Origin of the sequence: Dyella flagellata (genome assembly GCF_030160275.1) — a bacterium.
GTDB lineage: Bacteria > Pseudomonadota > Gammaproteobacteria > Xanthomonadales > Rhodanobacteraceae > Dyella_B > Dyella_B flagellata.
Genome location: NZ_BSOA01000018.1, coordinates 1 through 57,671, shown reverse-complemented (window position 1 = coordinate 57,671; position 57,671 = coordinate 1). Strand labels below are relative to the sequence as shown.

The window sequence follows — 57,671 nt, the reverse complement described above, 5'->3', positions numbered from 1 at the left end:
GGGCGCCTGATCGCGGCAGGCGTCAACCGTGTCATCCCGCAGAGCTGTTCGGTAGCTCACGCCGAGATGCTGGCCTACATGGCCGCCCAGCAGCGCCTGGCCAGCTACCGTTTGAACGAACAAGGCGGTCATTACACACTCGCCACCAGCGCGCAGCCTTGCTGCCAGTGTTACGGTGCCACTTTCTGGGCAGGCGTCGACACGCTGCTGATCGGCGCACGCGGGGAAGATGTGGAAACACTCACCCGCTTCGATGAAGGCCCGCTGCCAGCCGACTGGGCGGGCGAACTGGAACGCCGCGGCATCTCGGTTCGGCGCGACATCCTGCGCGAGCAGGCATGTGCCGTGCTGGCCAAGTACGGCGCCAGAGGAGAAAGCTATTGAACCGCTTGCGTGCAGCCCTGCCACTCTTGCTGCTGATAGCGGCGGGCATAGTGCTGCTTGCCTCCGGAGTGTTCGATCGCATTCATCCTGAGCAATTGGTCGCGCACCAGCAGGAAATGCGCGCACACATTGCCGAGCACCCTTGGATGAGCCGGCTGGTCTATATCGGGCTGCTGGTGCTGGCGACATGCACGGGCGTACCGGTCACCATCGTGCTGATCCTCGCCGCTGGATTCGCCTTCGGCATAGTCGAAGGCACGACTTATTCTTCGATCGGGCTCACCCTGGGCTCGCTCATCCTGTTTCTCGCCAGCCGCTACGCCTTCGGCACCGGCAGCAAGCATCCGCCTGCCATTACCGAGAAGCTGCATCACGGCTTCGAACGCCACCCGAAGGTCTACACGCTGTTCCTGCGCCTGGTGCCGGTGGCGCCGTTCGGCTTGGTCACGATGGCGCTTGCCTGGCTGCGTTGCCCCTTGTGGCTGTTCCTGGGCGCCACCTGGTTCGGCGGCACGGTGATGCTGGTATTCGAAACTTCAATCGGCGCAGGCCTCGGGCGCGCGCTCGCCCACGGACAAAAACTGGATCTTGGCCTGATCTTCGATCCCAGCGTAATCGCCCCGCTCTGCGTGCTGGCGCTGCTTTCGCTGGTACCGCTGGCGATGGAGCGGTTGAAGTCGCGCTGGCATCCGTCGGCGTCGCACACGGACGATGCCGGGAATCACTCCTGAGACGAGTCGCTGTAAGGGTTCATCCCCCCTGACGTTTCAACTTCGCACCACAACGCGGCGTTCTTTTTCGCCTGATGCCCGCGTGCCGAATCCGTCGTCAGACTGGAATTCCTTGACGACCAAGTGTAGCCTATTGGCTACATTCCTTCATGAAGATCGAGACCAGCGCAGATTTCGCCGAATGGTTGGACAGCCTAAAAAACCTGATGGCTCGGGCCCGTATTCAAGCACGTATTGCTCGCTTGGCGGACGGTAATCCGGGCCAGCATCGCAACCTGCCTGGCGGGATCTCGGAAATGAAAATCGACATAGGTGCCGGATACCGCGTCTACTACACCCAACGAGGCAATGTAACGATCATTCTGCTTTGTGGTGGCGACAAGTCCACACAGGATGCCGATATCCACAAAGCGCAAGTTATGGCGAAAGAGCTATGAGTAAAAAGAAGCTCAAGACTATTCCTTTCGATGTCGCAGAACACCTGCGCACCCCAGAGGAAATGGCGCTCTATCTCGATGCTTGCATCGCTGAAAGCGATGGCGATGCCACCTTCATTGCGAAAGCACTAGGTGACATTGCCCGAGCTCAAGGTATGTCCAAGGTCGCGCGTGATGCGGGCTTATCCCGCGAGAGCTTATACAAGGCACTGTCTGGAGAACGTAATCCAGATTTCTCCACCATACTCAAGGTAGCTCGCGCATTGGGTTTACAGCTTCACGCCAGCGCCGCCTGAACTCACAAAACCCGCAAGGCTTCAAGCCAAGCGGGTTCTGTACAAGCGTCTAGATCACTGGAAAGTGACGTTGGTGAAGACCGGCGACGACGAGGTGGTCTGCACACTGGCCGAGTTGCTGTTGGTCGCGTCGACCGCCACGCTCACCAAACCAAGCCCAAGCACGGTGGTTCCACCGCTGACCTGCAGACGCTCACCGAGCTGAGCCACCGTAATGTTCGGCGTGTTGAGGCCATTGGCTACGACCCCGTTGAGCGTGAGTGTGCCGCTGGTCGCAATGGATACCTGACCCAATGGGGTATCCACGTTGACACTGATATTGGACACCGGGATCGTGTAGTTGATGGGAATGGGGTTCGGCAGGCTGATCGGCAGCCCGTCCACGGAAACACTCGCGTTGCCGAGGGAGGATTGGCATTGCAGTGTCGTACTCAAGGCCCGCGCGTTACACGACAGCGCCGCTGTGGTATTGCCGATCATCACCGCACTATTCAAGAAGCTGAGGGTTCCGCTCTGCACAGAACCAGACAAGCTGGTGCTGTCCACGCCAATGGTTTCCTGCGCAGTCGCCGTGGTGCCCGCCAAACTCATCACGTTCATGCCTAGCAAGCCGACATTCAAATTGGCGGAGACTTTTTGCGTGGTGCCCGGCACGCTGATGGTCGCACTACCTTGGCAGTTGATCGGAAGTACCTGTGTTACGCCAAGGACGGTCAGCGTCACTGTGCCGCTGGTGGCGCAAACAGTCATGGAAGCCGACGCAAGATTTGTGTCCTGCGCAGCGGCGTACGGTGTGTAGCCCAAGGCCGCTGCAACTAAAACAAGCGCGCTAGCCATAAAGGGGGTTTTCATGGGGCTCTCCTATTTCAGATAAGTGGGACAGATCGCGTGATCGCGGCATGAGCGAAATCGCCACGCGTCACGCATGGTGTGCAGGAAAAAAACGGATGATTGGCAACGTATTAGTGAAAATCAGCGCGCATGGCGCGTAGGCAACGCACTGATGTGGTTCCCTGCGAGATCAACAATGTGTAGCTTGAGCAGCCGCGCGATTAGACATCCGAAGGCTGTGTGGGCGGCGTATAAGTCGCGTCTCTCACGCATGAATCCAGCGGGAAACGGGACGTGATAAGCAGTTGTGCAAGGCTTCATTGGCGAAGCTGTGCGATGAATCCTTCCTTGCACGCAAGATGCATGTCGCCCCGTCCTGCTTGCGCAACACAAACAGAAAATGACGGACCGACGGCAAAGAAAAAGGATCTGTGTTGCCACAGATCCTTTTCTTTCATTGGTGGGCCGTGACAGATTCGAACTGTCGACCAACGGATTAAAAGTCCGCTGCTCTACCGGCTGAGCTAACGGCCCGTAAAAAAGTCAGCTGATCATTTTATGGGCTGAAGCCCTCGGGCACAAGCGATCTCGGGGCCCGGAGCTCAAGCGTAGCGAGTTGGGTCGGGTAGGCCGGCCTCGCGAAAGCCCTGCGCACGCAGGCGGCAGGCATCGCAGCGGCCGCAGGCACGGCCTTCGGCGTCGGCCTGGTAGCAACTCACCGTGGCGGAGAAGTCCACCCCGAGGCGCTGCCCTTCGCGGGCGATATCCGCCTTGCTCATGGCCATCAGTGGCGCATGGACGCGGATGCCTGCGCCTTCCACACCAGCCTTGGTGGCTACGTTGGCCAGGTGCTCGAAGGCCTCGACGAAGGCCGGGCGGCAGTCCGGGTAGCCGGAATAGTCCACGGCATTGACGCCGCACCAGATGTCGTTGGAACCCAGCACCTCGGCCCAGCCCAGCGCCACCGAAAGCATGATGGTGTTGCGTGCCGGGACATAGGTGACAGGGATGCCGTCACCGCCCTGCTCGGGTACGTCGATGTCGGCCGTGAGCGCGGAGCCGCCGATGCTGCGCAGGTCCACATGCACGGTTTTGTGCTCGACCGCACCGAGCATGCGTGCGACACGCGCGGCGGCATCCAGTTCGGAGCTGTGGCGCTGGCCATAAGCCACGCTCAGTGCATGAACCTGATAGCCCTGTTCGCGGGCCAAGGCGATGGTGACGGCCGAATCCATGCCTCCGGAAACGAGGATGACGGCCTTGCGGGGGGTGGATGACATAAAGCAATTCCAGTGCAGGAGAACGGCCGGTCACCGGCCGGGGACGCTGCCGGCGACACAGGCCGGGGCGTGGTTTTTTCATGCCGTCATTCCGGCGCAAGCAGGTACACGTATCCCCTAAACAGATACGCTAATGCCCCGGCGCGTCATTCCACAGCAGCTTGTGCAGCTGCAGTTGAAAACGGACCGGCAATTTGTCTTCGATGATCCATTCGGCCAGCGCGCGCGGCTCGACGGCCCCGTGCACAGGCGAAAACAAGACCATGCAGCGCGCGTCGAGGCGATGCTCGGCCACCACCCCACGTGCCCATTCGTAATCGGCGCGGCTGGCGATCACGATCTTCACCTGGTCGTGCGGCAGCAAGTGATCGAGGTTGGACCAAAGATTGCGCTGCGCCTCGCCGGAATCGGGCGCCTTCAGATCCATCACCTTGCGCACGCGCGGATCGACGGCCGCCACATCCAGGGCGCCAGAGGTTTCCAACGAGACCTCGTAGCCGGCATCGCAGAGCCTGCGCAGCAGGATCAGGCAACGCTTCTGCGCCAGCGGTTCACCGCCGGTAACGCAAACATGCGAGGCGCCATGCGAAGCGACTTCGACGAGTATGTCATCGATATCGCGCCAGTTGCCGCCGTAAAACGAATACTCCGAATCGCACCACACGCAGCGCAGCGGGCAGCCGGTGAGGCGGACGAACACCGAACGCCAGCCGATCGCATCGGCTTCGCCCTGGATCGAATGAAAGATCTCGGTGATGCGCAGGCGCTCAACCGCGCCCTGGCCCGACGTGGCAGCTTCCACGCTCACCGGAGTGTCGCTCACCGCCCTACCCTCACCGAGTCGTCTGCTGCGATATACGCCGCAGGCGCTCCTGGGCCAGCTTGGCCGCATTGGAGTTAGGGTATTTGCTCACCACGGTCTTCAACGTGGCGACGCCTTCGTCGGTCTGCTTCATCTCCAGCTGGCTGTAGCCGAGCTTGAGCGTGGCATCGGCCGCCTTATCGCTCTGCGGATACTGGCTGAGCAGATGCTTGAAGGCTTCCACCGCAACCTGGTAGTTGGTGGTGGCGTAGTACGACTCGCCCAGCCAATAGAACGCATTGGGCGTAAGCGCGTCGTTGGGATATTTCTGGATGAACTCGCGGAAGCCGCGCGACGAGGTTACGTAGTCGCCTCCGCGCAGCGATTTGAACGCGGTGTTGTAGGCATTGAGAGCGGCAGCTTTCTCGGCAGCAGATTCAGCGGGAGCCGCAGGAGCTGCGGGCTGCGCAACGGAGGCCGCATTGCCAGGCGCCGATGCATTGGCCGGGGCCGGGCTGGTGGCCGATGGCGCCGGACTGGCGCTGCCCTGTTTTTCGATCCTGCCGACGCGGCTGTCCAGATCGCTGTACTGGGCCTTGCTCTGATCCTGCAATTGCTGCAATTGGTGCTGCAATTCTTCGATCTGGCCCTGCATCTGCTGCATGGTCGACTGCATCTGCTGCAGCTGATTGAGCTGGTTGAGCTTGTTCTGATCTTGGCCCTGCTGTTGCTGTTCCAGGCGCGCAACGCGATCGGCCAGACTCATGGGAGAGTTCTGGGCATGCGCGGGCGCCATAAACAGCATGGCGGACGCCAGGGCGCCCGCCATGCTGAGATTGGCCATGAAACGCTTAGCCAATCGAATTACCATCAGGTCGCCGAGTAGCTGATCTCAACGCGGCGGTTCTTGCTCCAGCAATCCTCATTGTGCTGGCGGCACACGGGCTGTTCCTTGCCGTGGCTGACCACGTTGATCTGGCTGGCGGAACCGCCATTGGCCTGCAGCGCGCTGGACACGGCGTTACCACGACGCTCGCCCAGGCCCAGGTTGTATTCACGCGTACCACGCTCGTCGGTGTTGCCGTCCAAAGTCATGCGCGCGGTCGGCACGTCCTGCAGGAACTTGGCATGGCACTGCATGATCTGCTGGAACTCCGGCTTCACTTCGTCCTTGTCGAAGTCGAAGTAGACAACGCGCTGCTTCAGGCAGGCGTCGGTGTCGAGGTCAGCCGCGGTGTACTTGTGCTCGCCGGACTGCGGCGGAGCCACCTGCTGGGTTTCCTGCTGCGGCTGCTGGGGCTTCGTTTCCTGCTTCTTGGTACAGGCGGCCGCACCGACACAGAGCAGGGCGACCAGGGCAATACGAACGGTCTTATTCATGGTGACGTTCCTTCAAACGGGTTTGATTTCCGACAGTCAATGACGATTGCGGTTACGGGACAGCCATCGCCGGTGTACCGGCTGTTGTTTTGTTTTTTCTTGCACTTACAGGCCAAGGCCCCGCATTGTACTGCAGAGGCCGGTAAAACAGGCATGGCAAACCGCCACGCTGGTCGTGGCCGGAACACTTTCGTGCCCCGGGCCCCCTCCTCAGGTCATCCGGCCGCGGCTCAAGGACACGGCCGGATCGGATCACTGCTTGCGATAAGGTCCCCAGGCCGGCTCGCGGACGTTGCCGTCGGCAAGCGCAAGGCGCTGACGCACCATGCCATCGCTCGAAACGGCATATAGCACGTCACGGGCTCCATCGCTGGCGGCGTAGATCAACATACTGGCGTTCGGCGCGAAGCTTGGCGATTCGTCAATCGGACCGGGCGAGATGAAGCGCAACTGCCCACCCTGGCCCTGGTCCACGATGGCGATACGATACACGTTCCCGTTGGCCTGCACCATGGCAATCTGCTTGCCGTCATAGCTGATCGAGGCATCCAGGTTCTGCTGGCCCTGGAAGCTGATGCGCTCGGGCGTGCCGCCGCCAGCCGATACGCGGTAGATCTCCGGCTTGCCGGAGCGGTCGGAGGTGAAGTAGATGCTTTGGCCGTCCGGCGCCCAGACCGGCTCGGTATTGATGGCCATGCTGCGGGTCAGGCGGGTCTCCTGGCGGCTGCCCAGGTCCATCACGTAGATCTCGGGATTGCCCGTATAGGACAGCGACAAGGCAAGCTTGGTGCCATCCGGCGACCAGGCCGGCGCGCTGTTGATGCCCTTGGCGCGGCCCGAAATCAGCTGGCGCGCGCCCGTGCCGATGTTCTGGATGTAGATCGCCGAGTTGCCGCCTTCGAACGATACGTAAGCAATACGGCTGCCATCCGGCGACCACTTGGGCGACAGCAGCGCCTCATGCGAGCGCGCCACCACCTGCGGGTTGTAGCCGTCGGAGTCGGCCACGATCAGCGAATAGTTGGCGTTGTTGCCGGTGCCGACCATGGTCACGTAGGCGATGCGCGTCCAGAACGCGCCGGGAATGCCGGTGATCTGCTGGAAGATCTTGTCCGCGATCTGGTGCGCGACACTGCGCAGATCGCTGGTGGCGGCGGGCGACATGGCCTCGCCCAGCAGGCGCTGCTGGCGGTTGACGTCCCACAGCTCGTATTCGACCGTGACCATGCCGTTGCCGGCATCCTTGATACGGCCGATCACGATGTAGTCCTGCTTGAGCAGGCGCCAGGTTGCGAACTTGATGTCCGAGCCCTGGCTCGGCTGCTCGACGATTTCGCTCACCGCCAGCGAACGGAATTTACCGCAGCGGTTGAGATCGTTGCGGATCACGTCGGCGATGTCGGTAGGCAGCGGCGCGCCCTGCTGGGCGAAGGGCACCACGGCGATCGGCGTGGCGGTCTTCGTCATACCCACGACATTCACGGTCAACGGTTGCTGAGCGTGAACTTGACTCAGCAATGCCAGCCCGCAGTAGGCGATCAAGATCGCCAGGAATTGAGTCAATTTTTTCATACCGTAATCACTGTGCCCGGAAGTAGACGTCGATAGTGGGGGTAAACACGCTCTCGTACCCTTTATAAGGTAGTTCATGAGCACGGAATGCTGCATCCTCGACCGCTTTCTTGCTTGCCTCGTCATAAGGGCAATTCGAGTCAACCTTAGCGCTCACTATTTCACCTCCACGTGCCTGAACGATATGCACCAGACAGGGGGTTGGTGGAGTATCGGACGGTCCAAGCCAATTTTTCTTTAACGCGTCCATGATGGCTGCCTGGTACTGATCGGTAAGGCTCGAATGGGCGGCGTTGTTGCCAGTCTTGCGCTCTGTGTCATTCGGCAGGTTCTCCAGGCCATTCGCCTGCGCATTCTTCAGATCCGCGAGCTGCTGCTTGGCCTGTTTGGCCTTGTTGTCGGCCTTCTGCGTCTGCGTTGTAGCGGCATCAAGCTGCTTGAACAGCTCATCCACCTTTTCCTGCTCCGCCTTCTTTTTAGCCGCCTGAGCGTCCAGCTCAGCCTGACGCTGACGCTGCTTCTCTTCCTGCTCCTTCTTGGCGTTCTCGGCCTTCTCCAATCCTTCCTGCACCACTTTCTCCTGGTCCACCACGTCCGGATGCTCCGGCGGCGGCGGCAGCGGGCTCGGCTTGGGCACCACCTCAGGAGGCGGAGGCGGCGGCGGCACGGAAGGCGGTGGCGGTACCGTGTTCGGCACCGGCTTCACCTTCTCCGCTTTCGGTAGCGGCGCAGCCGTGTTGCCGATCAGCGTGGCCTCGATCACCGGCCCGGTGAGCTGCAGCGGCGGTGGCGTGCAGGTGATCGGGTTGGGCAAATGCAACGCGGTGAGAAATTTCTCGTACGACGTGCAAGACAGCGTGGCCAGGAACAGGAAGGCCACGATACCCAGGTGCAGAACGGCCGATAAAACGACCGCCAGGGGAGTGCCCTTGGTGTTACGGTCTTCCATTCGGTTTGCCCGACTCCGGCGCGCTCATCAAGCCGACCTTGGCCACGCCAGCCTGTTGCAACAAGGCCAGCACCTGGTAGACGCCTTCGTACTTGCCGTCGCGATCGCCCGCGACCAGCACGCTCACCTCCGGATTCTGCTTGACGAACGCGCCGACCTTCACTTTTAGCGCGTCGGCCTCGATCGGTTCCTTCTTGCTGGTACCCAGGGTCAGGTACATGTGGCCCTGGTTGTCGACCGAGACGATCACCGGCTCTTTCTTGTCCTGCAGCGACTTGGCATTTGCTTGCGGCAAGTTGACGTCGACGTTCGAGTTGAGCATCGGCGTGGTGACCATGAAGATGATCAGCAGCACCAGCATCACGTCGATGTAGGGCACGACGTTGATCTCGGATTTGAGCTTTAGACGCTTGTGGCGCGCGGAGCTGAGCATGGTCGCGGCCCTCTATCAGTGATTTTCGTCGATCTGGATCTGCCGCTGCAGCACCGAGGAGAATTCTTCCTGGAACACCTCGTAGCGCGAGGCGACACGTTCCACCTTGTTGGCGTAGCGGTTGTAGGCCCACACCGCCGGAATCGCGGCGAACAGGCCCATCGCGGTGGCGATCAACGCTTCGGAGATGTGCGGCGCCACTACGGCGATGGTGACATCCTTCATTTCGCCCAGGCCCTGGAAGGCGCCCATGATGCCCCACACGGTGCCGAACAGGCCCACATACGGGCTGATCGAGCCCACGTTGGCGAGGAATTCCAGGTTGCGCTCCAATGTGCCGATTTCCTTGGTGCCGGCCACGCGCATCGCGCGCTCGGAACCCTCGATCACCGTGCGCACGTCGGCGCTGCGGCGCTGGCGCTGGCGCACGAATTCACGGAAGCCCGATTCGAAGATGCTCTCCATGCCGCCGGTGTCGCCGCCGTTGTTGCTCACTTCGCGGAACAGCTGCGCCAGATCCGCGCCGGACCAGAAGCGCTCTTCGAAGGATTCGGCGTTCTGCATCGCCGCTTTCAGCTGCATGTATTTGCGGACGATGATCACCCACGACAGGAAAGAGAACACCAGCAACGCCAGCATCACCAGCGTCACTGGCCAGCTTGCGTCCTTGATGATCTCGAAAACGTTCAATCCACCGTTCATGGCTTGGGGGGTCTCCACCGCATAGGGCTTGCTTGTACTTGGCTTGGGGCCGGACGGGGATCAACCCCGACCGATCCGGCCGATGATGTCTTCCGGAATCCGGGCGGGCAGCATCCGTGCCAAGTCCACGCAAGCCGCACGTACTTGCGCCTGGATCAGCACGACGCCATCCGCCCGGGAAATCGATTGCGCGAAAAGAATACTGGCTGAACGGCGTTCTTTGACTTCCACCGCCACCGTCAGTTCATCGTCCAGCAGGGCGGGCCGGAGAAAATCGATCTCCATCCGGTGCACCATGAAGGCCAGGCCGGTCGCCTGTTTGAACGCCAGCTGATCGACGCCTAGCCGGCGCAGCCATTCGGTGCGGGCCCGCTCCATGAAACGCAGGTAGCTGGCGTGGTAGACCACGCCGCCGGCGTCGGTGTCTTCCCAGTACACCCGCACCGGCCAGGTAAAGGGCTGGAACTCAGACATCAGGGCCGCCGTTGAACAAATCGCCCGGCTGCGCCTGACGCGGGGGCGGCGTAAGCCCCAGGTGACGCCAGGCCTTCGCGCTGGCCATGCGGCCACGCGCCGTGCGCACCAGGAAGCCTTGCTGGATCAGGTAGGGCTCGACCACGTCTTCCAGCGTGCCACGGTCTTCGCTGAGCGCGGCGGCCAGCGATTCCACGCCCACCGGGCCGCCATCGAAATTCTCGATGATGGTGGCTAGCAAGCGGCGGTCCAGCTCGTCGAAGCCCTGGGCGTCGACCTTGAGCATGTCCATCGCGGCCTGCGCCGCTGCTCGCGTGATTTGTCCCCCTGCCCGCACCTCCGCGTAGTCGCGCACGCGGCGCAACAGGCGATTGGCGATACGCGGCGTACCGCGCGAGCGCCGCGCGATTTCCTGCGCGCCATCCACTTCGCAGGGAATACCAAGAATGCGCGCCGAACGGCGCACGATCGCGGCCAGTTCCTCAGGCGAGTAGAACTCCAGGCGCTGCACGATGCCGAAGCGATCGCGCAAGGGCGCTGTCAGCAGACCCGCGCGCGTGGTGGCGCCGATCAGGGTGAACGGCGGCAAGTCCAGCTTGATCGAACGCGCGGCTGGGCCCTCGCCGATCATGATGTCGATCTGGAAATCCTCCATCGCCGGATAGAGCACTTCCTCCACCACCGGCGAGAGGCGATGGATCTCGTCGACGAACAGCACGTCGTTCTTTTCGAGATTGGTCAGCAGCGCGGCCAGATCGCCCGCCCGCTCCAGCACCGGGCCGGAGGTAGAGCGGATATTCACGCCCAGTTCGTTGGCGATGACATGGCTCAGCGTGGTCTTGCCCAGGCCCGGCGGCCCGAAGATCAGCACGTGATCGAGCGCGCCGCCGCGCCTTTTCGCCGCTTCGATATAGATCGACAGCTGCTCGCGCACCGCCTGCTGGCCCAGGTATTCGCTGAGCCGCTTGGGACGGATCGAAGCCTCCAGCGCTTCGTCGTCGAGCTGGGCGGCAGCGGTGATGATACGGTGATCGGACATGACGCAATTATGGCTGAGCGCAAGGGTTTTATGGGTGGGGGCGTGATAATCGTAGGCTGGGATGCCAATCCCAGCATAGCCACGCACGCCATACCGCGATGCTGGGATTCGCATCCCAGCCTACGCAATCAGATTTCCAGCTGCGTCCCCAATTCGATCAGGCGATTGCCGGGAATCTGGAAAAACGCCGTCGCCGGCAACGCATTGCGCGACATGAAAGCGAACAGCCGGTCGCGCCACAGCGCCATGCCCGGACGGCGCTTGTCGGCGACGATGTTCTCGCGCGATAGGAAGAAGGTAGTGTCCATCAGGTCGAACGGCAGGCCGCTCTTGGCGCACTTGGACAACGCCAGCGGAATGTTCGGGTCCTCGGCAAAGCCGAAGCGCAGTTCCAGGCTGTAGAAATCGCTGCCCAGCGGCGACAGGTGGATGCGCTCTCCCACATCCACTACCGGCATTTCCAGCATCTCCACCGTCAGCATCACGTTGCGCTCGTGCAGCACCTTGTTGTGCTTGAGGTTATGCAGCAACGCATGCGGCACGGAGTGCTGGTTGGCGGTGAGGAAAACCGCGGTGCCCGGCACGCGCAGTGGCGGGTGCTCAGTGATGTTGTCGATAAAGGGTGACAACGCCAGTCCGCCCTGCTTGATCTCGCGCACCACCAGCTCGCGGCCACGGCGCCAGGTGGTCATGATGATGAAGACGCCCAGACCCAGCACCAGCGGGAACCAGCCGCCGAATTCCACCTTGATCAGGTTGGCGGCAAAGAAGGAGATGTCGATGATCAGCAGGGTCGCGCCAACGATCAGCAGGACCGGTACACGCCAGCCCCACTGGTGGCGTGCCACGAACAAGGCCAGCACGGTGGTGATGGTCATCGTGCCGGTCACCGCGATGCCGTAGGCCGCGCTCAGGCTGTCGGAGCTGCGGAAGCCGAGCACGGCGACCAGCACCATCACCAGCAGGAACGCATTGATCCACGGCACGAAGATCTGGCCGGACATCTCGCGCGAGGTATGCACGACCGGCATGCGCATCGAATAGCCCAGCGACATCGCCTCGCGTGTCATCGAGAACGCTCCGGAGATGACCGCCTGCGATGCGATCACCGTCGCCACCGTGGCCAATCCGATCATCGGATACAGCAGCACTTGCGGCACGGTCTTGAAGAATGGATTGTCGATGGCGGTGGGCTCGTGCAGCAGCAAGGCGCCCTGGCCGAAGTAATTGAGCACCAGCGCGGGCAGCACGAAGTTGAACCAGGCCAGCCGGATCGGCCGCTTGCCGAAGTGCCCCATGTCCGCATACAGCGCCTCGGCACCGGTCAGGGCCAGCACCACACCGCCCAGGGCGACGAACCCCTGCGCACCATGCACCATGAAAAAGTGCAGCCCGTGGTAGGGATTGAGTGCGTACAGCACCTGCGGCTCGGTGAGAATCATGCGCACGCCGAGCAGCGCAATGGTGATGAACCAGATCACCATAACCGGGCCGAACAACCTGCCCACGCGCTCGGTACCATGCCGCTGCAGCGCGAACAGGAAGAACAGGATCACCGCCGTGACCGGCACCACCCAGTGCGCCAATCCCGGCGCGGCCACCTTTACGCCTTCCACCGCGGACAACACCGAAATGGCCGGTGTGATCACACCGTCGCCGTAGAACAGCGAAGCGCCGAAGATGCCGATGATCGCCAGCAACCAGCGCAGCTTGGGCTGACCGCCCACACCGCGCAGCGCCAAGGCCATCAGCGCCATGATGCCGCCCTCGCCCTTGTTGTCGGCGCGCATGATGAACAGCACGTACTTCAGCGACACCACGATGATCTGTGCCCAGAAGATCAGCGACAGCACACCGTAGATGCTCTCCGGTGTCGGACGCATGCCGTCATGGCTCAATGTGGTCTGCAGCGTATACAGCGGGCTGGTACCGATGTCGCCGTAAACCACGCCGATGGCGCCCAGCGACAGCGCAGCGAGGCGTTTCTTCGCATCGGCTTCGCTCAGTCCTTGATGAGTACCCACGATTCAGCTCCCCAGTGCGGCGCGTAGCGCCTTGCGGATGATGGTTTCGGCGTTGTCGTCCGGCTCGGCCACTTTTTGCACCAGCCGGCTCGCTTCGGCCGGCTTGTAGCCCAGCTGCTGCAGCGCCACGGTGGCTTCGGCGGCCGGATCGGCCGGAGCGCCTGGCGCAGCCGCAAGACCCGGCAAGCTTGCGCCGAGGCCGTCCACGCGATCGCGCAGCTCCACCACGATGCGCTCGGCCGTCTTCTTGCCGATGCCTGGGATCTTGGTAAGCGCCACCACGTCGCCAGCCTGCACCAGCCGGGCGAAATCCTGGGTGGACACGCCAGACAGTACCGCCAGCGCGGTCTTCGCGCCGATGCCGCTGACCTTCAGCAGATTGCGGAAGGAAGCACGCTCCGATTCGTGCAAAAAGCCGTACAGCGCCACGCTGTCTTCTTTCACTGCGTAGTGGGTCAGCAGCGTCACTTCCTTGCCGGTGGCCGGCAGGTCGTAAATGGTCGACATCGGCGCTTCCAGCTCATAGCCCACGCCACCGACCTCGACCAGCAACCATGGTGGCTGCTTTGAAACGAGTATTCCCCTGAGTCGGCCGATCACCGGCGTCGCCTCCATGCGGTGCGCGGGATGCCCACGCGTTCAAGACTCGAACGGGTATGCGCGTGCGCCACGGCTATCGCCAGTGCATCGGCCGCATCAGCCTGGATCGGGCCCTTGAGGCCCAACAGTACGCCAATCATGTGCTGTACCTGGGTTTTGTCGCTGCGGCCGCTGCCGACCACTGCTTGCTTGACCTCGGTGGCCGCGTATTCATGCACCGCAATGCCCCGATTGACCACCGCGCAAATCGCCGCGCCACGCGCCTGCCCGAGCTTGAGCGCCGAATCGGGATTGCGCGCCATGAACACGCGCTCGATGCCGCACTCCACCGGACGATGAAGGCCGATGATCTCATCTACGCCTTCGAAAATGCGCTTCAGGCGCAGTGTAAAATTGTCTTCGCCAGCCACCATCAGCGCGCCATGGAAGACATGCGATAACTTGCCGGCGGCATCGACATCCACGATGCCGATACCGGTGCGCTGGCTGCCTGGATCAATGCCGAGGATGCGGATCATTGAGAGATGGCTCGAAAGCCCATTACTCGGCCGGCAACAATGCGTTGTGGTACACCTCGCTCACGTCGTCGAGGGCATCGAGTTTTTCCAGCAGGTCGTTGAGCGTTTCCAGCGTTTCCCCCGACACCGCGGTGCGGTTGTTAGGCCGCATCACCACGCCTGCGTGCTGTGCGTCGAGGCCGGCCTCGATCAGCTTCTGCTGTACCGCTTCAAAGTTTTCCGTAGCACAGATCACCGTGCTTTCGCCGTTATCGTTGACCACGTCGTCGGCACCGGCATCCAGGGCGGCTTCCAGGATCTTTTCCTCCTTCACCTCGTCGCCACCGGTCGGAAAGACCAGCTCGCCGCAGCGTGTGAACTGGAACGCCACCGAGCCGCTGGTGCCCAGGTTGCCGCCGTGCTTGGTGAGCGCGTGGCGAACGTCGGCGACGGTGCGGGTGGTGTTGTCGGTGAAGCATTCGATGATCAGCGCAATGCCGCCCGGACCGTAGCCTTCATAACGCAGCTCTTCCATCTTGGCGCCGCCGTCGGCGCCGGAGCCGCGCTTGATCGCGCGCTCGATGGTGTCCTTGGACATGTTGGCGGTCAGCGCCTTGTCCACAGCCGTGCGCAGGCGCGGGTTGAGCGCGGGATCGGGCACGCCGGCTCGCGTGGCGACGGTAATTTCGCGGATCAGCTTGGTGAACACCTTGGCGCGCTTGGCGTCTTCGGCATTCTTGCGACCTTCGATGGACGGGCCTCTACCCATGGGGATACCTGGCTTGGGTGTGAAAGTGGAAAGCGGGGGATTTTACTGCATTGCGCCATCCGACTCCTTCTCCCCTGCGGGGAGAAGGTGGCCCGAAGGGTCGAATGAGGGGCCAATCTTGCGCAAAACTCGCCCCGGGGTGGTGTTTTGGTCAAATATTGCTCAGGAGTGCGTAGGCTGGGATGGCAATCCCAGCACCTAGGCCGCGGCAAGCAAAGCTGGGATTGTCATCCCAGCCTACGACGCGCCTTTCATGGGCGGGTCGAAGCGGCCTTCGCGCAGAAAATGGGCCGTCAAGCGCGCCACTTCCGCCGAAAACAGCAGCCCCGTATGGCTGGTCTCCACGACGCAATGAGCGGCCAGGCCCGGCACCTGGGTCTCCTGCACCGCCACCGTGCCGTCATGCTCACCGGAGATCGGGCTGAGCATGGCGCCCAGGCCGATTGGCATGCAGCCTGCGATCACGCCCACCTCGCGCGGGCCTTTCCAGGCTTCCAGCCCGAGTTCCAGCAGCTCGCGGTTATGGCCCAGCAAAACCTCGCCGCCTCGCCAGAGACGGGCAAAGGCGCGCGCCGCGGCGCTGCCTTTGAGGGGCGAGCCAAGACAGACAATGCGTCCAGGGGGCAGATCCTGCGCTTCGAGACAGGCGCGCAGAGCAAGCAAGCCACCCAGGCTGTGGCCGACCAGGTGCACAGGGCCGGGCGCGTAGTCCAGCATGCTTGCATGCAAGCGGGCCAGGACGCGCTCCTGCTTCGCCGCCACGCTCATGTAGTCGAAACGATGGACGCGGAAGCCTTCTTCCATCAGGCGGCGATGCAGCAGGCCCAACGCAAAGCCGCGCATCCACAGGCCGTGCAACAGGATGACGTGTTCGGTCATGGAATAAGGGCCGTCGCGGGAATGACGACCCAATCTAACCTCATTCCTTCACTCGCACCGCTACGTGCAGCTCTTTCAATTGCGCATCGCCGACAATCGACGGTGCGTCGGTCATCAGGTCCTGCGCGCTGGTGGTCTTGGGGAACGCGATCACGTCGCGGATCGATTCGGTGCCCGCCATCAGCGCGGCGACGCGGTCGATGCCGAACGCGATGCCGCCGTGCGGTGGCGCGCCGAACTTCAGCGCCTTGAGCAGGAAGCCGAACTTCATCTCGGCTTCTTCCGCGCCGATGCCGAGCAGCTCGAACACCGCACTCTGCATGTCGGGACGATGGATACGGATCGAGCCGCCGCCGATCTCGTTGCCGTTGAGCACCATGTCGTAGCCGCGGCTTACCGCGATCGCCGCATTCGCACGCAGGTCGGCGATATCGTCCACCTTCGGCCCGGTGAACGGGTGATGCAAGGCGACGTAGCGCTGTTCTTCCTCGTCGTACTCGAACATCGGGAAGTCGGTGACCCACAGCGGTTTCCAGCTGTTTTCCACCAGCCCGCGGTCCTTGGCGGCTTTCAGGCGCAGCGCGCCCATGAAATCGGTGACGGTTTTCCATTTGCCGGCACCGAGGAACAGCATATCGCCCGACTGCGCGCCGGTAGCCTTGAGCACCGCATCGAGCGCGGTATCGTCGAGGAACTTCGCCACCGGCGAGTTGATGCCCTCGCGGCCCTTGGCCAGATCCTCCACCTTGATCCAGGCCAGACCCTTCGCACCGTACTTGGCGACGTATTCGCTGAGCTGATCGATTTCCTTGCGGCTTAGCGTGGCCCCGCCCGGCAGGCGCAGCGCCGCCACACGGCCGGCCGGGTCGTTCGCCGGCTCGGCGAAGACCTTGAACTCCACCTGCTTGAGCGCATCGGCTACATCGACCAGCTCCAGCGCAATGCGCAGGTCGGGCTTGTCCGAACCATAGCGGCGCATCGCATCTTCCCAGGTCATGCGCGGGAAGGGATCGGCCAGCTCCACCCCGATCACCTCCTTGAACACCTCGCGGATCATCGGCTCCACGAAACCCTGCACGTCCTGCTCCTGGACGAAGGCGAATTCCATGTCGAGCTGGGTGAATTCCGGCTGGCGATCGGCGCGCAGGTCTTCGTCGCGGAAGCAGCGGGCGATCTGATAGTAGCGGTCGAAGCCGGCCATCATCAGGATTTGCTTGAACAGCTGCGGCGACTGCGGCAGCGCGTAGAACTGCCCTGGATGCACACGGCTGGGCACCAGGTAGTCGCGCGCGCCTTCCGGGGTGGCCTTGGTAAGAATCGGTGTTTCCATATCCTGGAAGCCGCGTGCATCCAGATAGCGGCGCAGCGCCTGCACCAGACGGATGCGGGTACGCATCATCTGCTGCATGTCCGGGCGGCGCAGGTCGAGGTAGCGGTAAGTCATCCGCATGTCCTCGTTGGGATTCTCGTGCAGGGCGAACGGCAGATCCTTCGCGACGTTGAGAATTTCCACTTTCTCGGCCAGCACTTCCACCGTACCGGTCTTGAGCTTGTCGTTGGCCGACAGGCGCTTGCGGATGCTGCCGGTAACGCGCAGGCAATACTCGTAGCCCAGCTCGCCGGCCACGGCAAACGCATCGGCGTTATCGCGCTCGATCACCACCTGGGCGATGCCCTCATGGTCGCGTAGGTCGACGAAGGCTACGTGGCTCTGCAGGCGTAGGGTGTTGACCCAGCCGCACAGGGTGACGGTCTGTCCGACCAGCGACTCGTTGATGAGGCCGCAGAAATGCGTGCGCATGCGCTTGATGCTCCGGGCCGCCGGGGCGGCGAATCAGCGTGGAAAAGACCCGGAATCTTAGCATTCCCGGGCACATGGCGAGTTTGCGGCCGGCACCCCGGCCGGCGTCAGGTCGTCGATGTCGCCGTCGGGGCTGGCGCCGGCGCGGGCGCGGGTGACGGACTGGAACTCGGTTCCGGCGACGATGCAGCGGTGCCGCCATCACCGGCAAGGTTGCGCTTCTTGTCGCCGTCCTTCTTGAAATCAGTCTCGTACCAGCCACCGCCGGCAAGACGGAACTGCGGCGCGCTGAGCTGGCGCTGCACCTGCGGCTGGCCGCAGTCGGGGCAGTTGGCGGGATCGGGGTCGGACAGTTTTTGCAGGCGATCGAAACGATGGCCGCAGGCGTTGCATTGGAATTCGTAGATAGGCATGGGCAAGGTTTCGCAAACTCCATCGGATGCCGATGGTCGCGGATGATTATCGGGACGGAAAGGCCGGTTTCAACGGCCCGTCAGCGTACGGCTAAACCTACCAGTAGCGCCACCTCCAGCATTTCCGCCAGCGCGCCGGCGGTGTCGCCGGTACAGCCGCCCAACCGGGTCAGGCAGGCTTGCCGCCAGATGCCGAACACCGCTGCTGCCAGTAAAAGTGCTAGCAAACCGCGGCCGCCGAACAGGGCACACCCTACTGCAGTAAGCAACAACGCGAGCCCACACGCCTGGCGAGGTGCGTCCGCCAAGGCCGTACCCAGGCCGCCGCTACGCACATAAGGAGTAGTGAGGAACAGCGCCGCAAGCCCGGCCCGTGCCAGCGTTGGCGCCAGCAATAGCGCCGCCCAGGGCGTCGGCCCCAGGCTGGCCAGGGCCGCGAATTTCAGCATCAGCGCCAGCACCAGGGCCACCACCCCGGCGGGGCCGGAGCGCGGATCCTTCATGATCGCCAGCGTCTTCTCCCGATCGCCCATGCCGCCGATCCATGCATCCGCGCTGTCAGCCAGTCCATCCAGGTGCAGCGCGCCAGTCAGCGCTACCCAGGCCGCAACCAGCAAGGCTGCCGAGAGCATGCTGGGCGTATCGCGCAGCAGCCACGCCAGCACACCCAACAGCAGGCCGATTAACACACCAACCAGCGGATACCAGGCCAGCGATGCCGCCTTGGTCCGCACATCGTCATACGCATGGACCGGCACCGGCAGCCGTGTAAGAAAGCCAATCGCCAGCAGCAGCGCGCGCATCAGGCGGATGCCACAACCGGCCAGGGCAAGGGATGCAACGACGCATGCGGGACCTCGATGCTGGCCATGTCGCCATAACTGCGCTGCTCGGCCCGGCAACGCAACAGGCGAATCGCGCCGCCGTGGGTGATGACCAGCATCCGTTGGTCCGCCGAATCCGCCGCGATGTCGTCAAGCGCCGCACTTAGGCGCTGATGAAATGCCGCAAAAGTTTCCGCACCGGGCGGCGGATATTGCACCGGGTCGGCCCAGAAGCGGGCCAGTGCATCGCCCTGTTCCTCGGCGATCTGCTCGATCGGCATGCCTTGCCAGTCGCCGAAGTGATATTCGGCAAGTCGTGCATCGAGACGCAACGGCAAGCCGCGTTCCCGCGACAGCTCGCCTGCGAATGCAGCACAGCGCTGCAGCGATGACGAAACGATGCCATCCCACTCATGCCCTACGACCGCCGCACGCAGTTGCGACCAGCCCAGCTCGCTCAAGCTGTCGTCAAGCTGGCCGCGATAGCTGCGTTGACCGGTATCGCCATGACGCAGCAAGTCAATCGACATTGGACACACCGGCCTGTTCGAAAGTCGCCATGCCGTTGTGCAAGGTGCAAGCAAGACGCAGCAAAGGCAGTGCAATCGCAGCGCCACTTGCTTCGCCCAGGCGCAAGCCCAGGTCGATCAGCGGCTCTGCTTGCAACGCCATCAACAAGCGGGCATGCCCGTGTTCTTTGGAGCGATGCGCGAACAGCAGCCAGGGACGTGCCTCCGGCTGGATCGCCACGGCCGCTATCGCGGCGGTCGTACTGATGAAGCCGTCGACCAGCACCGGAATGCCTGCTTGCGCCGCAGCCACGTAGGCACCGACCAGCGCAGCGATCTCGAACCCGCCAAGGCAGCGCAACTGCTCAACTGCGCTCTTCGCGGTGGAGTGCAGCACCAGCGCGCGTTCGATCACGCTGACCTTGTGCTTTATGCCTGCCGCATTGAGACCGGTGCCGGCGCCCGCCAGGCTCGATGGTGGCTCGTCGAGCAAAGCGCTCGCCAGTGCGGCGGCCGAGGTCGTATTGGCAATCCCCATGTCGCCACCGATAAAGAGCTGTACGCTTGCCTTGCTCGCCGCCCGCACACTTTGCGCACCGGCATCGAGCGCCGCATCCAACTGCGCCTCGGTCATCGCCGGCCCAACGCAAAAATTCGCCGTGGACGGCGCGATGATTGCGCGGCGCACACCCGGAATCTCGCCCGGGTCGTTCACCGTACCCAGGTTCACCACCTCCAGCTTGGCATCCAGGTTGCGCGCCAGCACGCTGATGGCTGCGCCGCCGGTGGCGAAATTGCGCACCATCTCGCCGGTCACGACTTGCGGGAAGGCGGAAACGCCTTCCTCCGCCACGCCATGATCGGCAGCGAACACGCTGATCCACACGCGATCCACTGCCGGCTGAGCCGTGCGCTGCAACGAGGCGAGCTGGATGGCCATCGCTTCCAGCTGGCCGAGCGAACCCGGGGGTTTGGTCAATTGCAGCTGATGCGCACGCGCGGCGTCGGCCAATTCGGTAGCAGGCTGGATACAGGGGGCGGAAAGCCAATCGAGACTCATGGCAAGGTTCCTTTGAGGGCAAGAGGTAAACCCGCGGCCACGAACACGACACGTTCGCAGACCGCGGCAATGGCTTGATGCAATCGGCCGGCTTCGTCGACGAAGCGCCGCGTCAACTCACCTAGCGGCACGATACCAAGACCGACTTCGTTGCTGACCAGCAGCAACTCGCCGGGCAAAGTGAGCAACGCTTCCAACAGAAGCACACGCTCGCGTGCAAAAGAGGACTCATCCGCAGGGCCGAGCAGATTGCTCAGCCATAGCGTAAGGCAGTCGACCAGGATGCAACGGTCCTCGCGCGCGTACTCGCGCAGCATGCCGGCAAGGTGAATTGGCTCCTCCACACACAGCCATTGATGCGGACGACGCGCGCGATGGTGCGCGATGCGCGCAGTCATTTCCGCATCACCGGCCTGGGCGGTGGCGACGTAGACGACTTCCCGCCCGCTGTCGACGGCCAGCCGCTCGGCCAGTGCGCTTTTGCCGGAACGGGCGCCACCAAGAATCAAGGTACGCATGCGGTCATTCCCAGCCATTGCTCCAGCAAAGTCGTCTGCATATGTGATTGGACCATATCCGCCAGGCGCTCGATGCTGGCTTCACGCAAAGCACGCACATCCAGTTTGGCGCCATGGCCTAAGCCCGCCCATTGCAGCAAAGCGGACAAAGCCTGCGGATCGTCGAACAAACCGTGCAGATAACTGCCCATTACCTGGCCATCCGCGGAGACCGCGCCATCGCTGCGTCCATCATCGAGGCGGGCGAATGGACTCGCCAGACCCGTGCCCAGGCTGGTGCCGCAATGGATTTCGTAACCCTGCACCTGTGCGTCAGCAAAGGCCAATCTACCCTGCACACGGCACAATTGCTTATCCGGCTGCAGCGTGGTTTCCAGTTCGAGCCAGCCCAGCCCCACGCTGGATCCGGGCTCGCCTTCGATGCCCAACGGATCGTGTACGGCATGTCCCAGCATCTGCAAGCCGCCGCAGATACCCAGCAGCTTGCCGCCATAGCGTAGGTGTCGCGTGATGGCTACATCCCAGCCTTGTGCGCGCAGCCAGGCCAGGTCGGCTCGCGTCGATTTGGAGCCGGGCAGAATGATGAGATCGCAAGCCGGCAGGAACTGGCCTGGGCCCACGAAATGCAGGTCGACATCAGGGTGCGCGCGCAAAGCGTCGAAATCGGTGTGATTGCTGATGCGTGGCAGGGCCGGCACCGCCACGCGTAACGAGGCCGCCGCTTTATCCGCGTGCGCCTGCGGTAACGCATCTTCGGCTTCCAGCTGCAAATCGTGCAGATAAGGCAGAACGCCCAGCACTGGCTTGCCGGTTTCCCGCTCAAGCCAGTCCAGCCCCGATTGCAGCAAGGCCGGATCGCCGCGAAAGCGGTTGATCACGAAACCGGCCACCCGCGCGCGCTCACTGGACGACAGCAAGGCCAGTGTGCCGACCAGATGAGCGAACACACCGCCGCGATCGATGTCGGCGACGAGGATCACTGGGCAATCGACGGCTTCGGCGTAGCCCATATTGGCGATGTCGCGATCGCGCAGATTGATTTCGGCGGGACTGCCCGCGCCTTCGACGATCACGGCATCATAGGCTTCGACCAGCCGCTCGTGCGATGCCATCACCGCCTCGAAGGCACGACGCTTGTAGTCGTGGTAATCGCGCGCATCCATGTTCGCCACCGGGCGACCATGCACGATCACCTGCGCGCCGACGTCGCTGTTCGGTTTCAGCAGCACGGGATTGAAATCGACCATCGGTTGCAGTCCGCATGCTTGTGCCTGGACTGCCTGCGCCCGGCCGATCTCTCCGCCGTCTATCGTTACCGCGGAATTCAAGGCCATGTTCTGTGGCTTGAACGGTGCAACACGCATACCTCGACGGTACGCCCATCGGCACAACGCCGTCACCAGCGTGCTCTTGCCGGCATCGGAGGTGCAGCCTTGTACCATCAGCACGCGTGCGCTCATCGCAGCACTTCCGCCAAAGCATGATCGAGACGCTCCAAAGCAGCCTCATCAGCTGGCAGTCCAAAGCGCAAGCTGAGTGGCCGGTCGAACAGACGGGTGAGAATGCCGCGTTCGGCGAGTGCGCGATGCATCTGCGTGGCATCGTCACGGCGACACCATTGAAACAGGCCGCAGCCCGCCGCAGGCGCCCAGCCATGCCGAGCAAGCAACGCGGCCAGGCGCTCGCTTGCCTGCAAAAGGCGAATGCGTGCTGGCGCCTGCCACTCGCGATCGGCCAGTGCCTGCCGCAACACATAACGGGTAGGCCCACTCAAGGTCCAGGGGCCTAGTTGCTCCTGTAATTGCTCAAGCAAGGCAGACGAAGCGCACACGAAGCCGGCACGCGCGCCAGCAAGACCAAAGAATTTGCCGGCCGAACGCAACACGATCAGGCCCGTGCGATCCGTATACGGACACAGGCTCTGCTGCGGCGTTACGTCCATGAAAGCCTCATCGACCACCAACCAGCCGCCGCGTGCCGCCAGCTCGGCATGCATCGACAGCAGTTGCTCCACCTCGAAGCGCTCGCCGCCGGGATTGTTCGGATGGATCAGTACCAGTACGTCCCAAGCGCCGATGCTCGTCAGCAATGTGTCGACTGCCTGGACCGTTACGTAATGACCTGCGCGTTGCCATGCATGCGCATGTTCGGCGTAGCCCGGCGCAATGATGCCTACGCGCGAAGTCGCCCGTAGTAGCGGCAACGCTTGAATGGCAGCTTGCGAACCGGCCACCGGCAATAAGTGTGGCGCTTCGTAATATGCGCGGGCCGCCTCGACCAGGTCATCCTCATCCTCGGGCAGACGCTGCCAGGCTGAGAGTGGAATAGCCGGCACCGGCCAGCCGTAGGGGCTGATGCCGGTCGACAAATCCAGCCAGTCGTCGAGGGGGATGCCGTACTCATGCGCCGCACGCCGCAGGCGGCCACCATGCTCAAGCATGCAGGCCTCCGCGTAGCACCAACCCCACCAACAATGTGACAGCGAGCCAGAGCAGCACACCCCGATGCAGCAAGCGCAGCGCGCGATCAATGGCATCGGCGTTCGCCGTGGCACCCTCGCCCAGTTCGGGCCGCGCCTCCCAAATACCTTGATACGGCGCCGCGCCACCAAGTTTCACCCTCAGCGCACCGGCGCCAGCCGCCATGACCGGCCCGGCATTGGGGCTGTCCCATTGCGGTGCCTGCGTGCGCCAGCAACGCAAAGCGCTGTCGAAGTTCCCGCACAAGGCATAGGTAAAAGCCGTAAGCCGTGCGGGGATGAAATTCAGCACGTCGTCGATACGCGCAGCGGCCCAACCAAAACGCTCGTAGCGTGCCGTGCGATAACCCCACATCGCGTCGAGCGTGTTGGCCAGACGGAAAAGCAGCGCGCCGGGCGCACCCAGCACAGCGAACCAGAACAGTGCGCCGAACACCGCATCGTTGCCGTTTTCAAGCACCGATTCGGTAGCCGCCGCGGCGACCTGGCTGGCACTCAATGGCGCCGTGTCACGACTGACCATCCGTCCCACTGCTTTGCGCGCGTCATCCAGTTTGCCCGCCGCGAGTGCATGCGCTACAGATTGCGCATGCTCATGCAGGCTGCGTAAACCTAGCGCCGCGTAGAGCACGATCACGTCTACGCAGCAGGCAAGCCATGCCGGCGAATGGCGCTGCAAGATCGTCAATAGCGCGACGCTTGGCAGCACGGCAAGCGACCATGCGAGTAAGCCGCTTGCACGCAGGTTCGCATGCAGATGCCGTTCGATCCAACTTGCCATGCGGCCAAACGCCACCAGCGGATGCGCGCGCCGCGGCTCGCCGAGCAGGCGATCCAGCACCGCGGCGGCAAGCATGGCCAAGGCTGCACTCATGGCAGGAACAATTGCAGTGCGGCCAGCGCATTGGAGGGAAAGTAGAAGTGCAAGAAACTGGCGGTAAGCCGCCGGTCGCGATAGACCGTTTCCTTGCACGGGCCATGGTTCGGGTTGAACGCATGCGTGAGCGGCGGGGCATCGATGGACGCCTGCGCGTAGTGAAACGTATGCCCGCGCAATTCGCCTTCCGGCAGGGCCGCGCCCTGCAGGCCCAAGGCTGCCAATCGCGACTGCATCGCCGCATGGCCTGACAGCAAGCCGGCCATGTTGGCGGCGTGACCATCCCGATCCGCCAGCGAGTCCAGCGCAAACAGCAAGCCACCGCATTCGGCGAGCATTGGCTTGCCGGCATCACGATGCGCGCGCAATGCGGCATGCAGATCATGCCGCTGCGACAGTGCTTGCAGATGCAATTCCGGATAGCCGCCGGGCAGCCATACAGCATCGCACTCAGGCAGCGCGTCGCCAGCCACAGGAGAGAAAAAGCGCAGCTCCGCGCCCGCTGCACGCAGCAAATCCAGGTTGGCCGGATAGACGAAGCAGAAGGCATCGTCGTGCGCTATCGCAATGCGTTTGCCTTGCAATAGCGCGGGTACTGCAGCGGCAGCCGGCGCTTCGAATGCGACGGGTGGCGGCAAGGCGGTCGCCGCGTGTTGGGCCCATGCATCGGCCAAGCCGTCGAGCCGCGTATCGAGGTCGGTCAGCTCGCCGGCCGAGACCAGGCCCAGATGGCGTTCCGGCAAAGCGAACTGGTCTTCCCGCGGCAGCGCCCCCAGCCAATGCAAAGAGGGCGGCAGGCTCTCCTGCAACAACTGCGCGTGATAAGCGCTGCCGATACGATTGGCCGCCACGCCATGCATCGACAAACCTTCGCGATACGTCGCCAGGCCCCAGGCGAGCGCACCGAAGGTTTGCGCCATCGCCGAGCCGTCGATCACTGCCAGCACCGGCAAGCCCAGTTGCTGTGCAAGATCCGCACTGGAAGGCGCACCATCGAACAAGCCCATCACGCCTTCCACCAGAATCAGGTCCGCATCCCCGGCAGCATCAAATAGACGCCGGCGCACATCCGTCTCGCCGCACATCCACAGATCAAGCTGGTAGGCCGGCGTACCGGCCGCACGTGCGAGCACCAGGGGATCGAGAAAATCCGGCCCGGTCTTGAACACACGCACGCGTCGCCCTTGTCGCACGTGCCAGCGCGCAAGCGCGGAAGTCACCGACGTCTTGCCCTGACCGGAGGCGGGCGCGGAAACCAGCAGGGCCGGACAATGGCGCACGCTCACAGCTCGATGCCCTGCTGCGCCTTGATGCCCGCATCGAAAGCGTGTTTCACCACGCGCATCTCGGTCACCGTATCGGCTACGGCGATCAGGCCTTCCGGTGCGCCGCGTCCAGTGATCACTACGTGCTGGCGCGGTGGGCGCGCAGCAACGGCTTCGAGCACCTGGTCGAGCTGCACATACTGCTTGACCAGCGCGATGTTCAGTTCGTCCAGCAGGACGAAGTCGTAAGCCGGGTCGGCCAGCATTCCCGCGGCGACTTTCCACGCGGATTGTGCAGCGGCGATGTCGCGCTCTCGATCCTGGGTTTCCCAGGTGAAGCCCTCGCCCATCACGTGGTAATCGAGCTGATCGCCGGCGAACTGGCGGAAAAAGGCTTCTTCACCGGTGGAGAAGGTGCCCTTGATGAACTGCACCACCCCGCACCGGAAGCCATGGCCCAGCGAACGCGCCAACATACCGAAACCTGAGGAACTCTTGCCCTTGCCGTTGCCGGTGTTCACCACCAGCACGCCGCGGTCGATGGTGGCACGCGCGATCTTGCGATCGACCAGCTCCTTCTTGCGCTGCATGCGTTCGCGATGGCGCTCTTCCGGTGTCATCTCATCGCGCGATGGTTGCTCGCTCATTTGGTTCCTCCGCATGCCATGGATCAGGCGTTACAAGCAAAAGGAGGAAGACCAAGACGGCACCGGCAAGACGTGACGGTCCCGACACGGGCCCTCCGCCGGTACGGTTGGGAGCCTGCTCACGGTCTCTGCATAGTCCGCGTTGTGTCTGAGAGGCCCTCTGGCGGCAGTGCGCGATGCAGCGCCAGACTGGCCGTCTGGTCCAGTCGCGCGCTGCCGCCAGAGGGCCTCCCAGGCGCAACCCTTTGGGCCGTTTACGGCGCGGGCTGTGCAGAGGCCGTGAGCAGGCTCTCCTGCTTGAGGCCGGTCTCCGGGCTTGCGAGCAAAGGAATGTCCTTTCTATCCACACCTTCCCATGCATCAGCACAGTGGTCGTTGTGGATCGTGATACTCGCCTACCGTTGCGGGGGCAGCTCCGGCATGACTGCACAGGCAGCGCACCGGATTCCCGTTTCAACCGCCGAAACTATCGACGGTCACCTCAGGCCGCCGCATCTTAGATCGTGCTCCCCAGCATGCCTAGGGCTGGCCCTACGGCGTAGGCTGGGATGGCAATCCCAGCTTTCCATGTCTCCAGATGGGATGCTGGGGTTGCCATGCCGGCCCGCAAATCGGTAACCATAGGTTCGGCATGGATATTTCCATTTGGCATGTTTTTCGTCCGATTGCTGATTGATGCCAGGGGGCATTGTCATTAATCTGCAATTGCTGCTTCGCAACAAACCAAGCCTAGGGGAACCCTCCGCCATGCATAACGGCAACAACCAGCCCTATCAGGGCGGGTCTCAGAAGAAACGCTCCGGCAAGAACGCCACCACCCTGCTCAGTGCCTCCCTCCTGCTTGCGCTCGCTTCCACGGCTGCGGCGCAAGACGCTTCACCAGGCAATACTGCTACTACCGATAAAGCAAAAAACCTGCAGGCCGTGATCGTGACCGGCACGCGAGCACAGAACCGCACCGATAGCACCTCGTTGTCGCCGATCGACGTGGTCCCTGCCTCCGCGCTGCAAAGCACCGGCACCAACGAACTCTCCACCGCGCTGGCGCGCCTGATTCCTTCGCTGAATTTCCCGCGCCCCGCAGCCACCGACGCAACCGACGCGCAACGTCCCGCGCAGCTGCGCGGCCTGGCACCGGACCAAGTACTGGTGCTGGTCAATGGCAAGCGCTGGCACAGCGGCGCGATGGTGAACGTAAACGGCACCATTGGCCGCGGTTCGGCCGCCGTCGACCTCAACACCATTCCGCTAGCCGCCATCGACCACATCGAAGTGTTGCGCGATGGCGCATCCGCGCAATATGGCTCCGATGCCATCGCCGGTGTGATCAACATCATCTTGAAGCATGGCGCACAAGGCGGCTCGGTCGAGCTGGACGGCGGCCGCTACCAGCGTGGCGGCGGCAAGCAATGGGAAGGCTCGGCCAACTTCGGCATTCCCCTGAACGGCGACAAGGGCTGGCTGCGCATTGCCCTCGACAGCGGGCACCAGGATCCGACCAATCACGGCGGCGCCGACGTCCGCTATCCGCAACTGGGCGAGAAGCAAGTGTTTGGCGATCCGGCGGTAAGCCAGCACAACATCTTCCTGAACTCGCAGTACGACATCACCAGCAACATCCAGTTCTACGCGTTCGGCAGCTACCGCACGCGCACTGCCGATTCTGATGAGCTGTACCGCAATCCGTTCGGCTATCCCTCATCGGTGAAATCGTCGCTCCGCGCGCTCTATCCGGAAGGCTATCAGCCGCTGTTGCAGCCGCGCAGCACCGACCGGTCGTTGGTCGCCGGCGTGCGAGGCACCACCAGCGGCGGCTGGCGCTGGGATGTCAGCGCCAACTACGGCGGCAACCGTGTATCGCTGGATACCATCCACACCGCCAACTACGCTTACCTGCATGACTTCGGCTATACGCCGGACCGCTTCTTCGACGGCATCGTCTCGTCCGCGCAGCAATTGGCGGATATCGACATCGCCAAGGATTTCAACCTGAGCTGGTTGCCGAACCCGGTGACGCTCGCCTTCGGCGGCGAGTACCAACGCGATACTTACCGGATCAGCGCAGGCGATCCGAGTTCCTACTACGTGGGCAACTCCGGCGTGGGCGGTGGCGCCCAGGGCTTCAGTGGCTACAGCCCGGTGAACACCGGCTCGTGGAGCCGCAGTGATGTCGCCCAATACGTGAGCCTGGAAACCAACCTCACAGACAAGCTTGGCACTTCGTTCGCCGTGCGCCATGAGCATTACAACGATTTCGGCAACACGGTGTCGGGCGCCCTGGCGGGACGTTATGACTTCACCGATCGCTTTGCGCTGCGCGCCAGCGTATCGAGCGGCTTTCGCGCACCGTCGCTGGCCCAAGAGGACTATTCCCAGATCGGCTCGCTGTATCTGACGCCGAGCAGCGCCGGTCCAGGCGTGACGCCCGGCATTTACCAGACCGGCCTGCTTCCGGTCGGCAATCCGGTAGCGCAATTGCTGGGTGCGCAGGCGTTGCGGCCGGAGCGCTCGCACAACTACACCGTGGGCGCGGTATTCAATCCGATCGATCCGCTGACGCTGACCTTCGACCTGTATCAGATCAACGTCTACCACCGGATCGTGCTTTCCAGCACCCTCAGCGGCCTGAACCAGCCGGCGATCGTGGCTTACCTGGCCGCCAACGGCGTCACCAACGTGGCCTTCAGCTCGGCGCAGTACTTCACCAACGCGGTGGATACGCGCACGCAAGGCGGCGACCTGGTTGCCAGCTTCCGCTCCAACTTCGGCCATGCCGGCGTGCTGGACAGCACTCTGAGCTACAACTACAACCGCACACAGGTCACGCACGTGGCGGCCAATCCCGCGCAATTGGACGCGTTGGGGCTTCAACTTCAGCGCGTGACCTATCGCGACATCAAAGGCCTGCTGGCCAACTCCACACCGCGCAGCAAGTTGATTCTCAACGAGAACTACACGCTGGGCCATTGGGTGTTCAACGGCAACCTCACGCGCTACGGCAACTTTACGTCCTACAGCAACAGCTCGTACCTGCTCAATCAAACCTATAGTCCGCAGTGGGTGCTGGACCTGGCCGGCAGCTACAACCTGGACGACTGGACCTTTACGCTGGGCGTGGACAACGCCACCAACAGCTATCCGGACAAGACTATTGCCGCGAACAACGTCAACGGCACCATTCCTTACTCAAATTTTTCACCCACGGGCTTCAATGGGCGCTACTATTACACCAAAGTGATCTATCACTGGTGATTCAACAAGCCCACTGCCAAGCACTTGTGCGATGTGCGCACACAAAAATCCCGGCCTCGCGCCGGGATTTTTTTCGCGAGCATCCTGCGAGCCGTCATTCCCGCGCACGCGGGAACCCATCTTCGCCTTTGCATCGGAGCAAATGGATTCCCGCGTTCGCGGGAATGACGGCCTTGGGGCCCCTACCCTCCAGGGAAGGGTAAGGCGGACATTGACTCATCAGGCGTGCTTGTGGAAAACCAGATGCCCGCCTTCCGCGCCTACTGCAATCGTATCGCCCGCTGCGAAGCGTCCTTCCAGGATCTCCCTGGCCAGCGGATTTTCCAGCTGCTGCTGGATCGCACGCTTGAGCGGGCGAGCACCGTATACCGGGTCGTAGCCGACGTTGCCCAGCAGATCGAGCGCCTTGTCGTCGATCTCCAGCTTGAGCTGGCGCTCGCCCAGGCGCTTCTCCAGGTAGGTGAGCTGGATCAGCGCGATCTTGCGGATCTGCTTCTTTTCCAGCGGGCGGAACACCACCAGCTCATCCAGGCGATTGATGAATTCCGGCCGGAAATGCGCCTGCACCACGCCGAGCACCCCGGCTTTCATCTGCAGGTAGTCCGCCTCGCTATCGCCCGCGTTCTCCTGGATCAGCTGCGATCCCAGGTTGGAGGTCATCACGATCACCGTGTTGCGGAAATCCACGGTGCGGCCCTGGCCATCGGTAAGGCGGCCATCGTCCAGCACCTGCAACAGTACGTTGAACACATCCGGATGCGCTTTCTCCACTTCGTCCAGCAGAATCACGCTGTAGGGGCGGCGGCGCACCGCTTCGGTGAGGTAGCCGCCCTCCTCGTAGCCGACGTAACCCGGTGGCGCGCCAATCAGGCGAGCCACCGAATGCTTCTCCATGAACTCGCTCATGTCGATGCGCACCATCGCCTCCTGCGTGTCGAACAGGAACTCGGCCAGCGCCTTGCATAGCTCCGTCTTGCCCACGCCGGTGGGCCCAAGGAACAGGAACGAGCCGTACGGACGATTCGGATCGGACAAGCCGGCGCGCGCACGACGGATAGCATCGGATACCGCACGCACGGCTTCATCCTGGCCTACCACGCGCTGGTGCAGCGATTGCTCCATGTGCAACAGCTTGTCGCGCTCGCCTTCGAGCATCTTGCTGACCGGAATGCCCGTCCAGCGCGAGACGACTTCGGCCACTTCCTCTTCCGTCACGCGGTCCTGCACCAGCTTGAATTCCTGCTTCTCGGCGGCTTGCGCCGCGGCCAGCTGCTTTTCCAGTTCCGGCAAGCGGCCGTACTGGATTTCGCTCATCTTGGCGTAGTCTTGCCGGCGCTGCGCCGCTTCGAGTTCCACCCGCGCGTGCTCGATCTGCTCCTTCACCTTGGTGGCGCCCTGCAGCGCGGCCTTTTCCGACTTCCACACTTCGTTAAGGTCGGAGAATTCGCGCTCCAGCTTCTCGATATCGTTATCCAGATCCGCCAGACGCTTCTTGGACGCCTCGTCGGTTTCCTTCTTCAGCATTTCACGCTGGATCTTCAGTTGGATCAGGCGGCGTTCCAGGCGATCGAGCTCCTCCGGCTTGGAGTCGATTTCCATGCGAATGCGCGAGGCCGCCTCGTCGATCAGGTCGATGGCCTTGTCCGGCAACTGGCGATCGGTGATATAGCGGTTCGACAGGGTAGCCGCGGCGACGATGGCCGGATCGGTGATCTCCACGCCATGGTGCATGGCGTAGCGTTCCTTCAAGCCACGCAGGATCGCGATGGTGTCCTCCACGTTCGGCTCGCCCACATACACCTTCTGGAAGCGGCGCTCCAGCGCAGCATCCTTCTCGATGTATTTGCGGTATTCGTCCAGCGTGGTCGCACCAATGCAATGCAGTTCGCCACGCGCCAGCGCGGGCTTGAGCATATTGCCCGCATCCATCGCGCCCTCCGCCTTGCCGGCGCCGACCATCGTGTGCAACTCGTCGATGAACAGGATGATCTGGCCTTCGTTCTTGGCCAGGTCATTGAGTACCGCTTTCAGGCGCTCCTCGAACTCGCCGCGGAATTTGGCGCCGGCAATCAGCGCGCCCATGTCGAGCGAGAGCACACGCTTGTCGCGCAGGCCCTCGGGCACTTCATTCTTGATGATGCGCTGGGCCAGGCCTTCGACGATCGCGGTCTTGCCCACGCCGGGCTCGCCGATCAGCACGGGGTTGTTCTTGGTGCGACGCTGCAACACCTGGATCACGCGGCGGATTTCCTCGTCGCGGCCGATCACCGGGTCGAGCTTGCCGCTTTCGGCACGCGCGGTGAGGTCGATGCAGTATTTCTCCAGCGCCTGGCGCTGGTCTTCGGCGTTCTCGCTCTGCACCTTTTCGCCGCCGCGCAGCTTGTCGATGGCCGCTTCCAGGTTCGCCTTGGTGGCACCGGCCGCCTTCAAGGCCGCGCCCAGCTCACCCTTGTCCTCCAGCGACGCCAGCACGAACAGCTCGCTGGCAATGAACTGGTCGCCGCGTTGCTGCGCCAGCTTGTCGGTGAGGTTGAGCAAGCGCGTCAGCTCGTTGCCGGCGTGAATGTTGCCTTCCTGTCCGCTGACCTTGGGCAGCCGATCGAGAAGTTCGAATACCCGCTGGCGGAATGCCGGCACGTTGACGTGCGCCTGGGTAAGCAGAGGCGCGGTCGAGCCACCCTGCTGTTCGAGCAGGGCGGCCATGACGTGCGCCGGCTCCAGCATGTTGTGATCGCGTCCCACCGCCAACGATTGCGCATCGGCCAGTGCCTGCTGGAAACGCGAAGTGAGTTTGTCCATTCGCATTGAAAGTATCCCCAAAAAGGTTTTGGCGGACGTGCCGCCACTGCCCGCAAAGATGCGGACATGGCTTGGCTATTCAAGCTTTGCAGGGCTTGGCATTAAGCCAAGGTGTAAATCCCGCGCTACGGCTGCAGCCAGATCAGGCTCGCGAACCGCCCGCTGCGCGCACCTTCGCGCCGGTAGGAATAAAAGCGTTCATCGGTGCGGGTATCGAAACCACCGCCATGAATCCGGGTGACGCCGGCGGCGGCAAGACGCTGCCGGGCCAGGGCGGTCAAATCACACGTCCAATGGCCAGGACGGGTCGGCGCGAAGGCCGATGTCGCAGCGTCATCGTGATGAAGAAAGGCCTTGCGCACTTCTTCACCCACCTCATAGGAAGCACTGCCAATGCAAGGCCCTAGCCAGGCCAGCAGAGTGGCCGCCGGCCGCTGCAATTGCGCGATCGTCTCTTCCAGCACTCCGGCAGCCAGCCCGCGCCAGCCGGCGTGAGCCACGCCAATGCTGGCACCGTCTTCGGTGCAGAACAGCACCGGCAGGCAATCGGCCGTGAGAATGGCCAGCACGGTACCGGGCAGATGCGAAACGGCGGCATCCGCCTCCGGTTCGTGCGGACTTGCCAGAGGACCAAGCTCCGCGACAGTGACACCATGCACCTGCCGCAGCCAGCGCGGTTCGGCCGGCAATGCCAGCGACTGACGCAATGCGCTGCGATTGCTGCGCACGCTCTGCTCATCTTCGCCGCTGCGCAAACCGAGGTTGAAACGCCCAAAGGGTGGCTGCGAAACCCCGGGGCCGTCACGCGTGGACACCGCCGTATGCACGCCACGCGGGGCGGGCCAATCCGGGAAGACCCAGGTATCGCTGGCCGGCAGCATCACGAATCCGCCCTATGACATGAATACACCGACACGCCATCCACCCACATGAAAGAGAGTAATCGCCATCGTAGGCTGGGATTGGCATCCCAGCCTACATGCTTAATCACCGCGAACTCCATTCTTGCGCCGCTGTATCGGCATGCAGCGTTTGCACCAGCGCATCCATGTCTGCCGGACGGGCAGCGCAAAAACTTACTCGCTCGCCACCCATCGGATGCTCGAACGACAAACGCTCCGCATGCAACGCCTGCCTGCGGAAGCCACGCAACGCGGTCACCAGCTCCGGCGTAGCGCCCTTGGGCAGCCTCAAGCTGCCTCCGTACAACGAATCGCCCACCAAGGGATGTCCGATATGCGCCAGGTGCACGCGGATCTGGTGGGTGCGTCCGGTTTCCAGATTGCACTGGATCAGCGTATGGGCGCGAAAGCGCTCGCGCAGGCGGTAGTGCGTGACGGCGTGCTTGCCATCCTCTTCATCGCGCACGGCTTGACGCAAGCGGTCACTGTGGTGGCGGCCGATCGGGGCGTCGACGGTGCCGCCGGCGATCAAGGCCCCCAGCACGATGGCTTCGTACTGGCGCTCGACTTCGTGGCGGGACAGCATGTCGACCAGGGCGGTGTGCGCCGCCAAGGTCTTGGCCACCACCATCAGGCCGGAGGTGTCCTTGTCCAGCCGGTGCACGATGCCGGCGCGCGGCAGCTCGGCCAGCTTCGGGTCGTGGTGGAGCAGCGCATTGAGCAGGGTACCGGCCGGGTTGCCGGCGCCGGGATGCACCACCAGGCCGACCGGCTTGTTCAGCACCAGCAAGTGCTCGTCCTCGTGGACGAGGTCCAGCTCGATGGCCTCCGGGGCACTGGAGACCTCGATTTCCAGTTCCGCCTCCAGCCGTACCTGCTCGCCGCCCTTGAGCAATTGGCGCGGCACGGCCGGGGCGCCGTCCAGTATTACCGCACCGGACTTGATCCACGCGGTGAGGCGCGAACGGGAGTAGTCCGGGAACATCTCAGCCAAAGCCTGGTCGAACCTGCGGCCTGCGGCGGACAGGGGTACGACCGCCTCGTGACGGATGATGGAGCCGGTCATCCCTGAACCCCCGGGCGGGTGCCGGTTTCGGCTATGATCCCTTTTCGGTCAAACATCTGAACCTCTAACTCATGCGCGTAACCAAGCTGCCGGTCGCCCCGACAACTATCCTTAAAGCCTTGATCGTGCTCGTCCTGGCACTGACGATGAGCGGCTGCTCGTGGTTCCATCGCGGCGGCGATCCGCTCGATACCTTGCCGCTGCCGCAGCTTTACTCCAAGGCCCATAACGATCTGATCCATGGCGACTACTCGGCGGCCGAGAAAGCGTACCAGCGTCTGATCGCCCGTTTCCCGTCCGGCCCGTTCAATGAGCAGGCCCAGCTGGAACTGGCTTACGCGCAGTACAAGAACAACAAGCCCGACGACGCCTATTCCACGGTCAACCGCTTCATCAAGGCGAACCCGCTCAATCCACATGTGGATTATGCCTATTACTTGCGCGGTCTGATCAACTTCGACCGCACGGCCGGCCTCATCGAGCGCACCTTCACCAGCCAGGAAATCGGCAAGCAGACGCGCCGCGACCAGGGCTACAACCTGAAGTCGTTCGACGATTTCGCCGAACTGAGCCGCCGTTTCCCCGATAGCGCCTACGCGGCGGACGCACGCCAGCGCATGATCTACCTGCGCAACGTGCTGGCGCAGTACGAAATCAACGTGGCCAAGTTCTACCTGCGCAACAAGGCGTACGTGGCCTCGGCCGATCGCGCACAGTACGTGATCGAGCACTACCAGGAATCGCCGGAGACCGGCGATGCCCTGGCGATCCTGTGCCGCAGCTATCTGGCGCTGAACCAGAAACAGCAGGCCGACCAGGTGCGCCAGGTGCTCACGCTCAACTATCCGGATCATCCGTACCTGAAGGATGCGCACTGGCCGCATTCGCCCTCGCTCCTGCGCAAGATGATTCCGTTCTCGGGTCACTACTGAGCAAGCGCCCTTCGCAAACAAAAGCCGGTGCGCGAAAAGCCACCGGCTTTTTTTGTGGGCTGGGATGGCAATCCCGTGCAAAAGCAGCTGGGATTGCCATCCCAGCCTACCTGTCCGACCTACATTATTTCCAACCCGAGGTAATGGGATAGCGTCGCTCGCGGCCAAACGCACGCGTCGTCACGCGCGGTCCAGGCGCCGACTGGCGCCGCTTGAACTCGTTGACCAGCACCAGCCGTACCACGCGATGCACAGTGTTTTCGTCGAAACCCGCGGCAATGATCTCCGCTTGCGATTGCTCCTGTTCGATGAAGCGGGCCAGGATCGCGTCCAGTTCGTCGTACGGCGGCAAGGAATCCTGGTCGGTCTGGTTTTCGCGCAGCTCGGCCGAAGGCGGCCGCTCGATCACCGCCGGTGGAATGAACCACGCGTCCGCCCCGTGCCTGCGCTGCTCGGCCAGATTGCGCCAGCGCGACAGCCGGTAGACCTCGGTCTTGTAGACATCCTTCAGCGGCGCATACGCCCCGCACATGTCGCCATATAGCGTGGCATAGCCCACCGCCATTTCGCTCTTGTTGCCGGTAGCCAGCAGCAGGCGGCTGTGTTTATTGGAAAGCGCCATCAGCGTCACCCCGCGGGTGCGCGACTGCAGGTTTTCTTCCGTGACATCCGCTTTCTTGCCCGCGAACACCGGCGTCAGCTGGGCCATGAAAGCCTCATACATCGGCTCGATGCTGATCACGTGATAGTCCACGCCCAGCCGCTCCGTCTGTCCGCGCGCACCCTCCAGCGAGAGCTGCGAGGTGTAGCGCATCGGCATCATGACTGCCGTCACGCGATCGGCGCCCAGCGCATCCACCGCCAGCGCCAAGGTAAGCGCCGAATCGATGCCGCCGGAAAGACCCAGCAATACGCCACCGAAGCCATTCTTGTCGATGTAGTCGCGAAGGCCGCGCACGAGTGCGGCGTAAAGCGTGGCCTCGTGCGAGGTGTCCTCGACCGTAGGCCAATCGAGGGCACGCAGGGTGCGGCTGGAAGCGTCGAATTCCGCCCACAGCAGCGCATCGACGAATGACGGTGCCCGTGCGGCGACACTGCCGTCGCCATTCACCAGTATGGTACCTCCGTCGTACACGACCTCATCCTGCCCACCGATCAGGTTGAGATAGATCAGTGCACAACCCGTTTCCTTTGCACGCGCCACCAGCACTTCTTCGCGTGCCGCCTGTTTGGCGTCATCCCAGGGCGAGGCATTGATCACCACGATCAGTTCCGCACCCGCGGCAGCGGCCGCCGCGGCCGGTTCGGCCTGCCAGACATCCTCGCAGACGATATAGCCCACGCGCACACCATCGATCACCGTTACCGCGCTAGTGCGGCCGGGACGGAAATAGCGCTTGTCGTCGAACACGCCATAATTAGGCAGGATCTGCTTGTGCGTGATCTGTGCTATCTCGCCGCCACGTAGCAGCGCCGCGGCGTTGTATACCTCACCCAGGCTGTGCGGAAACCCCACGATCGCGGCCAGCCCGTTGGTGCCGGCGGCGAGCCCCTGAATAGCGTCCTGGCATGCGGCGAGAAAGCTGGGGCGCAGCAACAGATCTTCCGGCGGATAGCCGCTGATCGTCAGCTCGGGAAACACCGCCAGCGACGCTCCCCCTTCGCTAGCGCGCGCCATCAAGTCGCGCACCTTGGCGGTATTGGCGGCGACGGCGCCGACGGGAAAATCGTATTGGGCCAGCGCCAGACGAAGAACGGCCATGTGTTGCTTATCCAGGTTCAACTGGCGCTATATGGTAATGGATGAGCTGAGGAACAAGGGCACCGGCGTAACGCGATGAGTAGGCTGGGATGACAATCCCAGCAGCATACTCGCCGAGCTGGGATTGTCATCCCAGCCTACATGCCCCCCTTCGCGGAACGAAAAGGTGGCATCGTCGAGGCGTCCGCCTACACCTGGATTGGATCTTGCCCATGGAGCACAAGCCTCACCCAATGACACGCTAAACCCCGCAGTCAGTGGGGAGAGGCTATGCAACATAAGCGCCGGGAATTACCCATAAAGCTTGATCTCTTCGTAACGCTGACGCGGGCGGCAGGCAGGATCTTCAGTGTTTTTCTTAAATCATGGCAAAAGCATCAACCGCCCCAAGGCGGCTTCACTTCCGGCGATGGCCCCGAATACCAGGCATTTGCGTACGTTCTTTGGTTCTCGGTCCTGGTAGAAATTCCCTTCATGTTTTTTTTGGCCAACATCGTTCCAACACTGGCCGATCACCGCGTTCTGATTGAAAGCGGGCTCGCTTTTTTGTCGATTTCCGCGCTGATCGCTTTTCGTGCCGACAGGTATGCCATTGCGCAAACCTCCCACAGCATTACTTCTGACGGCCTGCACTTGGTTCTTGGCATGAGAATGGAAGGGCGGGTTCCCTTCAATGCCATTCACTCCATTGAACGCATTCCTTACGGTGCCTGGCGAAGCCTTTCGCGCCCGTGGCAGTCATCCGGACTTGTGGTTGCCAAAATGTCGCCGCTGGACAAACCCAATGTCGCTCTGCGCGTAGCTCCGGGCGCGGTCGAGCTTCATAAAATGAATGGCAGCACGCTGTACCCAGACATCATCGGGCTTTATCTGGACGATGGCGATGCCTTCATTCGTGAAGTACGCGCAAGGTTTTCGCTTTCGACAAGCCTTGAGCCGCAGTCTAACCGGACATAAAAAAGGGCCGCATCGCTGCGGCCCTTTGTGCATCGGTCGTATCGACCCGATTACTTCTTCAGCAAACCCGCCAGCGTCTTGCCGAGGTCCGCCGGCGACTTCACCGTGGTGACGCCCGCCTTTTCCAGCGCGGCGAACTTGGCCGCTGCCGTGCCCTTGCCACCGGAGATGATGGCGCCGGCATGGCCCATGCGCTTGCCGGCCGGAGCCGAGGCGCCCGCGATGAAGGACACCACCGGCTTCTTGACGTACTCGCCGATGAACTCCGCCGCTTCTTCCTCGGCGCTGCCGCCGATCTCGCCGACCATGATGATGCCTTCGGTCTGCGGATCGTCCTGGAACAGCTTCAGGCAGTCGATGAAGTTCAGGCCGTTGATCGGGTCACCGCCGATGCCGATACAGGTGGACTGGCCCAGGCCTTCGTTGGTGGTCTGGAACACGGCTTCATAGGTCAGCGTGCCGGAGCGCGACACGATGCCGACCTTGCCCGGCTTGTGGATGTGGCCCGGCATGATGCCGATCTTGCATTCGCCCGGGGTAATGATGCCGGGGCAGTTCGGGCCGATCAGCACGGTTTCCGGATGCTGCGCCAGCACGTTCTTCACGCGCAGCATGTCCAGCACCGGGATGCCTTCGGTGATGGTGACGATCACGCGCACGCCGGCATCGATCGCTTCGAGGATCGAGTCGGCCGCGAACGGCGGCGGTACGAAGATCACCGACGCGTCGGCGCCGGTTTCGTCGACCGCTTCGGCCACGCTGTTGAAGACCGGCAAGCCGATGTGCTCGCTACCACCCTTGCCCGGGGTTACGCCGCCGACCACCTTGGTGCCGTAGTCGATCGCCTGCTCGGCGTGGAAGGTGCCCTGCTGGCCGGTAAAGCCCTGCACGATCACCTTGGTGTTTTTATTGACCAATACGCTCATGACTCAAAACTCCTCACTTCGCGGCAGCCACGGCTTTCTTCGCCGCGTCGTTGAGATCGTCAGCCGGCGTGATCGCCAGGCCGGAGTTGGCCAGCATTTCGCGGCCCTTCTCCACGTTGGTGCCCTGCAGGCGCACCACCACCGGAATCTTCAGACCCACTTCCTTCACCGCGGCGATGATGCCTTCGGCGATCAGGTCGCAGCGAACGATGCCGCCGAAGATGTTGACCAGGATGGCCTTCACCTTGTCGGAGGAAAGAATCAGCTTGAATGCCTCGGTGACGCGCTCCTTGGTGGCGCCGCCGCCGACGTCGAGGAAGTTGGCCGGCTCGCCGCCCGCCAGCTTGATCACGTCCATGGTGGCCATGGCCAGACCCGCGCCGTTGACCATGCAGCCGATGTTGCCGTCCATGGTCACGTAGTTGAGGTTGTGCTGCACGGCAGCCGCTTCGGCCGCGTCTTCCTGCGTAAGGTCACGCATCTTGGCCAGGTCCGCATGGCGGAACTCGGCGTTGTCGTCGGAGTTCACCTTGCCGTCGAGCGCGGCGAGGTTGCCGTCTTCGAGGATGGCCAGCGGGTTGAGCTCGACCAGCGAGAGATCCTTCTCGTTGAAGAGCTTGTACAGGCCCAGCATGATCTTGGTGAGCTGCGTGACCTGCTTGGGATTGAGGTCCATCGCAAAGCCGAGCTGGCGGCACTGGTAGGGCTGCAGGCCTTCGACGAAATCCACCACGATGGTGTGGATGTCTTCCGGCGTTTCGCGGGCGACTTGTTCGATGTCCACGCCGCCGTGCTTGGAGGCGATGAAGGTGACCGCTTTGCTGTCGCGGTCGACCAGGATCGACAGGTACAGCTCCTTGGCGATATCGGTGGCATCGGTCACCAGCACCAGGTTCACCGGCAGCGCACGGCCGGCGGACTGGTAGGTTTCCATGTTCTTGCCCAGCATGCCCTTGGCGGCGGCGTGGACGTCATCCAGGCTCTTGCAGAACTTCACGCCGCCGGCCTTGCCGCGACCGCCTGCGTGGATCTGGGCCTTGACCATCCACTGCGAACCACCCAGGTGCTTGGCGGCGTCGACGGCGGCGTCGGGGGAACTTGCGACTTTGCCCGGCGGCACGGCGATGCCGTACTGCGCGAACAACTCTTTGGCCTGGTACTCGTGGAAATTCATTCGCTACCTCGAGTGAATGGGAAAGGATCGAGCCTGCGCGGTAGCCACGGCACAGACTTGGGGGAACGGACGGCGGTGTTTCGCACTACCGGCGTGCAGTGCGCCGTGGCCATGCCTCGACATGGGGAAAACCGCGCAATACGGCCTGCTATTTTCGCGGAAGCGGGATGGGATGGAAAGGGGCCATAAAAATCGGCTCTTTGCGCTCGCCCCTTCCCCCTTCCGGGGAGAAGCACCTACCCCCGACTTGATCGGGCTTGGGATGAGGGGCCCATCTCGCGCCGCCCACCACAAGGGTGCAAGGTTCGGTAGGATGGGGGCCAAGGGTCAATCTTTCGAAAGTGGTGCATCGAAGTTCGCTTCGATGTTGTTATTTCGCAAGATTGTTCCCCACCCCACCCTCTCCCCAAAGGGAGAGGGAGACCTGAGCAGTCACCCACCCTATCGAGCGTCCGCCCCGTGTCCAGCCGCGCGATCGTCGATTCGCCCAACAGCACGACCACCCGCCACGAACTGCTGTTTCTGAATTATTTCCGGCTGGCCCAGGCGCTGGTCTATGTCGGGCTGGCCTTCACCCCCAGCGGGATGGGCTGGCCCCACCTGAACAACGTCGACCTCGCCCACCTGGTGGCGGCCGGCTACCTGCTGTTCGCCCTGGCGGTGATCTCGATCACCCACCTGACCAAGGCACTGGGCTGGCTGGGCGTGCTGGGCACCTTGCTGGTGGACATCGTCGCGGCGGTGCTGGCGATCATCGCCATGAATGATGCGCGCATCGGCATTGCCATGATGCTGGCGGTAAATCTGGCCTGCGGCGCGCTGCTGCTGCCATTGCGGCTGGCACTGTTTCTTGCGGCGCTGGCCACGCTGGGGGTCCTGGGACGCACCCTGTTTTCCCTGCCGCACCCCGTGCCCGCGGCCGTCGACGACCGCGATTTCCTCGAATCAGGCCTGTTCGGCATGGCCTATTTCGCGATCGTGGTCCTTTGCAATGTGCTCGGTCGCCAATTGCGTGCCAGCGAAGCACTGGCCGAACAGCGCAGCATCGACCTGGTCAATCTGGCCCAGGTCAACGAACTGATCATCCGTCGCATGAAGACCGGCGTGATGCTGGTGGACGACGCCAATCGCATTCACCAGATCAACGAATCGGCCTGGATGCTGCTGGGCAATCCTTCCTCCGACCAGCGTGACCTGGGCCGGGTGGCGCCGGAACTGTCGCGGCGCCTGTACCACTGGATCACCTCAGGCAAGTTGGACGAAACCTCCACCCAACTGGCCGACGGCATGCCGGAAGTGGTGCCGCGCTTCAGCCGCCTGGCGCCAAACGACGACTCGCTGGTGCTGATCTTCCTGGATGACACCTCCCTGGTGTCGCGCCGCGCGGAAGAACTCACCCTGGGCTCGCTCGGGCGACTTTCGGCCTCGATCGCACACGAGATCCGCAACCCGCTGGCCGCCATCCGCTACTCGGCGCAATTGCTGGCCGAATCCAATGAGATCAGCGTTACCGACCTGCGCATGGTGGAGATTATCAACAACCACTGCAGCCGCCTGAACGACATCATCGAGAACATTTTGCAGTTGTCTCGACGCGAACGCTCGCGTCCGGAAACACTGAACCTCGGCGACTGGGCGCATGGCTTTGTCGACGAATACAAGCAGGGCAACGACATCGGCAACGATTCGCTACGCGTGATCGACAACAGCGCCCAGCCAGTCATCGCGGTGGCCGACTCGCAGCAGCTGCACCAAGTGGTATGGAACCTGGTGCAGAACGCACTGCGCTACGGCCGCATGCCCGGCGAGCCGGCCCGCGTGCTGGTGGTAGTGCGGCACGGCGAGCATGGTGTGCCGATCCTGGAAGTGATCGACCGCGGCCCGGGCATCGCCCCGAAAGTGGCGGCCCAGATCTTCGAGCCGTTCTACACCACGCACGAGTACGGCACCGGGCTGGGGCTTTATCTGGCTCGCCAGATGGCGGAGGCGAACCAGGCGGCGCTGGAATATGTGCGCGTGGCCGGTGGCGGGAGCTGCTTCAGGCTCGTGCTGACGCCGCCGGTGCGGATCGAGCCGACTGTGTAGGTGATGTAGCCAGTTCAATTTTTCGGTTGCGCGAGCTATCCAAAGAAACCAACGACACCTCCCCATAGGAGGCCGCCACGATCCAGCTTGCCGCCGTATAGACCGCCGAAATCATCAACCCCGTCCACGCGAACCGTTGTGAGGGCGCATCCACCACCCATGGGATCCACACCAGCACGGTGAAGCCACCCATCATCCACGCTTCCAGCGTTGCGGCCAGGCGTGGCACTACATTCAGGGCGATCGCCAGGCCGGCGGCGATATGCGCAATGCCGGTGAAACAGGCCCAGCCCATGCGGAAGGGAAGCCAGCCCGGCACCATATCGGTCGTTCCCTGCACATACACCAGGTGCTCCAGTCCGATCAGCGGCAGCGCCAAAGCGAACGCGATGCGCGCCGTACGCAGCGCATTCATACCCGCCAACGAAGCAAAATAGGGTTTGTCTTGCGGCGTTGCCGTGCCGGCATACAGCACCCAGCACGCTGCCGCCAGGGTCACGATTTCGGGGCAGCAGGTGAATTCATGCATCGGTATGCGCACTACCAGCAACCACAATAGCGTATAGGCCATCATCGTCAGTGCTGCCGGTAGCAAGCTGCGTCGCGCCAGTAATCCGGCACCACCCACAACCATGACGGCACCGGACAGCATCGCCAGCCACGCACGGCCCGGCACCCCTTGGGGCACCGGTTGCCATACCAAAGCGAAGTCCTGCGAGAACAGGCTGAGCAGACCCAGCGTCACGAACGCTAGGGCGAACACCATGCGAGCGCTATCGGCATTGCGCATATAGGGAATCTCCCGCAGTCATCGATACGCCCATTCAAACGGTAGCGATCCGCGACGCAAGAGCCAATCAGGCGGCAGCCGACCAAGCCAATTCCCGAGGATGCCCTGATCTATTCCACATGCCCGACATGACGTCCCGAAGGCCCGCAGGGTGTGTCGCGCGGCACAGCGTGTAGGCTGGGATGACAATCCCAGCATCGTGATGCCGTGTGGAAGCTGGGATTACCATCCCAGCCTATGTGGAGCGCACTACCAAGGTGGTCGCCATCATCTGCGACTGCACCGGCTGGCCATGGATCATCGCCAGCACCTTGCGTGCCAGCAGCACGCCGCCCTCCTGCCAGTTCTGGCGCACGCTGCTCAAAGGCGGCAGGAAGCTCGCACCTAGCGGCGTGTCGTCGTAGCCGATCACCGACACATCATTGGGCACCGATTGCCCCAGCTCGACCAGCGCGCGGATCGCGCCCATCGCCAACAAGTCGCTGCAGGCGAAGATAGCGTCGAACCGCACTTTGCGTGCCGCCAGCGAACGCACGGCATCGACGCCCGATTCCAGGGTGAAATCAGCCCTGCGCAACAGCAGCGGCTTGATGCCATGCCGGGCGAGCTCGTCGACGAAACCGAACAGGCGCTGCGCCATCTCGGGGTGATCGGGGTTGCCGATGAACACCGGATGCCGCCGGCCGATGGAAAGAAAGCGCTCCGCCGCAATGACACCGCCCTGGCGGTTGTCGCTGCCTACGACCGTATGGCTATCGCCTCCCTCGCCCGCCGCTCCCCATACCACCATCGGCAAACCAAGCTTGTCATACGTGCGCACTGCGTCCTGGTGCACGCCCTGACCCAGCAGAATCAGACCATCAGCCGCTTGTACGGCGGCGTGGGAGGCGCCCTGGCGGGTGGTAAGCAGCACGCTGTACCCGGCCGAAGTGAGCTCTTGCGAAATACCGCCGAGCAGCGACAGCGGATAGGGATCCCACATGGTGCGCTCGGAGGAGGGCTTCATTTCCACGATCACCGCCACCGTTTGGCTGCGGCGCAGGCGCAAATTGCGCGCACTGACGTTTAACTTGTAGCCATGCTTGCGCGCCAGGGCCTGGACCCGTTCGCGGGTCTCGACGTTGACCAGCGGGCTTTCGCTCAAGGCCCGCGACACGGTGATCTTGGATACCCCCGCCAGCTCGGCCAGGTCCGCCATAGTGAGGCTGGGACGTTGCGCAAGAGGTTGTTTTTTCTTGGCCTGCGTCAAACGGTGACCCCCTGATAAGCGCATCGGCGCAGTGAGCGGTACGGCCCGCCAAGTGTGCCCGAGGACTACCCCTTCCTCCAATTGCGGCTCCAAACGCAGACCCAAACCGACCACATTTCCGCCACGCAGGCCGGGGCATCATGATGCGGTGCAGCGATGATATCGATATCTTGATATCGATATCATTCGATCTGTATGCTCGCGCCCCATGGTCGAGTCCGGCCGCTGGGAAGACCCATCCGAAGATGCCAAGGGGAGAATGCGTGCACAGCCACGATGGACAAGCGATAGCCATGGAGCCGGCGCAGACATCTGCGGACCCCTGGCGGGTGGTGCACGCGAGACGTCCCCTGGGATTCGAACTGGCCAAGCTGGAGAGCTTGTTCGCTCTGGCCAACGGCACGCTCGGCGTGCGTGGCGGGCTGGAAGAAGATCGCAGCCCCACCCAGGGCACTTTTCTTACCGGGGTGTGGGAACGCACGCCGATCGAATACCACGAGCGCTTCCCCGGCTTCGCCCGTAGCACCGATACCCGCATCCCGGTACCGGATGGCGTGCGTATCGGTTTGCGCCTGGGCGATGCACCGGTGCACCTGCGCGAAGGCGAGTGGCTGGCGTTCGAGCAGGCACTGGACCTGCGCACCGGCGGCCTGGAACGAACGTTGCGCTGGCGCTCTCCCGCTGGCGCCACTCTGGAGATCGAGGCCGAACGCATTGTTCCCCTTGAGACGCCGAACCTGCTGTGTATTCGCTACCGCGTCACCTCAGTGGACTACAGCGGTCCGATCACGCTGGAATCGGCGCTAGTGGCCAGCATCAACGCCGCCGAGCAGGGCGACGACCCGCGTATCGGTACCCGCGTAAAAGGCGGCCTGAGCGTTACGGCTTCCGATGCCGATCGCACCCTGGCCTCGATCTGCCAGCGCACGCAGAACAGTCATATCCGCCTGGCCTGCGGCCAGCGCCACCGCGTAATGCAAACCCAGCTCGCCTTCGCCCGCGCGATCATCGAAGACGACGGCGGCGTGCAGCAGCACTACGTAGCGGAGATGCATCCGGGTGACAGTGTGGTGCTGGAGAAATTCGTAGCCTATGCCTGGAGCCGCCCCGAAGGCGGCGAGAGCGAGGCAGCCTTACTTGATGCCGTCGCCACGACGCTCGAACGCGCGCTGACCTTGGATTTCGATACCCACCGTGCCGACCAGGCACGGGCCTTTGCCGCGTTCTGGCAAGCCGCGGACCTGGAAATCCAAGGCGATACTGCCGTCGAGCAGGCGCTGCGCTTCAATCTGTTCCATCTGATGCAGTCCACGCCCCGGGACGGCAGTGGCAGCGCGGCAGCGAAGGGACTGACCGGCGAAGGCTACGAAGGCCATTATTTCTGGGATGCCGAAGCCTTCATCCTGCCAGTGCTCGCGCTCACCTCGCCCAAGCACGCACGCAGCATGCTCCAATACCGCGTCCACACACTCGATCGTGCGCGCAATCATGCGCGCGAGATGAATCATCCGGCTGGCGCCTTGTATGCGTGGCGCACAATCAGCGGCGACGAGTGCTCGGCCTACTTCCCCTCCGGCTCGGCGCAATACCACATCAACGCGGCGATCGCCTTCGCGATCCGTCTCTATGTGGAAGCCACTGGCGATATCGATTTCCTGGTGCAGGGCGGCGCCGAGGTGCTGTTCGAAACCGCTCGCCTGTGGCATCACGTGGGCGGCTACAACCCCCGTCGCGGCAACGCGTTCTGCATCTGCCAAGTAACCGGTCCGGACGAATACACCGCGCTGGTCGACAACAACTACTACACCAATCACATGGCGCAGCAGCATCTGCGCTACGCCGCATCGATCGCCTCACAACTGGGGCGCGAGCGTCCGCATGACTACACCCGCATAGCCACGCAGCTGGAGCTGTCGGACAGGGAAATCGCCGCGTGGCTGGCCGCCGCCGATGCGATGTATCTGCCGGTGGATCCTGAATTGGGCATCTTTCCGCAGGACGACGACTTCCTCGACAAGCCGCGCCTGCCGATCGCGCGCCCGAGCGAGCATGGGCATCGTCCGTTGCTGCTGCAGCTGCATCCGCTGACGATCTATCGCCACCAGGTGTGCAAGCAGGCGGACGTGCTGCAAGCTTTTGTGCTGGCCGGCAACGCCATCGACAAGCAAACCAAGCAGCGCAACTTCGATTACTACGAAGGTGTCACTGTCCACGATTCCACGCTATCGGCCTCCACCTTCAGCGTGGTTGCCGCCGAAGTGGGCTACGCGCAAAAGGCATACAGCTATTTCCTCGACACGCTGCGCGTCGATCTGGACAACCTGCACGGCAATACCTCGCACGGCGTACACATGGCGGCGATGGCAGGCAGCTGGCTGGCGCTGGCCTGGGGTTTCGGTGGCATGCGCGTCGTCGACGGCCGCCCGGCCTTTGAGCCCACCCTGCCTGCGTCGTGGGGCAGCTATCGTTTTGGCGTGCGCTGGCGCGATCACCATATCCGCGTCAAGGTGAAGAAGGACCGCGTGGAATACGCAATCACCGAGGGCGCACAGCTGGAAATCCTCCACCGCGGCAAGACGGTGGTGCTAAACGCCGGTCATACGGTCAGTCTTCCCCTGCATGCACCAACACTCCCGGCGCTGAAAGCCGTCATCTTCGATCTAGACGGGGTGATCGCCGATACCGCCGTCGTCCACGACGCCGCGTGGAAACGGCTCGCCTCGGAAATCGGCGTGGCGTTCGATGATTCGATGGGCGAGCGACTCAAGGGCGTCGATCGCCGCGGCTCACTGGAAATCCTGCTGGAACGCGCATCGCGCGCGTATTCCGAAGATGAGAAAGAAGCGCTCGCCTCGCGCAAGAACGACTACTACCGCCAGCAAATCGAAACCTTCGGCCCGCAAAACCTGTTGCCTGGCGCGCGCCATACGGTCGAATCGGTACGTCGCGCAGGCTTGAAGACCGCACTGGCCTCCGCCAGCCGCAATGCACCGCTTTTGCTGGAAAGACTCGGCATCGCGAGCTTGTTCGACTACGTGGTGGACGCCAACCACATCCGTCGCGCCAAGCCCGATCCGGAGATTTTCCTGGCCGCCGCGCACGGCCTCGGCTTGGAGCCGAGCGAGTGTCTGGGCGTGGAGGACGCCGCGGCAGGGATCGCCAGCATTCACGCAGCGGGGATGAAAGCTGTGGGTGTTGGCCAGGCGCAAGCCCTGGCCGAGGCCGATTTGCTGGTGCCGAACGTTGCCGCGTTCGACATCGGTTTGTTTACGACATAAGCGGCTAACAGGCGCGGTCAAGCGGCGCCGAATCACAAACGAATCACGAATCAGTTGGGGAGAACGTTCGATGAAGACCAAGCCTTTCACACGCGTTGCGTTGTCGGCAGCCATCACCGCATCACTCATGTCAGGCGCAGTGTATGCGCAAGACAATGGCCAGACGCAAAGTGCATCAACTACACCCGCGCCCACCACCCAAAGCAGCAATACGCAGCCCAAAGCCAACGCCAAGAACACCCAAACATTGCAGCAGGTGGTGGTGACTGGCACAGCCACCGCCGGCGGCATCAAGAAAATCGACGCCAGCTATTCGATCACGAGCGTCTCCGCCCAGCAGATCCAGCTGGATAACCCCAAGAGCGCCGCCGATCTGCTCAAGACCTCCCCGGGCGTTTGGCCCGAGTCCACCGGCGGCCAGACCGGCGCCAACATTGAAGTGGCCGGCTTTCCGGGCGGCGGCGACGCCCCCTTCTACACCAACCAGATCATGGGCACGCCGCTCTACGGCATGCCTTCGCTGTCGTTCTTCGAACAGAGCTCGATGTTCCGCCTGGACGACACCATCGACCACGTGGAAATCCTGCAAGGCGGCCCGTCGGTAGTGTTCGGTGACGGCCAGATCGGCCTGACCTCCAACTACATCCTCAAGCAAGGGACGGACAAGCCTTCCGGCGACATCGGCCTGACCACCGGCACCGATGGCTTGAAGCGCGTCGATGGCTTCTATGGCTTCAAGATCGCCGACAGCTGGTACGGCAGCGCGGGCGGCTTCTATCGCGATTCCGACGGCGTGCGCAACCCGCAGTTTGCTGCCGACAAGGGCGGCCAGCTGACCGCAACGCTGACTCACGACACCGACAATGGCGAGTTCATGCTTTGGACCCGCTACCTCGATGACAAGAACCAGTTCATCACCCCGATTCCGCTGGTGCAGACCGGCTCGGGCACCTTCGCCGCCTATCCGGGCTTCAACCCGCTGACCTCCACCTACTACAGCAGGGCCCTGCAGCACGTGTACCTGGAAAGCTATCCGGGTGGCGGCACCAGCGCGAATCTGGCCGACGGCCGTGGCGCCAAGCTGGGCTTCCTCGGCGCCAACTTTGATCATGACTTCGGCGGCGGCTGGTCGATCAGCGAGAAGATCCTGTATGACGGCGGCAACATGGACACCAATGCACTGTTTTCGGGTAACAATCCCGAGACGCTCAGTGCGTGGGAATCTGGCAACGCCGTACCCGCAGGCGTTCCGGTCACCGCCAGTTACAGCAATGGCGCCGGCCTGGTCACCGACCCGAACACGGACGTGATCAGCCAGGGCTGGTGGCACATCCACAAAAACATCCAAAACCTCATCAATGATTTCCGCGTCAGCAAGGAATTGTTCGAGGGCAATACGCTGACTGCCGGCCTGTACCTGGCGCACTACACCGACAACGATCGCTGGTCGCTCGGTAACCCGATGCTGATGACCAATACGCCCAACGCGACACCGATTGCCGTGAGCTACGTGCAGGGCGGGAATACCTATTACGTGACCAATCCGCAGGGCATCATTTACAACGGCGGCTACAACATCACCGAGAACGGCAAGGCCACCAACAAGGCGTTCTACCTGTCCGATTCCTGGAAACTCGAACAATGGCTGTTCGATGCCTCGGTGCGCGTCGAGAACGAAAACGCCCATAACAACGTCTGTAACCTGTCCAACGTCAATATCGACGGCAATCCCTACACGCTGTACGACAATAGCGTGGCGATGTGCAATGGCTCCTATGCGCATACCTCTTACAACAAGACGCATACCTCCTGGACGGTCGGCGCCACCTACAAGATCCTGGACAACATGTCCGTGTACGCCCGCGCCAACAAGGGTGCGCACTTCAACAGCTTCGACGACCTGCGCGGCAGCAATACCGGCGACACGCCGCCACTGCTGAAGATCGAGAACTTCGAAGTCGGCTACAAGTACCAGATCCCGCAGTTCAGCGCCGACGTGTCGTTCTACCATCGCCTGTTTGACGGCCTGAGCTATCAGCCCTCGTACCTGGGCGTGCCGACCGGTTCCAAGGCGACCTACGGTTCGGACACCAAGGGCGTCAATTTCATCATGAGCTATACCAGCCCGAACCGCTTTTTCTCGCTCACCTGGTCGGGCGACTGGATGGATGGCCACTACTCGCACTTCCTGGGCAACGTTGCGTTCTACGGCCTGCCCACGGCCGGCAATCCCAGCGGCATCTTCTATACCAACATCAATGGTCAGCAGCTGCAGCGTCAGCCGAAGTTCCAGTTCCGCCTGATGCCTGCCGTGCGCATCCCCACCACCTATGGCGACATGCGCCTGATGCTGACCTGGGAGCACGTGGGTGACCATACCCAGGATCAGACCGGCCTGCAGCAGCTGGGTAGTTACGACGACTTAGGGATCAGCGCACAATACAACTACGGTCCCAACTGGGTCTTTACCCTGGCGGGCTCGAACGTGACCAATGCGCTAGGCCTTACCGAGTCCAATTCGCGTATCGCCGGCTCGGCCGCGGGGTCCAGCGGGGTGATCCTGGCCCGACCGCTGGAAGGCCACGAGTACAACTTCCAGGTGAAGTACCAGTTCTAAGCAAGCGCTAATCGTTGCTCCTGGCGGCCCGGACCGGCACCTGCCGGCCCGGGCCGCGTTCTCCTTAAGGTCGCCCGCCCGAGGTCTACATGAACCGGATTCGCATGATCGCCGCGCTCGCCCTGATCTACATGGTCTTTGCGATCCTGCTCAACAGCGTAGGCACGGTCATCCTGCAATCGATCTCCACCTTCGGCGTCGACAAGCCGCAAGCGAGCCTGCTGGAGCTGTTCAAGGACCTGCCGATCGCGGTCACATCCTTCCTGGTCGCATCGTTCCTTCCCCTGCTTGGCTATCGGCGCGCGATGATGGTCGCATTGGGCATCGTTGCCTGTGCTTGCGTGCTGATGCCGCTGTATCCAGGTTTCCGCACCACGGAGCTACTGTTTACCTGTGTGGGCGTGTCGTTTGCGTTGACCAAGGTGGCGGTGTATTCGTCGATCGGCCTGCTCACCGACGATAGCGGCGAACACGGCCGGCTCACCAATACCATCGAAGGGCTGTTCATGATCGGCGTGCTGCTCGCCGGCTGGCTGTTCAGCGCCTTCGTCGATCGCAGTCAGCCGGCGAATCCGTCCTGGCTGAATGTCTACTGGGTGCTGGCGCTGGTTTGCGTGCTGGTGATCTTGCTGCTTGCCACTTCGCGCCTGGACGAGTCGGCCGCCCGCACCCAGGAAACCAAGACCATGCGGGGCTCGCTGCTAGAGATGCTGCATCTGTTCCTGCGCCCGCTGGTTTACGTGTTCCTTGCTTCGGCGTTTCTGTATGTGCTGATCGAACAGAGCTTCAGCACCTGGCTGCCGACCTTCAACAACGAGATTCTGAAGCTACCCAATGCGATGAGCATCCAGGTCGCCACCATCCTCGCCGGTGCCTCGGCGCTAGGTCGCATCATTGCCGGCCAACTGCTGCGGCGCATGCGCTGGTATGTGCTGTTGAACATCTGCGTGCTTGGGATGGGCTTGCTGGTGACGCTTACCCTGCCCTTGGCCCATGGCGTGGTAGCGCGCGCCGACGTGGGCTGGCTGAACGCGCCGATCGCGGCCTACCTGATTCCATTGATCGGCCTGCTGATGGCGCCGATCTATCCGGTGATCAATTCGGTGGCGCTCAGCTCGCTGCCCAAGCCTTCACACGCGGCGATGACCGGCCTGATCGTGATCTTCTCCGCCCTCGGCGGCACGCTCGGTTCGCGCATCACGGCGATGGTGTTTTCGCGTTTCGACGGCATCCACGCGTTCTATTTCTCGTTGGTGCCGATGCTGCTGATCCTGGTCACGCTGTTCTTGTTCAAACGCGAAACCGATCGTGCCGGCAGCGCCATGGCGAGCATCACGCTGGCTATCAAATAAGGCTGTCCCGGAGCCATCGCACCACGCACTATCGCTGGAGTTTCCATGAACTTTCGCTACTTCGGCCGGCCCGGCCTGTTCCTTGCCGCTCTTGCCGTCGCGACCACGTCATATGCGGCGACCGATCCAAGCTTCGTGCTTACGGCCTCCGCCGACAACTTTGGCAACTACTTCCCCGGCTACCTGGCCAACGGCTACTTCTCGACCATGACCACGCCGCGTGGCACCGAGCCCGCGCGCGCCTACATGGTCGCGTTCATGGATTACGACAAGCAGGATGTCTCACGCCCCGCCACCATCCCTGGCTGGAGCGAGATCGACTACAACCCGGGCGGCGGCTGGATCAATGCCACCCGTCTGGACAAGAAGATCTTCGCGGACTACGCGCAAACGCTAGACATGTACGACGGCACGCTCACCACGCGCTATCGCTTCGATTATGCGAACAAGTCGACCGACGTGAAGGTCACCACCTTCGTCAGCCAGGCCGATACGCATCTTGCCGCCACCCAATTCACCATCACGCCGCATTTCGACGGCAGCGTCGAGCTGACCTTTCCCATGCGCCTATGGTCCGAGCACCAGCCGCGCTTTCCGATCGGCAGCATGAGCGGCGACCAGATGATCGCCGCCGTGATCGCCAGCGGCCAGAATCTCGACAACAAGCCGGTGCCGACACCAGACCGTGCCGCGGTGTGGTACCCCGGTTACACGCAAGTGCTCGCCAATCAGGGGAATACCAAAGAACTGACGCTGTGGCTCAACGGTCGTGCCAAGGCTGGCTTGAGCATGGCCGAAGCGGCAGCGATCCAACTGCCTACATCGATGGACATCCAGAGCGTGAAGCTCGAGCAGACCTCTGATTTGCTGTCGCTGCACATCACGGCCAAGGTAAAGCAGGGAACCACCTACACCTTTACCAAGTACCTGGCTGCGTCGCGCCAGGACTGGGGCGGTGATGCGAAAGCCGATCTCGCACTCGCCAAGCAGGCGCGCGCAACCGGCTTCGGCAGCTTGCTCGCGAGGCACCAGGCGGCATGGCATGAATTGTGGAAGTCGGACATCGTCGTGGATGGCGATCCTGCCGTGCAGAAGGCCGTGCACTCGGACCTCTACTACTTGCTGTCGAACACCACGACAGGCACCGCCTGGCCGATGGGCGCGTGCGCACTCACGCCGAACTACGCCGGCCATGCGTTCTGGGACAGCGATTCGTGGGTCTTCCCCGCGTTGCTGCTATTGCACCCGGAACGCGCCAAGCCGATCGTGATGTTCCGCCATCGCACCATGCAGCCGGCGCGCGAACGCGCCATCCAGTACGGGGCGAAGGGCACCATGTATCCGTGGGAGGCCGACCCCGAAACCGGCGTGGACAATACTCCGCATTTCGCCTATGGCGTGTATCGCGAGATCCACGTCAACGCCGACATCGCCATTGCGCAATGGCAGTATTACCTGGCCAGCGGCGACAAGGATTGGCTGAAACACGATGGTTGGCCGGTGATTCGCGAAGTGGCGCAGTTCTGGGCCAGCCGCGTTACCTACAACAAGGCCGCAGACCGCTACGAAATCATGCACGTCACTTCCCCGGACGAGGCTTACGATGACGTGCCCAACGACTCCTTCACCAATGCCGCCGCGCGTAAGGCGCTGGACATTGCCGTGGAAGCGGCAAAGACCGTTGGCGAGCCGGCCGACCCGCAGTGGACGCTGATCGCTGCGAAGATGTACATCCCGTTCCTGGAGAAAGAGCAACGGCATCTGGACTTCGACGAATCGGTGCCGCACGACAAGATCACCTGGATGGGGTCTTCCCTGGCATGGCTGATGTATCCCAACCTCGATCTTCCGATGTCGCAGACCGTGCGCCGCAACGACTTCGACTTCCAGTTGCATGAGCTGAAAGTGCACGGTGACGACCCCAATGAGATGATGATGGTGATGCTGGCCGTGGGTGCCTCGGAACTGGGGGACGCCAAAATCGCCGGCGACTGGATCGAACGCAACCTGGTCGGCTTCCTGAAACCGCCGTTCAATGTGCGCACGGAAACGGTGGCGAACAACGCGGGCTATATTCTCGCCACCTCGTCCGGCTTCCTGCAGAGCATGATTTACGGCCTGACCGGCTTGCGCATCGATGACAAAGGCCTAGATGGCGCTTACGCCCCGGTACTGCCGCCAGACTGGAAGTCTTTGACGCTGCGGCGCATCAGCTTCCGCGGCAAGCAGTACGACATAACGGTCAAGCGTAACTCGGCGGGCGGGACGGAGCTGGTTCGCACACCACTGTGATGGCAATGTCCACGCCTCCGCCCGCAGTGCTTGAAGCCATGCAGCAGATTGGCAAGATGCTGCAGGCCGGGGATTTGCGCGCCGCGCACGATCGGCTGCAGTCGATCGTCGAGCAGCATCCGGAGTATGCCGAAGGCTTGCGCTTGCTCGGTGGTGTTCGGCAAGCGCTGGGCGATGTCGAAGGGGCGGAGGCGCTATTGCGCAAGGCCATGAGAGCCGATCCGGGCTGGGCACCTACCTGGGCCTCGCTCGGCGAGCTGCTGCTGCATAGCGGTCGCCAGAACGAAGCACTACCTCTCCTGTATCGCGCCGCCCAGCGTCTACCGCATGCCGCACTGCTGCTCGCGCGTCACTACAACGATCAGCAGCGCCCGGCCGACGCGCTGGCGATCGTCGCCCCGTTGTGTGGCTCCGCCCAGGCTCCAGCAGAGTTGGTTGCACAGCACGTCGCGGCGCTTGCGGCACTCGGCCGTCAGAATGACGCCGTCGGCTTTTATCGCCAGCGGGCAGAAGCGTCGCCCAACGACCCCGCCGCCGCGCACTCGCTGGCGATAGCCTTGGCGGCAGCTTCCAGGCCCGAGGAGGCCGAACGCGTCACCCATTACGCGCTCGGACGAGGGTATCGGACGGCCGCCGCCTATTTCACCCATGCAAGCAGCCTGATCGCACTGGGCAAGCTGGAATCGGCGGAGGCTGCCCTGCGTGACTGTCTGCGGCAGGACCCGCGCCATACCGAAGCACACGATCATCTTGCCCGGCTGGTATGGCTGCGCACGGGAGATAGCGCGCAAAGCACGGCGTCGCTTGATCAAGCCTTGCAAAGATTCCAGGGCGACGAGGCATTGCTCGCCGCGAAGGCGGCAATTTTGCAGGGTGCCGGCGACGCACACGGCGCTTACCTGTGTCTATCGGCGTCGGCAGCCCATGCACAGGCTTCTCCCGCACTGCTGACCCGCGCCGGGCTGGCTGCGCTGGAATTCGATCCGATGGCCGCGTTGAAGTTGGCGGAACGCGCCTTGCAACGCTCTCCCTCTGCTGCCACGGCGAAAAACCTGCTGGCGGCAGCCTTGCTAGGCACCGGCGATGCGCGCCAGGCACTGCGCCATTGCGAAGCGCTGCTGGTCAACGCACCGGACGACCAGTACCTGATCGCCCTGCAAGCCACCGCCTGGCGTTTGCTTGGCGACGAGCGTTACGACGCCCTTTGCAACTACCCGCAACTGGTCCTTGCACAACCCCTGCAGGCGCCACCTCCATGGCAGGACCTGCCGCATTTCCTCGCTGATGTGAAGCGCAGCCTGGAGCGCTTGCACAATCCGCATGGCCATCCTTTGCTGTTCCAGTCATTGCGCCATGGCACCGAAACCACTGGCGATCTGACGCGTCATCCAGATCCTGTCATCCAGGCGCTGTTCGAGACATTCGACGCGCCAATACGCACTTACCTCGCACACATCGGTCATGGCACGGACCCGTTACGCGGCCGCAATCGCGGCACCTATCGTTTCAATGGCGGCTGGTCGGTGCGCCTGCGCAGCGCGGGCTATCACACCAACCACGTGCACCCGCGTGGCTGGATTTCCTCGGCCTTTTATGTGGACGTGCCCGACAGCATGACCCATGCCTCCAGCACGGACGGCTGCCTTGCGTTCGGACAACCCAGCATCGTGACGGCTCCGCCGTTGCCCGCCCAATATGTGGTCCGGCCCGAAGCGGGCCGGCTGGTGTTGTTTCCGTCCTATTTCTGGCATGGCACGGTGCCGTTCCACAGCGAGCAGAGCAGGCTCACCGTCGCTTTCGACGTGGTTCCTGGAGGGCCGGAATGAACACTGATGGAATCATGACGATTACGCGCCCTATTCTTTGATCTTGCACACGCGATCGGCAGCCGGCATGCCGTCGATGGCCTCGGATGGAGATTTCGAATGAAAAGCACACTTCGCCGTACGTTCGCCAATTCAAGCTCTCTCGTGCTTCTATCGGCGATGCTGGTGGCCACTGCCTCCGCCGCCCAGCCCGATCCCGCCAAGACCCGCGCTTACATCGACAAGGCCTGGGCTACGCTCACGCGCTCCCAGGACGAGTGCAAATCGTTGCTCGATCCGAAGATCAGGGCCCGTCCCGTGCTTTACCTGCCGGCGCAATTCACCGCTCCGCAGGATCTTCTGCAAGCCCAGAAGCGCTGCAATATCGACGTACACACCTTGCCGCGCAGCATCGAACAGCTCGGCGACGTCGACGCGACCAAGCTGCCCGTGCAGGGCCTGCTTTATCTGCCGCATCCCTACGTGGTGCCCGGTGGCTTTTTCAACGAGATGTACGGCTGGGACAGCTACTTCATCCTGCTGGGCCTGGTGGCCGACCATCGCACCGAGTTGGCACGCGATATGGTCGACAACGCGTTGTTCGAGGTGCAGTACTACGGTGGCGTGTTGAATGCGAACCGCAGCTATTACCTAAGCCGTTCGCAGCCGCCGTTCCTGAGCCGGATGATGGTGTCCTTGCTCAACGATCCAGCCAGCTTCCCCGACGCCGATGCCAAACGCGCGTGGCTGGAAAAGGCCTATCCGCTGGCTGTGCGCAATCACGACATCTGGACCCGGCCGGAGCATCTTGCCGGCAATACGGGCCTCGCCCGTTACTACGACTTCGGCAGCGGGCCGGTACTCGAGGCCCAGGACAGCGAGTTCTACAACGGCGTGATCAAGTGGCTGATTGCCCATCCCGGCGATAACCCTGGCTATCTGATCAAGGCGGCCCAACACCCGGATGCCGCCGAAGCGGAGCGCCTGAAAACCCAGAGCTGCGACGTGCTCGCTTCAAAAGTCTGCGCCGGCGACTGGGTCGACGGCTATCGCCTGAGCGCCGACTACTACCACGGTGACCGCGCGATGCGCGAATCCGGCTTCGATACCAATTTCCACTACGGTCCATTCGGAGGCTCGACCCATCACTACGCCGACGTGAGCTTGAACAGCCTGCTCTATCGCTATGAGATGGATCTGCACGATTTCGCGCAGCAACTCGGCAAGGCGGATGACGCCAAGCGCTGGGCGCTAGCCGCCGCGGCGCGCAAGCAAGCGATGGACAAGTACCTGTGGCGTCCGGAGTTCGGCATGTACCGTGATTATGATTTCATCGCCGGCAAGCCATCCGATGCACCCTATCTCACCACCTTTTATCCGCTGTGGGCCGGTGCGGCCTCGCCGCAGCAGGCAGCATCCGTACGCGGCAAGCTTTCCATCTTCGAATTGCCCGGCGGCCTGGCGATGGACAACCGGCCCAGCGGCGCGCAATGGAACGCTCCCTTCGGCTGGGCGCCGACCAACTGGCTCGCCGTGGCCGGTCTTGATGCCTACGGCTTCCACGAGGACGCGCATCGCATCGCCGGCAAATTCAACGCCACTATCGACCGCAGCCTGGCGGCCGACGGCACCATCCGCGAGAAATACAACATGGCCAGCGGCAATGCGAACGTAAAGGTCAGTGCGGGCTACACCACCAACGTCATCGGCTTCGGCTGGACCAACGGGGTGTACCTGATGATGGAGGAGATATTGAGCGGTACGAAGACGAAGGCTGCCGTGCCGTAGATCCGGACAAAAACCGCAATAGCCGATGCTTGCCAAATGGCGCCTCCTCCCTGCCAGGCACCTGATTAGCGTCATGTCTCAGCTGCGCGATATGCAACTCCCTCCCCTGCCTGCACCTGATTAGCGTCGAGTCTCAGCTGGTGATTTAGACAGGGGAGATCCTGGCGGCGTTC

General features: G+C 62.7%; 49 protein-coding genes, 1 tRNA gene and 1 riboswitch (1 of these 51 running past the window's edge). Of the genes, 14 read left to right on the top strand and 36 right to left on the bottom strand.

Annotation, left to right across the window (positions count from 1 at the left end; all coding sequences use genetic code 11):
- From QQJ96_RS10590 to QQJ96_RS10575, 4 genes are all read left to right on the top strand, one after another.
- A protein-coding gene (locus QQJ96_RS10590) for a nucleoside deaminase (protein ID WP_284332124.1) crosses the window boundary here: on the top strand, positions 1 to 384 show its 3' portion. Its footprint begins 174 nt before the window's first position; only the last 384 of its 558 coding nucleotides appear in the window; the start codon falls outside the window, past its left edge; its stop codon occupies positions 382 to 384.
- A complete protein-coding gene (locus QQJ96_RS10585; RefSeq protein ID WP_284331963.1) occupies positions 381 to 1,115 on the top strand; it encodes a TVP38/TMEM64 family protein in 735 nt (244 codons plus the stop codon). The genes QQJ96_RS10590 and QQJ96_RS10585 overlap by 4 nt, the downstream gene beginning before the upstream one ends.
- Positions 1,116 to 1,264: 149 nt before the next feature.
- Positions 1,265 to 1,552, top strand: a complete 288-nt coding sequence (locus QQJ96_RS10580) for a type II toxin-antitoxin system RelE/ParE family toxin (RefSeq protein ID WP_284331962.1) — start codon at positions 1,265 to 1,267, stop codon at positions 1,550 to 1,552.
- Complete coding sequence (locus QQJ96_RS10575; RefSeq protein WP_284331961.1) at positions 1,549 to 1,848, top strand: addiction module antidote protein; 300 nt, start codon at positions 1,549 to 1,551, stop codon at positions 1,846 to 1,848. The genes QQJ96_RS10580 and QQJ96_RS10575 overlap by 4 nt, the downstream gene beginning before the upstream one ends.
- Before the next feature lie 54 nt (positions 1,849 to 1,902).
- On the opposite strand, the gene QQJ96_RS10570 is transcribed toward QQJ96_RS10575, so the two are convergent.
- From QQJ96_RS10570 to cobO, 28 genes are all read right to left on the bottom strand, one after another.
- Complete coding sequence (locus QQJ96_RS10570; RefSeq protein ID WP_284331960.1) at positions 1,903 to 2,700, bottom strand: hypothetical protein; 798 nt, start codon at positions 2,698 to 2,700, stop codon at positions 1,903 to 1,905.
- Positions 2,701 to 3,137: 437 nt separating this feature from the next.
- Positions 3,138 to 3,213: transfer RNA gene (locus QQJ96_RS10565), tRNA-Lys, on the bottom strand.
- Between the two features lie 68 nt (positions 3,214 to 3,281).
- The gene (gene queC, locus QQJ96_RS10560) at positions 3,282 to 3,959 is read right to left on the bottom strand and encodes a 7-cyano-7-deazaguanine synthase QueC (protein ID WP_284331959.1); all 678 of its coding nucleotides are present in this window, start codon (positions 3,957 to 3,959) and stop codon (positions 3,282 to 3,284) included.
- Positions 3,960 to 4,089: 130 nt separating this feature from the next.
- The gene (gene queE / locus QQJ96_RS10555) at positions 4,090 to 4,782 is read right to left on the bottom strand and encodes a 7-carboxy-7-deazaguanine synthase QueE (RefSeq protein WP_284331958.1); all 693 of its coding nucleotides are present in this window, start codon (positions 4,780 to 4,782) and stop codon (positions 4,090 to 4,092) included.
- Positions 4,783 to 4,792: 10 nt separating this feature from the next.
- Entirely contained in the window at positions 4,793 to 5,620 is an 828-nt protein-coding gene (gene ybgF / locus QQJ96_RS10550; protein ID WP_345782706.1) for a tol-pal system protein YbgF, read from the bottom strand.
- An 11-nt stretch (positions 5,621 to 5,631) separates the two neighbouring features.
- Positions 5,632 to 6,141 carry a peptidoglycan-associated lipoprotein Pal gene (gene pal, locus QQJ96_RS10545; protein ID WP_284331956.1) on the bottom strand — a complete coding sequence of 170 codons (510 nt, stop codon included), beginning with the start codon at positions 6,139 to 6,141 and terminating at the stop codon, positions 5,632 to 5,634.
- Positions 6,142 to 6,393: 252 nt separating this feature from the next.
- Positions 6,394 to 7,713, bottom strand: coding sequence for a Tol-Pal system beta propeller repeat protein TolB (gene tolB, locus QQJ96_RS10540; RefSeq protein WP_284331955.1), 1,320 nt, complete (start codon positions 7,711 to 7,713; stop codon positions 6,394 to 6,396).
- 7 nt (positions 7,714 to 7,720) lie between these two features.
- On the bottom strand, positions 7,721 to 8,662 hold the full coding sequence (locus QQJ96_RS10535; RefSeq protein WP_284331954.1) for a cell envelope integrity TolA family protein: 942 nt from the start codon (positions 8,660 to 8,662) through the stop codon (positions 7,721 to 7,723).
- Entirely contained in the window at positions 8,649 to 9,095 is a 447-nt protein-coding gene (gene tolR, locus QQJ96_RS10530; RefSeq protein ID WP_284331953.1) for a protein TolR, read from the bottom strand. Before tolR ends, QQJ96_RS10535 begins: the two co-directional genes overlap by 14 nt.
- Positions 9,096 to 9,110: 15 nt before the next feature.
- Positions 9,111 to 9,797, bottom strand: a complete 687-nt coding sequence (gene tolQ / locus QQJ96_RS10525) for a protein TolQ (protein ID WP_284331952.1) — start codon at positions 9,795 to 9,797, stop codon at positions 9,111 to 9,113.
- 60 nt (positions 9,798 to 9,857) lie between these two features.
- Complete coding sequence (gene ybgC / locus QQJ96_RS10520) at positions 9,858 to 10,271, bottom strand: tol-pal system-associated acyl-CoA thioesterase (protein WP_284331951.1); 414 nt, start codon at positions 10,269 to 10,271, stop codon at positions 9,858 to 9,860.
- Positions 10,264 to 11,310 (bottom strand): Holliday junction branch migration DNA helicase RuvB, encoded by a 1,047-nt coding sequence (gene ruvB / locus QQJ96_RS10515; RefSeq protein ID WP_284331950.1) that lies wholly within the window; start codon positions 11,308 to 11,310, stop codon positions 10,264 to 10,266. Before ruvB ends, ybgC begins: the two co-directional genes overlap by 8 nt.
- Before the next feature lie 128 nt (positions 11,311 to 11,438).
- Complete coding sequence (locus QQJ96_RS10510; RefSeq protein WP_284331949.1) at positions 11,439 to 13,334, bottom strand: potassium transporter Kup; 1,896 nt, start codon at positions 13,332 to 13,334, stop codon at positions 11,439 to 11,441.
- A 3-nt stretch (positions 13,335 to 13,337) separates the two neighbouring features.
- Positions 13,338 to 13,934 carry a Holliday junction branch migration protein RuvA gene (ruvA, locus tag QQJ96_RS10505; protein WP_284331948.1) on the bottom strand — a complete coding sequence of 199 codons (597 nt, stop codon included), beginning with the start codon at positions 13,932 to 13,934 and terminating at the stop codon, positions 13,338 to 13,340.
- The gene (ruvC, locus tag QQJ96_RS10500; RefSeq protein WP_284331947.1) at positions 13,931 to 14,452 is read right to left on the bottom strand and encodes a crossover junction endodeoxyribonuclease RuvC; all 522 of its coding nucleotides are present in this window, start codon (positions 14,450 to 14,452) and stop codon (positions 13,931 to 13,933) included. Before ruvC ends, ruvA begins: the two co-directional genes overlap by 4 nt.
- Before the next feature lie 22 nt (positions 14,453 to 14,474).
- Positions 14,475 to 15,200, bottom strand: a complete 726-nt coding sequence (locus QQJ96_RS10495; RefSeq protein WP_284331946.1) for a YebC/PmpR family DNA-binding transcriptional regulator — start codon at positions 15,198 to 15,200, stop codon at positions 14,475 to 14,477.
- 237 nt (positions 15,201 to 15,437) lie between these two features.
- Positions 15,438 to 16,079 carry an esterase/lipase family protein gene (locus tag QQJ96_RS10490; RefSeq protein WP_284331945.1) on the bottom strand — a complete coding sequence of 214 codons (642 nt, stop codon included), beginning with the start codon at positions 16,077 to 16,079 and terminating at the stop codon, positions 15,438 to 15,440.
- A gap of 40 nt (positions 16,080 to 16,119) precedes the next feature.
- Positions 16,120 to 17,880 (bottom strand): aspartate--tRNA ligase, encoded by a 1,761-nt coding sequence (gene aspS, locus QQJ96_RS10485; RefSeq protein ID WP_284331944.1) that lies wholly within the window; start codon positions 17,878 to 17,880, stop codon positions 16,120 to 16,122.
- A gap of 107 nt (positions 17,881 to 17,987) precedes the next feature.
- Positions 17,988 to 18,293 (bottom strand): FmdB family zinc ribbon protein, encoded by a 306-nt coding sequence (locus QQJ96_RS10480; protein WP_284331943.1) that lies wholly within the window; start codon positions 18,291 to 18,293, stop codon positions 17,988 to 17,990.
- 80 nt (positions 18,294 to 18,373) lie between these two features.
- Positions 18,374 to 19,099 (bottom strand): adenosylcobinamide-GDP ribazoletransferase, encoded by a 726-nt coding sequence (locus QQJ96_RS10475; RefSeq protein ID WP_284332123.1) that lies wholly within the window; start codon positions 19,097 to 19,099, stop codon positions 18,374 to 18,376.
- On the bottom strand, positions 19,096 to 19,647 hold the full coding sequence (locus QQJ96_RS10470; RefSeq protein WP_284331942.1) for a histidine phosphatase family protein: 552 nt from the start codon (positions 19,645 to 19,647) through the stop codon (positions 19,096 to 19,098). The genes QQJ96_RS10475 and QQJ96_RS10470 overlap by 4 nt, the downstream gene beginning before the upstream one ends.
- Positions 19,637 to 20,686, bottom strand: a complete 1,050-nt coding sequence (cobT, locus tag QQJ96_RS10465) for a nicotinate-nucleotide--dimethylbenzimidazole phosphoribosyltransferase (protein WP_284331941.1) — start codon at positions 20,684 to 20,686, stop codon at positions 19,637 to 19,639. Before cobT ends, QQJ96_RS10470 begins: the two co-directional genes overlap by 11 nt.
- A complete protein-coding gene (gene cobU, locus QQJ96_RS10460; protein WP_284331940.1) occupies positions 20,683 to 21,204 on the bottom strand; it encodes a bifunctional adenosylcobinamide kinase/adenosylcobinamide-phosphate guanylyltransferase in 522 nt (173 codons plus the stop codon). Before cobU ends, cobT begins: the two co-directional genes overlap by 4 nt.
- Positions 21,192 to 22,664 carry a cobyric acid synthase gene (locus QQJ96_RS10455; protein WP_284331939.1) on the bottom strand — a complete coding sequence of 491 codons (1,473 nt, stop codon included), beginning with the start codon at positions 22,662 to 22,664 and terminating at the stop codon, positions 21,192 to 21,194. The genes cobU and QQJ96_RS10455 overlap by 13 nt, the downstream gene beginning before the upstream one ends.
- Positions 22,661 to 23,644, bottom strand: a complete 984-nt coding sequence (gene cobD / locus QQJ96_RS10450; RefSeq protein ID WP_284331938.1) for a threonine-phosphate decarboxylase CobD — start codon at positions 23,642 to 23,644, stop codon at positions 22,661 to 22,663. Before cobD ends, QQJ96_RS10455 begins: the two co-directional genes overlap by 4 nt.
- The gene (cbiB, locus tag QQJ96_RS10445; RefSeq protein ID WP_284331937.1) at positions 23,637 to 24,557 is read right to left on the bottom strand and encodes an adenosylcobinamide-phosphate synthase CbiB; all 921 of its coding nucleotides are present in this window, start codon (positions 24,555 to 24,557) and stop codon (positions 23,637 to 23,639) included. The genes cobD and cbiB overlap by 8 nt, the downstream gene beginning before the upstream one ends.
- Positions 24,554 to 25,840: a cobyrinic acid a,c-diamide synthase CobB gene (locus QQJ96_RS10440; RefSeq protein ID WP_284331936.1), complete on the bottom strand. Its 1,287-nt coding sequence runs from the start codon at positions 25,838 to 25,840 to the stop codon at positions 24,554 to 24,556. The genes cbiB and QQJ96_RS10440 overlap by 4 nt, the downstream gene beginning before the upstream one ends.
- Before the next feature lie 2 nt (positions 25,841 to 25,842).
- Positions 25,843 to 26,445 carry a cob(I)yrinic acid a,c-diamide adenosyltransferase gene (gene cobO / locus QQJ96_RS10435; RefSeq protein WP_284332122.1) on the bottom strand — a complete coding sequence of 201 codons (603 nt, stop codon included), beginning with the start codon at positions 26,443 to 26,445 and terminating at the stop codon, positions 25,843 to 25,845.
- A gap of 311 nt (positions 26,446 to 26,756) precedes the next feature.
- A riboswitch (cobalamin riboswitch) is annotated at positions 26,757 to 26,971 on the bottom strand.
- A gap of 248 nt (positions 26,972 to 27,219) precedes the next feature.
- Between cobO and QQJ96_RS10430 the strand changes: the two genes are divergently transcribed.
- Positions 27,220 to 29,724: a TonB-dependent receptor plug domain-containing protein gene (locus QQJ96_RS10430; protein WP_284331935.1), complete on the top strand. Its 2,505-nt coding sequence runs from the start codon at positions 27,220 to 27,222 to the stop codon at positions 29,722 to 29,724.
- A 219-nt stretch (positions 29,725 to 29,943) separates the two neighbouring features.
- Here QQJ96_RS10430 and clpB read toward each other — a convergent pair whose 3' ends face one another.
- The 3 genes from clpB to rluD form a co-directional block, all read right to left on the bottom strand.
- Positions 29,944 to 32,529 carry an ATP-dependent chaperone ClpB gene (clpB, locus tag QQJ96_RS10425; RefSeq protein ID WP_284331934.1) on the bottom strand — a complete coding sequence of 862 codons (2,586 nt, stop codon included), beginning with the start codon at positions 32,527 to 32,529 and terminating at the stop codon, positions 29,944 to 29,946.
- A 119-nt stretch (positions 32,530 to 32,648) separates the two neighbouring features.
- Positions 32,649 to 33,404: a peptidoglycan editing factor PgeF gene (pgeF, locus tag QQJ96_RS10420; RefSeq protein WP_284331933.1), complete on the bottom strand. Its 756-nt coding sequence runs from the start codon at positions 33,402 to 33,404 to the stop codon at positions 32,649 to 32,651.
- A 106-nt stretch (positions 33,405 to 33,510) separates the two neighbouring features.
- A complete protein-coding gene (gene rluD, locus QQJ96_RS10415; protein WP_284331932.1) occupies positions 33,511 to 34,491 on the bottom strand; it encodes a 23S rRNA pseudouridine(1911/1915/1917) synthase RluD in 981 nt (326 codons plus the stop codon).
- 71 nt (positions 34,492 to 34,562) lie between these two features.
- Here rluD and QQJ96_RS10410 point away from each other — a divergent pair, with 71 nt between their 5' ends.
- On the top strand, positions 34,563 to 35,423 hold the full coding sequence (locus QQJ96_RS10410) for an outer membrane protein assembly factor BamD (RefSeq protein WP_284331931.1): 861 nt from the start codon (positions 34,563 to 34,565) through the stop codon (positions 35,421 to 35,423).
- 124 nt (positions 35,424 to 35,547) lie between these two features.
- On the opposite strand, the gene QQJ96_RS10405 is transcribed toward QQJ96_RS10410, so the two are convergent.
- Positions 35,548 to 37,185 carry an NAD+ synthase gene (locus QQJ96_RS10405; protein ID WP_284331930.1) on the bottom strand — a complete coding sequence of 546 codons (1,638 nt, stop codon included), beginning with the start codon at positions 37,183 to 37,185 and terminating at the stop codon, positions 35,548 to 35,550.
- Positions 37,186 to 37,455: 270 nt separating this feature from the next.
- On the opposite strand from QQJ96_RS10405, the gene QQJ96_RS10400 reads away from it, so the two are divergent.
- Positions 37,456 to 38,142 (top strand): hypothetical protein, encoded by a 687-nt coding sequence (locus tag QQJ96_RS10400; RefSeq protein ID WP_284331929.1) that lies wholly within the window; start codon positions 37,456 to 37,458, stop codon positions 38,140 to 38,142.
- A gap of 50 nt (positions 38,143 to 38,192) precedes the next feature.
- Here QQJ96_RS10400 and sucD read toward each other — a convergent pair whose 3' ends face one another.
- Together sucD and sucC are read right to left on the bottom strand one after the other, a co-directional pair.
- Complete coding sequence (gene sucD, locus QQJ96_RS10395) at positions 38,193 to 39,068, bottom strand: succinate--CoA ligase subunit alpha (RefSeq protein WP_284331928.1); 876 nt, start codon at positions 39,066 to 39,068, stop codon at positions 38,193 to 38,195.
- Positions 39,069 to 39,081: 13 nt separating this feature from the next.
- Positions 39,082 to 40,242 carry an ADP-forming succinate--CoA ligase subunit beta gene (gene sucC / locus QQJ96_RS10390; protein WP_284331927.1) on the bottom strand — a complete coding sequence of 387 codons (1,161 nt, stop codon included), beginning with the start codon at positions 40,240 to 40,242 and terminating at the stop codon, positions 39,082 to 39,084.
- Between the two features lie 459 nt (positions 40,243 to 40,701).
- Between sucC and QQJ96_RS10385 the strand changes: the two genes are divergently transcribed.
- Positions 40,702 to 42,327: a sensor histidine kinase gene (locus tag QQJ96_RS10385; protein WP_284331926.1), complete on the top strand. Its 1,626-nt coding sequence runs from the start codon at positions 40,702 to 40,704 to the stop codon at positions 42,325 to 42,327.
- On the opposite strand, the gene QQJ96_RS10380 is transcribed toward QQJ96_RS10385, so the two are convergent.
- Both QQJ96_RS10380 and QQJ96_RS10375 read right to left on the bottom strand, forming a co-directional pair.
- Positions 42,281 to 43,117 carry a DoxX family protein gene (locus QQJ96_RS10380; RefSeq protein WP_284331925.1) on the bottom strand — a complete coding sequence of 279 codons (837 nt, stop codon included), beginning with the start codon at positions 43,115 to 43,117 and terminating at the stop codon, positions 42,281 to 42,283. The two genes, QQJ96_RS10385 and QQJ96_RS10380, sit on opposite strands and share 47 nt — an antisense overlap.
- Before the next feature lie 235 nt (positions 43,118 to 43,352).
- A complete protein-coding gene (locus QQJ96_RS10375; RefSeq protein ID WP_284332121.1) occupies positions 43,353 to 44,315 on the bottom strand; it encodes a LacI family DNA-binding transcriptional regulator in 963 nt (320 codons plus the stop codon).
- Between the two features lie 314 nt (positions 44,316 to 44,629).
- Between QQJ96_RS10375 and pgmB the strand changes: the two genes are divergently transcribed.
- The 6 genes from pgmB to QQJ96_RS10345 all read left to right on the top strand — a co-directional run bounded on the left by pgmB (position 44,630) and on the right by QQJ96_RS10345 (position 57,498).
- The gene (gene pgmB / locus QQJ96_RS10370) at positions 44,630 to 47,644 is read left to right on the top strand and encodes a beta-phosphoglucomutase (protein ID WP_284331924.1); all 3,015 of its coding nucleotides are present in this window, start codon (positions 44,630 to 44,632) and stop codon (positions 47,642 to 47,644) included.
- A 70-nt stretch (positions 47,645 to 47,714) separates the two neighbouring features.
- Complete coding sequence (locus QQJ96_RS10365; protein WP_284331923.1) at positions 47,715 to 50,261, top strand: TonB-dependent receptor; 2,547 nt, start codon at positions 47,715 to 47,717, stop codon at positions 50,259 to 50,261.
- Positions 50,262 to 50,350: 89 nt separating this feature from the next.
- Entirely contained in the window at positions 50,351 to 51,613 is a 1,263-nt protein-coding gene (locus tag QQJ96_RS10360) for an MFS transporter (RefSeq protein ID WP_284331922.1), read from the top strand.
- 45 nt (positions 51,614 to 51,658) lie between these two features.
- Entirely contained in the window at positions 51,659 to 53,905 is a 2,247-nt protein-coding gene (locus QQJ96_RS10355) for a glycosyl hydrolase family 95 catalytic domain-containing protein (RefSeq protein WP_284331921.1), read from the top strand.
- A gap of 5 nt (positions 53,906 to 53,910) precedes the next feature.
- Entirely contained in the window at positions 53,911 to 55,731 is a 1,821-nt protein-coding gene (locus QQJ96_RS10350; protein ID WP_284331920.1) for a putative 2OG-Fe(II) oxygenase, read from the top strand.
- Positions 55,732 to 55,830: 99 nt separating this feature from the next.
- Complete coding sequence (locus QQJ96_RS10345) at positions 55,831 to 57,498, top strand: trehalase family glycosidase (protein ID WP_404649217.1); 1,668 nt, start codon at positions 55,831 to 55,833, stop codon at positions 57,496 to 57,498.
- Positions 57,499 to 57,671: the final 173 nt, after the last annotated feature.

What these genes read in the sequence shown, in the direction of transcription:
- sucD (WP_284331928.1), bottom strand. Translation starts at nt 39,068, where the DNA reads ATGAGCGTATTGGTCAATAAAAACACCAAGGTGATCGTGCAGGGCTTT.
- tolQ (WP_284331952.1), bottom strand. Translation starts at nt 9,797, where the DNA reads ATGAACGGTGGATTGAACGTTTTCGAGATCATCAAGGACGCAAGCTGG.
- QQJ96_RS10380 (WP_284331925.1), bottom strand. Translation starts at nt 43,117, where the DNA reads ATGCGCAATGCCGATAGCGCTCGCATGGTGTTCGCCCTAGCGTTCGTG.
- QQJ96_RS10430 (WP_284331935.1), top strand. Translation starts at nt 27,220, where the DNA reads ATGCATAACGGCAACAACCAGCCCTATCAGGGCGGGTCTCAGAAGAAA.
- QQJ96_RS10490 (WP_284331945.1), bottom strand. Translation starts at nt 16,079, where the DNA reads ATGACCGAACACGTCATCCTGTTGCACGGCCTGTGGATGCGCGGCTTT.
- tolB (WP_284331955.1), bottom strand. Translation starts at nt 7,713, where the DNA reads ATGAAAAAATTGACTCAATTCCTGGCGATCTTGATCGCCTACTGCGGG.
- rluD (WP_284331932.1), bottom strand. Translation starts at nt 34,491, where the DNA reads ATGACCGGCTCCATCATCCGTCACGAGGCGGTCGTACCCCTGTCCGCC.
- aspS (WP_284331944.1), bottom strand. Translation starts at nt 17,880, where the DNA reads ATGCGCACGCATTTCTGCGGCCTCATCAACGAGTCGCTGGTCGGACAG.
- ruvB (WP_284331950.1), bottom strand. Translation starts at nt 11,310, where the DNA reads ATGTCCGATCACCGTATCATCACCGCTGCCGCCCAGCTCGACGACGAA.
- queC (WP_284331959.1), bottom strand. Translation starts at nt 3,959, where the DNA reads ATGTCATCCACCCCCCGCAAGGCCGTCATCCTCGTTTCCGGAGGCATG.
- cobU (WP_284331940.1), bottom strand. Translation starts at nt 21,204, where the DNA reads ATGCGTACCTTGATTCTTGGTGGCGCCCGTTCCGGCAAAAGCGCACTG.
- QQJ96_RS10365 (WP_284331923.1), top strand. Translation starts at nt 47,715, where the DNA reads ATGAAGACCAAGCCTTTCACACGCGTTGCGTTGTCGGCAGCCATCACC.
- QQJ96_RS10350 (WP_284331920.1), top strand. Translation starts at nt 53,911, where the DNA reads ATGTCCACGCCTCCGCCCGCAGTGCTTGAAGCCATGCAGCAGATTGGC.
- tolR (WP_284331953.1), bottom strand. Translation starts at nt 9,095, where the DNA reads ATGCTCAGCTCCGCGCGCCACAAGCGTCTAAAGCTCAAATCCGAGATC.
- QQJ96_RS10580 (WP_284331962.1), top strand. Translation starts at nt 1,265, where the DNA reads ATGAAGATCGAGACCAGCGCAGATTTCGCCGAATGGTTGGACAGCCTA.
- QQJ96_RS10345 (WP_404649217.1), top strand. Translation starts at nt 55,831, where the DNA reads ATGAAAAGCACACTTCGCCGTACGTTCGCCAATTCAAGCTCTCTCGTG.
- QQJ96_RS10410 (WP_284331931.1), top strand. Translation starts at nt 34,563, where the DNA reads ATGCGCGTAACCAAGCTGCCGGTCGCCCCGACAACTATCCTTAAAGCC.
- QQJ96_RS10375 (WP_284332121.1), bottom strand. Translation starts at nt 44,315, where the DNA reads ATGGCGGACCTGGCCGAGCTGGCGGGGGTATCCAAGATCACCGTGTCG.
- QQJ96_RS10480 (WP_284331943.1), bottom strand. Translation starts at nt 18,293, where the DNA reads ATGCCTATCTACGAATTCCAATGCAACGCCTGCGGCCATCGTTTCGAT.
- QQJ96_RS10570 (WP_284331960.1), bottom strand. Translation starts at nt 2,700, where the DNA reads ATGAAAACCCCCTTTATGGCTAGCGCGCTTGTTTTAGTTGCAGCGGCC.
- ybgC (WP_284331951.1), bottom strand. Translation starts at nt 10,271, where the DNA reads ATGTCTGAGTTCCAGCCCTTTACCTGGCCGGTGCGGGTGTACTGGGAA.
- cobD (WP_284331938.1), bottom strand. Translation starts at nt 23,644, where the DNA reads ATGCTTGAGCATGGTGGCCGCCTGCGGCGTGCGGCGCATGAGTACGGC.
- QQJ96_RS10455 (WP_284331939.1), bottom strand. Translation starts at nt 22,664, where the DNA reads ATGAGCGCACGCGTGCTGATGGTACAAGGCTGCACCTCCGATGCCGGC.
- cobO (WP_284332122.1), bottom strand. Translation starts at nt 26,445, where the DNA reads ATGACACCGGAAGAGCGCCATCGCGAACGCATGCAGCGCAAGAAGGAG.
- QQJ96_RS10355 (WP_284331921.1), top strand. Translation starts at nt 51,659, where the DNA reads ATGAACTTTCGCTACTTCGGCCGGCCCGGCCTGTTCCTTGCCGCTCTT.
- QQJ96_RS10400 (WP_284331929.1), top strand. Translation starts at nt 37,456, where the DNA reads ATGCAACATAAGCGCCGGGAATTACCCATAAAGCTTGATCTCTTCGTA.
- cobT (WP_284331941.1), bottom strand. Translation starts at nt 20,686, where the DNA reads ATGAGTCTCGATTGGCTTTCCGCCCCCTGTATCCAGCCTGCTACCGAA.
- QQJ96_RS10535 (WP_284331954.1), bottom strand. Translation starts at nt 8,662, where the DNA reads ATGGAAGACCGTAACACCAAGGGCACTCCCCTGGCGGTCGTTTTATCG.
- clpB (WP_284331934.1), bottom strand. Translation starts at nt 32,529, where the DNA reads ATGCGAATGGACAAACTCACTTCGCGTTTCCAGCAGGCACTGGCCGAT.
- ruvC (WP_284331947.1), bottom strand. Translation starts at nt 14,452, where the DNA reads ATGATCCGCATCCTCGGCATTGATCCAGGCAGCCAGCGCACCGGTATC.
- pal (WP_284331956.1), bottom strand. Translation starts at nt 6,141, where the DNA reads ATGAATAAGACCGTTCGTATTGCCCTGGTCGCCCTGCTCTGTGTCGGT.
- QQJ96_RS10495 (WP_284331946.1), bottom strand. Translation starts at nt 15,200, where the DNA reads ATGGGTAGAGGCCCGTCCATCGAAGGTCGCAAGAATGCCGAAGACGCC.
- cbiB (WP_284331937.1), bottom strand. Translation starts at nt 24,557, where the DNA reads ATGAGTGCAGCCTTGGCCATGCTTGCCGCCGCGGTGCTGGATCGCCTG.
- pgeF (WP_284331933.1), bottom strand. Translation starts at nt 33,404, where the DNA reads ATGCTGCCGGCCAGCGATACCTGGGTCTTCCCGGATTGGCCCGCCCCG.
- QQJ96_RS10405 (WP_284331930.1), bottom strand. Translation starts at nt 37,185, where the DNA reads ATGGCCGTTCTTCGTCTGGCGCTGGCCCAATACGATTTTCCCGTCGGC.
- QQJ96_RS10470 (WP_284331942.1), bottom strand. Translation starts at nt 19,647, where the DNA reads ATGTCGATTGACTTGCTGCGTCATGGCGATACCGGTCAACGCAGCTAT.
- QQJ96_RS10360 (WP_284331922.1), top strand. Translation starts at nt 50,351, where the DNA reads ATGAACCGGATTCGCATGATCGCCGCGCTCGCCCTGATCTACATGGTC.
- QQJ96_RS10575 (WP_284331961.1), top strand. Translation starts at nt 1,549, where the DNA reads ATGAGTAAAAAGAAGCTCAAGACTATTCCTTTCGATGTCGCAGAACAC.
- sucC (WP_284331927.1), bottom strand. Translation starts at nt 40,242, where the DNA reads ATGAATTTCCACGAGTACCAGGCCAAAGAGTTGTTCGCGCAGTACGGC.